53 protein-coding genes (2 of these 53 running past the window's edge) are annotated in these 55,485 nt (G+C 72.2%); 31 read left to right on the top strand and 22 right to left on the bottom strand.

What is annotated here, in order from left to right:
- The 6 genes from ftsA to ACLBX8_RS20955 form a co-directional block, all read left to right on the top strand.
- Positions 1–1,280, top strand: partial view of a cell division protein FtsA gene (ftsA, locus tag ACLBX8_RS20980; RefSeq protein ID WP_012319319.1) — the 3' portion only. Its footprint begins 43 nt before the window's first position; the window shows 1,280 of its 1,323 coding nt (coding positions 44–1,323); its start codon lies off the left edge, out of view; the stop codon is at positions 1,278–1,280.
- Positions 1,281–1,371: 91 nt separating this feature from the next.
- Positions 1,372–3,147 (top strand): cell division protein FtsZ, encoded by a 1,776-nt coding sequence (gene ftsZ, locus ACLBX8_RS20975; protein WP_091979174.1) that lies wholly within the window; start codon positions 1,372–1,374, stop codon positions 3,145–3,147.
- Positions 3,148–3,583: 436 nt separating this feature from the next.
- A complete protein-coding gene (gene lpxC / locus ACLBX8_RS20970) occupies positions 3,584–4,531 on the top strand; it encodes a UDP-3-O-acyl-N-acetylglucosamine deacetylase (protein WP_020094133.1) in 948 nt (315 codons plus the stop codon).
- A gap of 187 nt (positions 4,532–4,718) precedes the next feature.
- The gene (locus ACLBX8_RS20965) at positions 4,719–5,600 is read left to right on the top strand and encodes an outer membrane protein assembly factor BamD (protein ID WP_091979221.1); all 882 of its coding nucleotides are present in this window, start codon (positions 4,719–4,721) and stop codon (positions 5,598–5,600) included.
- A gap of 183 nt (positions 5,601–5,783) precedes the next feature.
- Entirely contained in the window at positions 5,784–7,457 is a 1,674-nt protein-coding gene (gene recN / locus ACLBX8_RS20960; RefSeq protein WP_447715696.1) for a DNA repair protein RecN, read from the top strand.
- Between the two features lie 115 nt (positions 7,458–7,572).
- Positions 7,573–7,773, top strand: coding sequence for a hypothetical protein (locus ACLBX8_RS20955; protein ID WP_020094136.1), 201 nt, complete (start codon positions 7,573–7,575; stop codon positions 7,771–7,773).
- A gap of 15 nt (positions 7,774–7,788) precedes the next feature.
- On the opposite strand, the gene ACLBX8_RS20950 is transcribed toward ACLBX8_RS20955, so the two are convergent.
- A complete protein-coding gene (locus tag ACLBX8_RS20950) occupies positions 7,789–8,034 on the bottom strand; it encodes a hypothetical protein (protein WP_020094137.1) in 246 nt (81 codons plus the stop codon).
- A gap of 279 nt (positions 8,035–8,313) precedes the next feature.
- Here ACLBX8_RS20950 and pstS point away from each other — a divergent pair, with 279 nt between their 5' ends.
- From pstS to phoB, 6 genes are all read left to right on the top strand, one after another.
- Positions 8,314–9,354: a phosphate ABC transporter substrate-binding protein PstS gene (pstS, locus tag ACLBX8_RS20945; protein WP_447699641.1), complete on the top strand. Its 1,041-nt coding sequence runs from the start codon at positions 8,314–8,316 to the stop codon at positions 9,352–9,354.
- An 85-nt stretch (positions 9,355–9,439) separates the two neighbouring features.
- Positions 9,440–10,417 carry a phosphate ABC transporter permease subunit PstC gene (gene pstC, locus ACLBX8_RS20940; protein ID WP_447682084.1) on the top strand — a complete coding sequence of 326 codons (978 nt, stop codon included), beginning with the start codon at positions 9,440–9,442 and terminating at the stop codon, positions 10,415–10,417.
- A gap of 12 nt (positions 10,418–10,429) precedes the next feature.
- Positions 10,430–11,320: a phosphate ABC transporter permease PstA gene (gene pstA, locus ACLBX8_RS20935; protein ID WP_447682083.1), complete on the top strand. Its 891-nt coding sequence runs from the start codon at positions 10,430–10,432 to the stop codon at positions 11,318–11,320.
- 22 nt (positions 11,321–11,342) lie between these two features.
- The gene (gene pstB, locus ACLBX8_RS20930) at positions 11,343–12,158 is read left to right on the top strand and encodes a phosphate ABC transporter ATP-binding protein PstB (protein WP_020094141.1); all 816 of its coding nucleotides are present in this window, start codon (positions 11,343–11,345) and stop codon (positions 12,156–12,158) included.
- 109 nt (positions 12,159–12,267) lie between these two features.
- A complete protein-coding gene (gene phoU / locus ACLBX8_RS20925) occupies positions 12,268–12,987 on the top strand; it encodes a phosphate signaling complex protein PhoU (RefSeq protein ID WP_020094142.1) in 720 nt (239 codons plus the stop codon).
- Between the two features lie 122 nt (positions 12,988–13,109).
- Complete coding sequence (gene phoB, locus ACLBX8_RS20920) at positions 13,110–13,805, top strand: phosphate regulon transcriptional regulator PhoB (RefSeq protein WP_042671704.1); 696 nt, start codon at positions 13,110–13,112, stop codon at positions 13,803–13,805.
- A 179-nt stretch (positions 13,806–13,984) separates the two neighbouring features.
- Here phoB and ACLBX8_RS20915 read toward each other — a convergent pair whose 3' ends face one another.
- Both ACLBX8_RS20915 and ACLBX8_RS20910 read right to left on the bottom strand, forming a co-directional pair.
- On the bottom strand, positions 13,985–16,153 hold the full coding sequence (locus ACLBX8_RS20915) for a protein-disulfide reductase DsbD family protein (RefSeq protein WP_447699643.1): 2,169 nt from the start codon (positions 16,151–16,153) through the stop codon (positions 13,985–13,987).
- Positions 16,154–16,290: 137 nt separating this feature from the next.
- Positions 16,291–18,129 (bottom strand): aminopeptidase P family protein, encoded by a 1,839-nt coding sequence (locus tag ACLBX8_RS20910; protein ID WP_447699644.1) that lies wholly within the window; start codon positions 18,127–18,129, stop codon positions 16,291–16,293.
- A 138-nt stretch (positions 18,130–18,267) separates the two neighbouring features.
- On the opposite strand from ACLBX8_RS20910, the gene ACLBX8_RS20905 reads away from it, so the two are divergent.
- On the top strand, positions 18,268–18,522 hold the full coding sequence (locus ACLBX8_RS20905) for a hypothetical protein (protein ID WP_056534027.1): 255 nt from the start codon (positions 18,268–18,270) through the stop codon (positions 18,520–18,522).
- Here the strand turns inward: ACLBX8_RS20905 and rmf are convergent, their stop codons facing one another.
- Together rmf and ACLBX8_RS20895 are read right to left on the bottom strand one after the other, a co-directional pair.
- Complete coding sequence (gene rmf, locus ACLBX8_RS20900) at positions 18,523–18,711, bottom strand: ribosome modulation factor (protein WP_447699645.1); 189 nt, start codon at positions 18,709–18,711, stop codon at positions 18,523–18,525.
- Positions 18,712–18,761: 50 nt separating this feature from the next.
- Positions 18,762–19,682, bottom strand: coding sequence for a 50S ribosomal protein L11 methyltransferase (locus ACLBX8_RS20895; protein WP_447715695.1), 921 nt, complete (start codon positions 19,680–19,682; stop codon positions 18,762–18,764).
- A 291-nt stretch (positions 19,683–19,973) separates the two neighbouring features.
- On the opposite strand from ACLBX8_RS20895, the gene ACLBX8_RS20890 reads away from it, so the two are divergent.
- The 4 genes from ACLBX8_RS20890 (at position 19,974) to modB (ending at position 22,102) form a co-directional block, all read left to right on the top strand.
- Complete coding sequence (locus ACLBX8_RS20890; protein ID WP_020094149.1) at positions 19,974–20,117, top strand: hypothetical protein; 144 nt, start codon at positions 19,974–19,976, stop codon at positions 20,115–20,117.
- A gap of 156 nt (positions 20,118–20,273) precedes the next feature.
- Positions 20,274–20,471 (top strand): hypothetical protein, encoded by a 198-nt coding sequence (locus ACLBX8_RS20885; protein ID WP_026605083.1) that lies wholly within the window; start codon positions 20,274–20,276, stop codon positions 20,469–20,471.
- A gap of 107 nt (positions 20,472–20,578) precedes the next feature.
- On the top strand, positions 20,579–21,394 hold the full coding sequence (modA, locus tag ACLBX8_RS20880) for a molybdate ABC transporter substrate-binding protein (RefSeq protein ID WP_447699647.1): 816 nt from the start codon (positions 20,579–20,581) through the stop codon (positions 21,392–21,394).
- A gap of 15 nt (positions 21,395–21,409) precedes the next feature.
- Positions 21,410–22,102, top strand: coding sequence for a molybdate ABC transporter permease subunit (gene modB / locus ACLBX8_RS20875; RefSeq protein ID WP_447699648.1), 693 nt, complete (start codon positions 21,410–21,412; stop codon positions 22,100–22,102).
- Positions 22,103–22,132: 30 nt separating this feature from the next.
- On the opposite strand, the gene ACLBX8_RS20870 is transcribed toward modB, so the two are convergent.
- Positions 22,133–22,789: a glutathione S-transferase gene (locus tag ACLBX8_RS20870; protein WP_020094153.1), complete on the bottom strand. Its 657-nt coding sequence runs from the start codon at positions 22,787–22,789 to the stop codon at positions 22,133–22,135.
- A gap of 62 nt (positions 22,790–22,851) precedes the next feature.
- On the opposite strand from ACLBX8_RS20870, the gene modC reads away from it, so the two are divergent.
- From modC to ACLBX8_RS20855, 3 genes are all read left to right on the top strand, one after another.
- Entirely contained in the window at positions 22,852–23,955 is a 1,104-nt protein-coding gene (modC, locus tag ACLBX8_RS20865) for a molybdenum ABC transporter ATP-binding protein (protein WP_447699649.1), read from the top strand.
- Positions 23,956–24,196: 241 nt separating this feature from the next.
- Entirely contained in the window at positions 24,197–24,574 is a 378-nt protein-coding gene (locus ACLBX8_RS20860) for a TadE/TadG family type IV pilus assembly protein (protein ID WP_244539964.1), read from the top strand.
- Positions 24,571–26,208 carry a TadG family pilus assembly protein gene (locus ACLBX8_RS20855; protein ID WP_447699650.1) on the top strand — a complete coding sequence of 546 codons (1,638 nt, stop codon included), beginning with the start codon at positions 24,571–24,573 and terminating at the stop codon, positions 26,206–26,208. The genes ACLBX8_RS20860 and ACLBX8_RS20855 overlap by 4 nt, the downstream gene beginning before the upstream one ends.
- 49 nt (positions 26,209–26,257) lie before the next feature.
- On the opposite strand, the gene ACLBX8_RS20850 is transcribed toward ACLBX8_RS20855, so the two are convergent.
- The 6 genes from ACLBX8_RS20850 to ACLBX8_RS20825 all read right to left on the bottom strand — a co-directional run bounded on the left by ACLBX8_RS20850 (position 26,258) and on the right by ACLBX8_RS20825 (position 31,639).
- Positions 26,258–26,848, bottom strand: coding sequence for a PAS domain-containing protein (locus tag ACLBX8_RS20850; RefSeq protein WP_020094157.1), 591 nt, complete (start codon positions 26,846–26,848; stop codon positions 26,258–26,260).
- A gap of 470 nt (positions 26,849–27,318) precedes the next feature.
- The gene (locus tag ACLBX8_RS20845) at positions 27,319–28,479 is read right to left on the bottom strand and encodes a M20 aminoacylase family protein (RefSeq protein WP_056534002.1); all 1,161 of its coding nucleotides are present in this window, start codon (positions 28,477–28,479) and stop codon (positions 27,319–27,321) included.
- Positions 28,476–29,759 carry a GNAT family N-acetyltransferase gene (locus ACLBX8_RS20840; protein WP_447715694.1) on the bottom strand — a complete coding sequence of 428 codons (1,284 nt, stop codon included), beginning with the start codon at positions 29,757–29,759 and terminating at the stop codon, positions 28,476–28,478. The genes ACLBX8_RS20845 and ACLBX8_RS20840 overlap by 4 nt, the downstream gene beginning before the upstream one ends.
- Positions 29,760–29,936: 177 nt before the next feature.
- Complete coding sequence (locus tag ACLBX8_RS20835) at positions 29,937–30,371, bottom strand: lysozyme inhibitor LprI family protein (protein ID WP_447715693.1); 435 nt, start codon at positions 30,369–30,371, stop codon at positions 29,937–29,939.
- Positions 30,372–30,413: 42 nt separating this feature from the next.
- Complete coding sequence (locus tag ACLBX8_RS20830) at positions 30,414–31,163, bottom strand: glycerophosphodiester phosphodiesterase family protein (RefSeq protein WP_447715692.1); 750 nt, start codon at positions 31,161–31,163, stop codon at positions 30,414–30,416.
- Between the two features lie 2 nt (positions 31,164–31,165).
- Positions 31,166–31,639, bottom strand: coding sequence for a RidA family protein (locus ACLBX8_RS20825; RefSeq protein ID WP_447715691.1), 474 nt, complete (start codon positions 31,637–31,639; stop codon positions 31,166–31,168).
- A 327-nt stretch (positions 31,640–31,966) separates the two neighbouring features.
- Between ACLBX8_RS20825 and ACLBX8_RS20820 the strand changes: the two genes are divergently transcribed.
- The 4 genes from ACLBX8_RS20820 (at position 31,967) to ACLBX8_RS20805 (ending at position 37,053) form a co-directional block, all read left to right on the top strand.
- On the top strand, positions 31,967–33,157 hold the full coding sequence (locus ACLBX8_RS20820) for an aspartate aminotransferase family protein (protein WP_026605084.1): 1,191 nt from the start codon (positions 31,967–31,969) through the stop codon (positions 33,155–33,157).
- Positions 33,158–33,325: 168 nt separating this feature from the next.
- Complete coding sequence (gene argF, locus ACLBX8_RS20815; RefSeq protein WP_441010249.1) at positions 33,326–34,306, top strand: ornithine carbamoyltransferase; 981 nt, start codon at positions 33,326–33,328, stop codon at positions 34,304–34,306.
- 277 nt (positions 34,307–34,583) lie between these two features.
- The gene (locus tag ACLBX8_RS20810) at positions 34,584–35,621 is read left to right on the top strand and encodes an Hsp33 family molecular chaperone (protein ID WP_447715690.1); all 1,038 of its coding nucleotides are present in this window, start codon (positions 34,584–34,586) and stop codon (positions 35,619–35,621) included.
- Between the two features lie 169 nt (positions 35,622–35,790).
- A complete protein-coding gene (locus ACLBX8_RS20805) occupies positions 35,791–37,053 on the top strand; it encodes a hypothetical protein (protein WP_447699654.1) in 1,263 nt (420 codons plus the stop codon).
- Between the two features lie 91 nt (positions 37,054–37,144).
- Here ACLBX8_RS20805 and speG read toward each other — a convergent pair whose 3' ends face one another.
- The 3 genes from speG to apaG are packed head-to-tail and all read right to left on the bottom strand — an operon-like array spanning position 37,145 to position 39,307.
- Positions 37,145–37,714, bottom strand: a complete 570-nt coding sequence (speG, locus tag ACLBX8_RS20800) for a spermidine N1-acetyltransferase (protein WP_056533992.1) — start codon at positions 37,712–37,714, stop codon at positions 37,145–37,147.
- Positions 37,711–38,880 carry an acetylornithine deacetylase gene (gene argE / locus ACLBX8_RS20795; RefSeq protein ID WP_447699655.1) on the bottom strand — a complete coding sequence of 390 codons (1,170 nt, stop codon included), beginning with the start codon at positions 38,878–38,880 and terminating at the stop codon, positions 37,711–37,713. Before argE ends, speG begins: the two co-directional genes overlap by 4 nt.
- Positions 38,881–38,914: 34 nt before the next feature.
- Positions 38,915–39,307, bottom strand: a complete 393-nt coding sequence (apaG, locus tag ACLBX8_RS20790; protein ID WP_012319280.1) for a Co2+/Mg2+ efflux protein ApaG — start codon at positions 39,305–39,307, stop codon at positions 38,915–38,917.
- A 256-nt stretch (positions 39,308–39,563) separates the two neighbouring features.
- On the opposite strand from apaG, the gene ACLBX8_RS20785 reads away from it, so the two are divergent.
- Both ACLBX8_RS20785 and ACLBX8_RS20780 read left to right on the top strand, forming a co-directional pair.
- Positions 39,564–40,688: a 2'-deoxycytidine 5'-triphosphate deaminase gene (locus ACLBX8_RS20785; RefSeq protein WP_020094170.1), complete on the top strand. Its 1,125-nt coding sequence runs from the start codon at positions 39,564–39,566 to the stop codon at positions 40,686–40,688.
- Positions 40,689–40,723: 35 nt separating this feature from the next.
- Positions 40,724–41,185: an Lrp/AsnC family transcriptional regulator gene (locus ACLBX8_RS20780; protein ID WP_012319278.1), complete on the top strand. Its 462-nt coding sequence runs from the start codon at positions 40,724–40,726 to the stop codon at positions 41,183–41,185.
- Between the two features lie 22 nt (positions 41,186–41,207).
- Here ACLBX8_RS20780 and ACLBX8_RS20775 read toward each other — a convergent pair whose 3' ends face one another.
- The 7 genes from ACLBX8_RS20775 to ACLBX8_RS20745 all read right to left on the bottom strand — a co-directional run bounded on the left by ACLBX8_RS20775 (position 41,208) and on the right by ACLBX8_RS20745 (position 51,450).
- Positions 41,208–41,729 (bottom strand): cysteine dioxygenase family protein, encoded by a 522-nt coding sequence (locus ACLBX8_RS20775; RefSeq protein ID WP_056533981.1) that lies wholly within the window; start codon positions 41,727–41,729, stop codon positions 41,208–41,210.
- A 188-nt stretch (positions 41,730–41,917) separates the two neighbouring features.
- Positions 41,918–42,643: a 6-phosphogluconolactonase gene (gene pgl, locus ACLBX8_RS20770; RefSeq protein ID WP_447715689.1), complete on the bottom strand. Its 726-nt coding sequence runs from the start codon at positions 42,641–42,643 to the stop codon at positions 41,918–41,920.
- A 55-nt stretch (positions 42,644–42,698) separates the two neighbouring features.
- Complete coding sequence (gnd, locus tag ACLBX8_RS20765) at positions 42,699–43,676, bottom strand: phosphogluconate dehydrogenase (NAD(+)-dependent, decarboxylating) (RefSeq protein ID WP_020094173.1); 978 nt, start codon at positions 43,674–43,676, stop codon at positions 42,699–42,701.
- 171 nt (positions 43,677–43,847) lie between these two features.
- Positions 43,848–46,697: a bifunctional transaldolase/phosoglucose isomerase gene (locus ACLBX8_RS20760; RefSeq protein ID WP_447715688.1), complete on the bottom strand. Its 2,850-nt coding sequence runs from the start codon at positions 46,695–46,697 to the stop codon at positions 43,848–43,850.
- An 83-nt stretch (positions 46,698–46,780) separates the two neighbouring features.
- The gene (gene tkt, locus ACLBX8_RS20755; RefSeq protein WP_447715687.1) at positions 46,781–48,856 is read right to left on the bottom strand and encodes a transketolase; all 2,076 of its coding nucleotides are present in this window, start codon (positions 48,854–48,856) and stop codon (positions 46,781–46,783) included.
- Complete coding sequence (locus tag ACLBX8_RS20750; RefSeq protein WP_447715686.1) at positions 48,853–50,742, bottom strand: glycoside hydrolase family 15 protein; 1,890 nt, start codon at positions 50,740–50,742, stop codon at positions 48,853–48,855. Before ACLBX8_RS20750 ends, tkt begins: the two co-directional genes overlap by 4 nt.
- A gap of 108 nt (positions 50,743–50,850) precedes the next feature.
- Positions 50,851–51,450, bottom strand: coding sequence for a hypothetical protein (locus ACLBX8_RS20745; RefSeq protein WP_091681144.1), 600 nt, complete (start codon positions 51,448–51,450; stop codon positions 50,851–50,853).
- A gap of 221 nt (positions 51,451–51,671) precedes the next feature.
- Between ACLBX8_RS20745 and ACLBX8_RS20740 the strand changes: the two genes are divergently transcribed.
- From ACLBX8_RS20740 to ACLBX8_RS20720, 5 genes are all read left to right on the top strand, one after another.
- Positions 51,672–52,259: an ANTAR domain-containing response regulator gene (locus tag ACLBX8_RS20740; protein WP_026605088.1), complete on the top strand. Its 588-nt coding sequence runs from the start codon at positions 51,672–51,674 to the stop codon at positions 52,257–52,259.
- A complete protein-coding gene (locus tag ACLBX8_RS20735; RefSeq protein ID WP_447715685.1) occupies positions 52,256–53,254 on the top strand; it encodes a CmpA/NrtA family ABC transporter substrate-binding protein in 999 nt (332 codons plus the stop codon). The genes ACLBX8_RS20740 and ACLBX8_RS20735 overlap by 4 nt, the downstream gene beginning before the upstream one ends.
- Positions 53,255–53,381: 127 nt before the next feature.
- Positions 53,382–53,561 (top strand): hypothetical protein, encoded by a 180-nt coding sequence (locus tag ACLBX8_RS20730; protein WP_020094181.1) that lies wholly within the window; start codon positions 53,382–53,384, stop codon positions 53,559–53,561.
- A gap of 578 nt (positions 53,562–54,139) precedes the next feature.
- A complete protein-coding gene (locus ACLBX8_RS20725; protein WP_020094182.1) occupies positions 54,140–55,393 on the top strand; it encodes an NAD(P)/FAD-dependent oxidoreductase in 1,254 nt (417 codons plus the stop codon).
- Positions 55,394–55,403: 10 nt separating this feature from the next.
- On the top strand, positions 55,404–55,485 hold the 5' end (the start) of the coding sequence (locus ACLBX8_RS20720) for a NirA family protein (protein WP_447715684.1). The gene runs 1,736 nt beyond the window's last position; only the first 82 of its 1,818 coding nucleotides appear in the window; it begins with the start codon at positions 55,404–55,406; the stop codon falls past the right edge of the window.

Here is a 55,485-nt window from a genome sequence, read left to right as displayed (position 1 = left end):
CCGCCCGGCGCTCGACCACCCTCTCGGTGCTCGACATCGGCACGAGCAAGGTGGTCTGCCTCATCGCCGAATTGCAGCCCGCCGAAGCGCTCACGACGCTCCGCGGCCGCACGCACCTCGCGCGCATCATCGGCATCGGCCACCAGCGCTCCCTGGGCCTGAAGGGGGGCGCCATCGTCGATCTCGCCGCGGCCGAGAGCGCGATCCGTCAGGCGGTCCACGCCGCCGAGCGCATGGCCAAGGTCGAGGTCCAGTCGGTCATCGTCAACATGTCGGGCGGCCGGCTCGCCTCGCAGCATTTCCAGGCGCGGGTGAACGTCCGCTCGGGCACCGTCACGGGCAGCGACGTCGAGCGGGTGCTCGAGACCGCCAGCGCCCACGGCGTCAGCCCCGGCCGGGCCGTGCTGCACGCGCTGCCCACCGGCTACGCCCTCGACGGGCAGGGCGCCGTCATCGACCCGTCGGGCATGATCGGCGAGGCGCTCAGCGTCGACCTGCACGTCGTCACCAGCGAGCTCGCGGCCGCCCGCAACGTCATGCTGGCGGTGGAGCACTGCCACCTCGGCGTCGAGGCGGTGATCGCCACGCCCTACGCGGCCGGCCTCTCGGCGCTGGTCGACGACGAGGCCGAGATGGGCGTCTGCGTCGTCGACATGGGCGGCGGCACCACCAGCGTCGGCGTGTTCTCCGGCGGCCACCTCGTTCACGTGGACGCCCTCGCGGTCGGCGGCCACCACGTCACCATGGACATCGCCCGCGGCCTCTCCACCCGCATGGCGGCGGCCGAGCGGCTGAAGACCCTCTACGGCTCGGCCCTCTCCACCCCCTCCGACGACCGCGACATGATCGCCGTGCACGGCGTCGGCGAGGACGAGGGCGAGGCGCCGGCCCACATCCCGCGCTCGCAGCTCGTGCGGATCATCAAGCCGCGCGTCGAGGAGGTGGTCGAGCTGGTGCGGGACCGCCTGCGCGACGCGGGCTTCGCCGCCCAGGCCGGGCGGCGCGTCGTCCTCACCGGCGGCGCCAGCCAGCTCGTCGGTCTGCCCGAGGTCGCCCGCCGCGTCCTCCAGGGTCAGGTGCGGATCGGACGGCCCCTCGGCATCCGGGGCCTGCCGGAAGCCGCCAAGGGTCCGGCCTTCTCGGCGGCGGTCGGCCTGCTCGTCTACCCGCAGGTCGCCCATGCCGAGCATTTCGAGCCGCGGGGGCACGGCGCCTTCGCGGCGACCGGGACCGACAACTACCTGAACCGGGTCGGCCGCTGGCTCCGGGACAGCTTCTAGGTTTCACGCCCGCCCGCTCGCGCGGGGGGATCGAAGGGATCCGGCGCCCAGGCGTCGCACGGACAGCACAGTTAGCGAGAGGCTCGACACCATGGCCATCACCCTCCAGGCGCCGGACATCCGGGAACTGAAGCCCCGCATCACCGTCTTCGGCGTCGGCGGCGCCGGCGGCAACGCCGTCAACAACATGATCGAGTCGGGCCTCCTCGGCTGCGAGTTCGTCGTGGCCAACACCGACGCGCAGGCGCTCACCTCCTCGAAGGCCGAGCGGGTGATCCAGATGGGCCTGGGCGTCACCCAGGGCCTCGGCGCCGGATCGCACCCGGAGGTCGGCTCGGCCGCCGCCGACGAGGTGATCGACGAGATCCGCGACCAGCTCTCCGGCGCCCACATGTGCTTCATCACCGCCGGCATGGGCGGCGGCACCGGCACCGGCGCCGCCCCGGTCATCGCCCGCGCGGCCCGCGACATGGGCATCCTGACGGTCGGGGTCGTGACCAAGCCGTTCCAGTTCGAGGGCATGCGCCGCATGCGGACCGCCGAGTCCGGCATCCAGGAGCTGCAGGCCGCGGTCGACACCCTGATCGTGATCCCGAACCAGAACCTGTTCCGGGTCGCCAACGAGAAGACCACCTTCGCGGACGCCTTCGCGATGGCCGACCAGGTGCTCTACTCGGGCGTCGCCTGCATCACCGACCTGATGGTGAAGGAGGGCCTCATCAACCTCGACTTCGCCGACGTCCGGGCGATCATGCGCGGCATGGGCAAGGCCATGATGGGCACCGGCGAGGCGTCCGGCGAGAAGCGCGCCAACCGCGCCGCAGAGGCCGCCATCGCCAACCCGCTCCTCGACGACGTCTCGATGAAGGGCGCGCGCGGCCTGCTGATCTCGATCACCGGCGGCTCCGACCTGACCCTCTACGAGCTCGACGAGGCCGCCACCCGCATCCGCGAGGAGGTCGACCAGGACGCCAACATCATCCTGGGCGCCACCTTCGACGAGAGCCTCGACGGCATCATCCGCGTGTCGGTGGTCGCGACCGGCATCGAGCCGGCGCTGATCTCGGCGAACTCGCCCAACAACCCGGCCATCGCCGAGACCGAGCAGCGCATCGCCGAGGTCGCCGAGCGCCTGCGCGCCGAGGCCCGCTCGCGCGCCGCCTCGCCGGTGCCGAGCATCCGCACCGAGTCGGTCGCCCCGGCGCCGATGCCCGCCCCGGCCCCCGCGCCGCTCGCGGCCCCCGAGATGCGCCCCGAGTCGCGGATCGACAGCCGCATCGAGGCCGCCGCGCCGATGACCCGCGACGACGTCGTGCTCGCTCCGGTCCAGGCGCGCGCCGCGGCGCCGTTCGTCCCGGCCCCCGCGCCGCAGCGCGTCGAGGCGGCGCCCGCCGTCGAGGCCGGTCCGTTCGTGCCGCCGCGTCCGGCCGCCCCGACGGGCACGCCGCTCGCCCGCGCCCCGCGCATGCCGCAGATCCACGAGCTGCCGCCGATCGCCCAGACGCAGATCATGGCGAACCGCGCTGCCGAGGAGGCCGCCCCGGAATCCAAGCGGACCTCGCTGCTGCGCCGGCTCGCGACGGTGGGCTTCGGCGGCCGCCGCGAGGACATGGACGGCGCCCCGGCGGCCCGGCCGGCCTCGCCCGCCGCCCCGCAGCCGCACATGGCCCAGTCGCACATGGCCCAGCCCCACATGGCGCAGCCTCACGTGCCGCCGGCCCCGCGCGCTCCGGCCGCCCCCGCGGTCCCGCAGTACCGCCCGGCCCAGGGCAACCTCGACGGTCAGGGACGGGCCGCGCCCCAGCCGCGGATGATGGACGACGATCAGCTCGAGATCCCGGCCTTCCTCCGCCGTCAGGCGAACTGACCGGGCCGGGTCTCCGGCACGGCCCGGGGCTGGCGGGAAACCGCTGGCCCCTTCGCGCTGCAGCAAAGCAACTCATGGTTGTTGCGGTGAGAAATAGAGCTCGACGAGGCTGTGCGCCGCGCCTCTCGAGCCGCGGCGCATGGTGCATCCGCGCCACAGAACGGCCGCGGGTTAGTCACGCATTAACCAACCTTTAAGCCTTTGGTGGAGCAGCGCTTTGTGGTGACGAACCGCTAAGCGTGTCTGTAACAGACCGTAAGAATCCGTGATTTGGCTGCCCTGTGCGGCGCAGCTATAGAAACCATGTGATCGAGACGACACGCAGCAGGACACAACCTGATCGCGTGGGCTAGGGCATCAAGCAGCGGACGGATCAGTCAGTTTCTCCTCACCCCCAGTCGGGGTGGCGGAAATGATCGCGCCCGGGGGCTAAGGAATGCGAACGCATAAACAGACGACCCTCAAAGGGCCGGCGACTCTCTCGGGGATCGGAGTTCACTCCGGCAACCCCGCCGAGATCACCATCCGACCCGCTCCAGCCAATCACGGCATCGCCTTCCTCCGCACCGGCACCACCCACGGCAACGACCGCCTGATCAAGGCGCATCACGCCCTCGTCTCCGCCACCGAACTCTGCACCGTCCTGGGTGACGTCGAGACCGGCGCGGTCGCCACCGTCGAGCACCTGATGTCCGCCCTGTACGGGCTGGGCGTCGACAACGCTCTGGTCGAGATCGACGGCCCCGAGATGCCGATCCTCGACGGGTCCGCGCTCCCCTTCGTCCAGGCGATCGACCAGACCGGCATCGCCACCTGCGACACGCCGCGGCGCTGGCTCAAGATCCTCCGCCACGTCCGCATCGAGACCGGGACATCCTTCGCGGAACTGCGCCCGATCGACCGCGGCTTCCGCCTCGACGTCGAGATCGACTTCGAGAGCCCGGTGATCGGCCGTTCCCGCAAGGCGATGGACCTGTCGCCCGCGACCTACCGCCGCGAGATCGCCGGCGCCCGCACCTTCGGGATGATGCGGGACGTGGAGCGCTACTGGAAGGCGGGCTTCGCCCTCGGCGCCTCCCTGGAGAACACCGTGGCGGTCGGCGAGACCGCGGTGGTCAATCCCGAGGGCCTGCGCTTCCAGGACGAGTTCGTCCGCCACAAGATCCTCGACGCCATCGGCGACCTCGCCCTGGCCGGCCTGCCGATCCAGGGGGCCTACCGCTCCTATTGCGGCGGCCACCGGATGAATGTCGGGGTGCTGTCGGCCCTGTTCGCCGACCGTGCGAACTACGCCATCGTCGAGGCGCAGGGCTCGCGCCGCGAGACCGTGCTGTCCGAACTCGGCGCCGGCCTGGGCCTCGCCGCCTTCGCGGGCGACCTGTAGCCCCTGTGACCGACGGGCCACAGCCCCCAACCGATCCTGACTGCCGCAGCCTTGCCGCTTTCGTGCCCGAATCGAACGGCACGGTTTAACGGTCCGTGAACGGCGGGCACGGCCCGGGGCGGGCCGGATCCACCCACGCGATGGCATGACGGCGCGCAACGGCGCCGGTTCCGGGAAAGAGCGCCAGATGCCTGTCACCATTCGTCATCGCCGGGCAGCGGCCTTCGCGGCGCCCCTCGTGGCCGTCCTCGGCCTGGGCCTCGGCGGCTGCGACTTCGACCCGACGAGCATCTTCGCCGAGAAGTACAAGCCCGAGGTCGTGCCGGACGTTCCGGCCGACAAGCTGTACAGCGACGGCCTCGCCAAGCTCGAGGACAGCGACTACGAGGGCGCGGTCAAGAAGTTCGACAGCCTGGACAAGCAGTACCAGTACTCCGATTGGTCCCGGAAGGCGCTGCTGATGACGGCCTACGCCAATTACGAGGGCCAGAAGTACGACGACGCGATCAGCGCCTCGAAGCGCTACCTTCAGCGCCATCCGGCCAGCAAGGATGCGGCCTACGCGCAGTACCTGATGGCGATGTCGAACTATAAGCAGATCCCGGACGTCACCCGCGATCAGGAGCGCTCCGAGAAGGCCCTCGTCGCGCTGCAGGAGCTGGTGCAGAAGTACCCGACCTCCGAATACGCCGCGGACGCGAAGGCGAAGATCCAGATCACCCGCGATCAGCTCGCCGGCAAGGAGATGGAGATCGGCCGCTTCTACCTCGAGAAGCGCAATTTCCCGGCGGCGATCAACCGCTTCCGCGACGTGGTCGCCAAGTATCAGACCACCCGGCACGCCGAGGAGGCGCTCGAGCGCCTGACCGAGGCCTACTGGGCGCTCGGCATCACCCAGGAGGCGCAGAACGCCGCCGCGGTGCTCGGCCACAACTTCCCGGAGAGCCCCTGGTACAAGGACGCCCACGCGCTGCTGGCGCAGGGCGGTCTCGAGCCCCGCGAGGAGAAGAGCTCGTTCCTCTCGAAGATCTACCGGACCGTCACGGGCAAGACCGCCTCGGCCCAGTAAGCCGCCGCGCCCGCGCGGGGACCGCCCACGAACCATCGAGGCCCGGAGCCGCCGCTCCGGGCCTTTCCCATTGCGGCGCCCGGCGCGTTGCACCAACCGCGCGGTGCGACGCATTTTTGGGGTGAATCCGCGCCGCGGCGGCCTTATGTCTGCGGTCCCATCCTGAGGAATCCCCGTCGCCGCATGCTGGCGCAGCTCGCGATCCGCGACATCGTCCTGATCGACAGGCTCGAACTGAATTTCCGATCGGGACTCAGCGTCCTGACCGGGGAGACGGGCGCGGGCAAATCGATCCTGCTCGACGCCTTCGCCCTGGCGCTCGGCGGCCGCGGCGACGGCCGCCTCGTCCGCCACGGCGAGGCGCAGGGCGCGGTCACGGCCGTGTTCGACCTGCCCCTCGATCATCCGGCGCGCCGGATCGCGGCCGAGGCCGAGATCGACACCGAGGGCGACCTGATCCTGCGCCGGACCCAGATGGCGGACGGCCGGACCCGAGCCTTCGTCAACGACCAGCCGGTGGGCGTTCAGGTCCTGCGGGCGATCGGCGCGGCTCTCGTGGAGATCCACGGTCAGCACGATGACCGGGCGCTGGCCGACCCCGCCTCGCACAGGGCGATCCTCGATGCCTTCGGCGGCCTCCAGACCCAGCTCGCGAAGGTCGCCGCCGCGTCGCGGACCGTGCGGCATGCCCGCACCGAACTCGCCGAGCACCGCGCCCGCGTGGAGGCGGCCCGCAAGGAATCCGACTTCCTGCGCCACGCCGTGGAGGAGCTCGCCGCACTGGCGCCGCTCGCCGGTGAGGAGGCCCAGCTCGCCGAGCGCCGCACGATCATGCAGCAATCCGAGAAGGTCGCGCGCGAGCTCAACGAGGCGCTCGAGGCCGTCGGCGGCCCCCATTCGGGCGTGCCGCACCTCTCGGCCGCCCTGCGCAAGCTGGAACGGCGCGCCGCGCAGCTTCCGGCCCTGGTGGACCCGTGCGTGAACATCCTCGACGCCGCGATGGTCGCCCTCGACGAAGCCCGCGCGGTCCTCGAGGCGGCGGTGGCCGAGACGGAGTTCGATCCCCGCGACCTGGAGCGCGTCGAGGAGCGGCTCTTCGCCCTGCGCGCCGCGTCCCGTAAGTACGATGTCCCGGCCGACGACCTCGCGGCCCTGGCGGAGCGCTACGCCGGCGACGTGGCGGCGATCGATGCCGGCGAGGCGGCGCTGGCCGGGCTGGAGCAGGCGCTCGCGACGGCGGAGGCCGCCTACGCCGAGGCGGCCGAGAAGCTCAGCGCCGGGCGGCGCCGGGCGGCCAAGCAGCTCGACGCGGCCGTGAAGGCCGAGCTGCCGCCGCTCAAGCTGGAGCGCGCCCGCTTCATCACCGAGATCGCCACGGACCCGGATTCCCGCGACCCGGCCGGCACCGACCGGGTCGAGTTCTGGGCCCAGACCAATCCCGGGACCAAGCCCGGCCCGATGATGAAGGTCGCCTCGGGCGGCGAGCTGTCGCGCTTCATGCTGGCGCTGAAGGTCGTGCTGGCCGACAAGGGCTCGGCCCCGACGCTCATCTTCGACGAGATCGATACCGGCGTGGGCGGCGCGGTGGCGGACGCCATCGGGATGCGGCTCGCCCGGCTGGCGGCGACCGTGCAGGTGGTCGCGGTCACCCACGCGCCCCAGGTCGCCGCGCGGGCGGAGACGCATTTCCTGATCGCCAAGGCCCCCGTGAAAGGGGCCGGCCGCGTCGCCACGCGGGTGGCGAGCCTGCCGGTCGCCGAGCGCCGCGAGGAGATCGCCCGGATGCTGGCGGGCGCCACCGTCACCGACGAGGCCCGGGCGGCGGCCGCGCGACTCCTCCAGGGCGCCGACGCGTGAACCGGCGTCAACCTTAACCGTTGGTTGAAGGTAACAATTCGTTAACCATTCATCGCGAGAATGCTGCCATCCCGGTACCGCGGCAGGGTTGGGCGGTCGAAGGGCGGGAGGAGCCATGAAGCCGTCAGTCGTCGACTCCGATGGGTCTCTGCCCGCGGGACAGCCCCTGAAGCGGGCGGTCGACACCCGCCAGCTCGGCCTCACGCTCCGCACGGTCTACGAGGGCAGCGTCGACACGCAGCCGATCACCGACACGCATGTCGAGCTACTCCTGCGCCTGCGCCAGAAGGAGCGGGAGCTGCGCCGGGCGGTCTGACCCGGGGCGGCGGCCTCACCAGCGGCGCGCCCCCGGCCGGCGACGGTACTCGGCCGCACGAATCAACGTCAGCACGCGGTCGAGACTCACCAGCAGCTCCGCCTCCTCGACGCGCGCCGCGGAGGCCGCGTCCGGGTCGGGGCTGAATTTCTGCCGGGCCTGCGCCAGCGCGAGCGCCCGCTCCACGGCCTCCCGCTCGGCGTGCAGGGCCAGCCAGGCCGGATCGGATTCCGTCGCCGCATCCACCTCGTCGCCGCCCACGATCCGCGCGTCCTTCTGCTGCCGGCTGCCGCTCCTGGCGGAGAGGAACGCGCGAGAGGCCGGAACCGTGCCGCGCCCGGCCGACGCGCGGTGTCGTCCCCCGTGTCGTCCCCCCGTCATCCCCCGTGTCATCCCGGTGTCATCTACTTGTCGTAACCGCCCGGCCATCGGGCGGCCGGCGCTGGGTCTCTTCGGAAGATCGGCCGCAGGGCTCTGCCGCGGGCACGGGCCCGCCGGCGGGGCAGCGCAGGCTCTAGCCCGACGGCAACGGAGATTCCTTTGAGACCCTTCGCTTACGCGCTCGCCGTCGGCCTCGCGACGGTTCAGCTGGCGTCCGCGGCGCTCGCCGCCGATATCACCGGCGCCGGCGCCACCTTCCCGTTCCCGGTCTACTCGAAGTGGGCCGAGGCCTATCGCAAGGAGACCGGCTCGGGCCTCAACTACCAGTCGATCGGCTCCGGCGGCGGCATCAAGCAGATCCAGGCCAAGACGGTCGATTTCGGCGCCACAGACGCGCCCCTGAAGCCCGAGCAGCTGGCCAAGGACGGCCTCGTCCAGTTCCCGACCGTGATGGGCGGCGTCGTGCCGGTGGTGAACATCCCCGGGATCGAGCCCGGCAAGCTGAAGCTCACCGGCGACGTTCTGGCCGACATCTACGCCGGCAAGATCGCGAAGTGGAGCGATCCGCGCATCGCCAAGCTCAATGACGGGCTGAAGCTGCCCGACGCCAACATCACCCCGGTCTACCGCTCCGACGCGTCGGGCACGACCAACATCTTCACCACCTACCTGTCCCAGGTCTCCGAGCCCTGGAAGAAGGAGTACGGCGCGGCCACGACGATCTCCTGGCCAGTCGGTCAGGGCGGCAAGGGCAACGAGGGCGTGACCGCCACCGTCAAGCAGGTTCCGAACGCGATCGGCTATGTCGAGTCGGCCTACGCCAAGCAGAACAAGCTCTCCTACGCCCTGCTGCAGAATAAGGCCGGCCAGTACCCGCAGCCCGACGACAAGGCGTTCCAGGCCGCGGCGGCGAGCGCCGACTGGAAGGCGACCCCGGGCTTCGGCATCTCGCTGACCAACCAGCCGGGCGAGGCGGCGTGGCCGATCACGGCGGCGACCTTCATCCTGGTCCACAAGGACGCCGTCGACCCGGCCAAGTCCGCCGCCGTGCTCAAGTTCTTCGACTGGGCCTACAAGAACGGCGACACGCTCGCCACCGACCTCGACTACGTCCCGCTGCCGGACAACGTCGTCGAACTGATCCACCAGGAGTGGAAGGACGTGAAGGGCAAGGACGGCAAGCCTGTCCTCAACATGTGAGCGTGGCGGGGAGGGGGTGAGAACCTCCTCCCTCGCTTCCGGGAACGCACCGCGCTACCACGCCCCCCTTCGCAGAGAACCGCGGATGCCCGCTTTGACCGAATCGATCGCCCTCGGCCGAACCCGTTCCGCGACCGCGCGGAAGGCGCCGAGCCGGAGCCTCGACACGCTGTTCCGGACCTGCTCGTACGGCGCGGCCCTGCTGGTGCTGCTCGTGCTCGCCGGCATCCTCGGCTCGATCCTGTACGGCGGCTGGCCCGCCTTCCGCGAGTTCGGCTTCGGCTTCCTGACCTCCAGCGCCTGGAACGTCGGGACCGAGCAGTACGGCGCCCTGGTCGCGGTGATCGGGACCGTCGCCTCCGCCTTCCTGGCCCTGCTGATCGGCGTGCCCGTCTCGCTGGGCATCGCGGTCTACCTCACCCAGCTCTGCCCGGGCTGGGCCCGCAAGCCGGTCGCCATGACGATCGAGCTGCTCGCGGCCGTGCCGAGCATCATATACGGCATGTGGGGCCTGTTCGTGTTCGCGCCGCTCTTCGCGCGCTACATCCAGATCCCGGTCTCGAACCTCGTGGAGGGCATGCCGATCGTCGGCACGCTGTTCTACGCCCGGGTGCCGTCGGGCGTCGGCGTCTTCACCGCCGGGATCATCCTGGCGATCATGATCGTGCCGTTCATCGCCTCGATCGCCCGGGACATGCTCGACCAGATCCCGACCGTGCTGCGCGAGAGCGCCTACGGCATCGGCTGCACCACCTGGGAGGTCGTGCGCCACGTGCTGGTGCCGCAGGCGGCCGTCTCGATCATCGGCGCGATCATGCTGGGCCTCGGACGGGCGCTCGGCGAGACGATGGCGGTGACCTTCGTGGTCGGCAACGCCAACCGGCTCTCGGCCTCGATCTTCGACCCGAGCTCGACCATCGCGTCGCGCATCGCCAACGAGTTCAACGAGGCGGACGGCCTCCAGCTGAACGCGCTGATGGCGCTGGGCTGCATCCTGTTCGTGATCACCTTCGTGGTGCTCATCATCGCCCGGCTGCTGACGCGCCGCGTCCAGTCCGCCTGAGGAGCACGCGCGATGGTTTCCTCCAGCACGATCGCCCCGGCTGCCCAGCGCCGCCCCGGCCGCGTCCGTCAGGGACGCCGCGTCGCCGACCGGACCCTGCGCGTCGCCTGCACCGCCGCGACGGTGGTCGGCGCCCTGGTTCTCGGCTCGATCCTGGTGATGCTGATCGTCCAGGGCGTGCGCGGCTTCACGCCGACCCTGTTCACCAACCCGACCCCGGGCCCGGGCTCCGAGGGCGGCGGCATCGCCAACGCTATCCTGGGCAGCCTCGTTCTGACCGGGATCGGCATCCTGATCGCCACGCCGGTCGGCGTCATGGCCGGGACCTTCCTGGCCGAGTACGGGCGCGGCTCGAAGCTGGCCGCCCTGATCCGCTTCCTCAACGACGTCCTGCTCTCGGCGCCGTCGATCCTGATCGGCCTGTTCGTCTACACGCTGATGGTGCGGCCGATGGGCACCTACTCGGGCTGGGCCGGCGGCGTGGCGCTGGCGATCATCGCCGTGCCGGTGATCGTGCGCACCACCGAGGACATGCTGCGCCTCGTGCCCGGCACCCTGCGGGAGGCCGGCGCGGCGCTCGGCGCGCCGCCCTCGACGGTGATCATGAGCGTGACCTGGCGGGCGGCCTCGGCCGGCATCGTCACCGGCATCATCCTGGCCCTCGCCCGCATCGCCGGCGAGACCGCGCCGCTGCTGTTCACCGCGCTCAACAACAATTCCTGGTTCTCGGCCAACCTGATGGGCGGCGTCGCGAACCTGCCGGTGATGATCTACCAGTTCGCCCTCTCGCCCTACCCGAACTGGCAGGGCCTGGCCTGGGCGGGCGCGCTTCTGATCACCACCACCATCCTGGCGCTGTCGATCATCGCGCGCCTCGTGATCAAGCCGCAGGCCTCGCGCTGAGCCCCCTTTCGAGGACACGACGATGAACGCCGCCTCCGCGATCCCCACGGTCGAGCTGAACCGCAACCGCGCCGAAGAGGGCGGCCCCGTGCGGATCGCCGTCAAGGACCTGAACTTCTATTACGGCAGCTTCCACGGGCTTAAGGACGTCAACCTCAACTTCCACGACCGGCAGGTGACGGCGCTGATCGGCCCTTCCGGCTGCGGCAAGTCCACCCTGCTGCGCTGCTTCAACCGGATCTACAGCCTCTACCCGGAGCAGCGCGCGGAGGGCGAGATCCTGCTCGACGGCGAGAACATCCTCAGCCCCTCCGTCGACCTGAACGAGCTGCGCTCGCGCATCGGCATGGTGTTCCAGAAGCCGACGCCGTTCCCGATGTCGATCTACGACAACGTGGCCTTCGGCCTGCGCCTCTACGAGAAGCTGCCGAAATCCGAGCTCGACGGCCGGATCGAGGAATCCCTGCGCAAGGCCGCCCTCTGGGACGAGGTGAAGGACAAGCTCCGGCAGCCGGGGACCGGCCTGTCGGGCGGCCAGCAGCAGCGCCTGTGCATCGCCCGGACGGTGGCGCAGAAGCCGGAGGTGATCCTGTTCGACGAGCCGACCTCGGCCCTCGACCCGATCTCGACCGGCCGCATCGAGGAGCTGATCGAGCAGCTGCGCGACGAGTTCACCATCGTGATCGTCACCCACAACATGCAGCAGGCGGCGCGCATCTCGCAGTTCACCGCCTTCATGTATCTGGGGCAGCTCGTCGAGTTCGGTCCGACCAACCGGATGTTCATGAACCCGACGGAACGCCGCACGCAGGACTACATCACCGGCCGCTTCGGCTAGTCTGCCGGGCCGCTCCGGTCCCGGGACCGCCGCTCGCGTCTCCGGCGCGCCGGCGGGTCCCGCAAGCCTCCCGGAGGGCCGTCCCCGGGACCCCATCGAAGGATCCGCCATGCCCGGCCATATCGTCACCTCCTACGACACCGACCTGGAGAACCTGCGTCGCTCGATCTCGGAGATGGGCGGCGTCGCCGAGAAGATGACCGCGGAGGCGACCGACGCCCTCGTGCGCCGGGACGACACGCTCGCCCAGGCTGTGATCCTCGCCGACAAGCGCCTCGACGCGCTGCAGCGGGACATCGAGGAGCGCGCCGTGCTGCTGATCGCCCGGCGCCAGCCCCTGGCCATCGACCTGCGCGAGACCATCTCGGCGATCCGCGTCTCCGGCGATCTGGAGCGGATCGGCGACCTCGCCAAGAACGTCGCCAAGCGCGTGGTGGCGATCTCCGATCAGGCGCCGGCCCAGAAGATCGTGCTCGGCGTGCGCCACATGAGCGACCTCGCCGAGGGTCAGCTGAAGGACGTGCTCGACGCCTACGGGAGCCGCGACGTCCAGGCGGCCCACGACGTCTGGGAGCGCGACGGCGAGATCGACGCCCTGTACAATTCCCTGTTCCGCGAGCTCCTGACCTACATGATGGAGGATCCGCGCAACATCTCGTTCTGCACGCACCTCCTGTTCTGCGCGAAGAACGTCGAGCGCATCGGCGACCACACCACCAACATCGCCGAGACGATCCACTACCTCGCCACGGGCGAGACGCTGGCGGGTGACCGGCCGAAGAACGACGCGTCGAACTACGCGACCGTGGACGGCGTGCAGGCGCCGTGAGGCGCCGACCCCGGCGCCTTCCTGTGGGCGCGGCCGGGGTCACTCTCCGTGCGGGTTGAGGCGGGGCGGCGCCTCCTGCACCATCCGGGGACCGCCCGCAGAACGAGTCTTCGAACGTGAGCATGCAAGTCCTGATCGTCGAGGACGAGGAGGCCCTGAGCACGCTGCTGCGCTACAACCTGGAGGCCGAGGGCTTCCTGGTGGATTCGGCGGCGCGCGGCGACGACGCCGAACTGCTCCTCGCGGAGCGGATCCCGGACCTCGTCCTGCTCGACTGGATGCTGCCCGGCCTCTCGGGGATCGAGCTGTGCCGCCGGATCCGGGCGCGCCGGGAGACCGAGCGCCTGCCGGTGATCATGCTCACCGCCCGGGGCGAAGAGGGCGACCGTGTCCGCGGGCTCGGCACGGGCGCCGACGACTACATCGTCAAGCCGTTCTCGGTCCCGGAGCTGCTCGCCCGGATCCGCGCGCTCCTGCGCCGGGCCAAGCCCGCCCACGTCTCGGACCGGCTGGCGGCCGGCGACCTGGAACTCGACCGCACCGGCCACCGCGTCCGCCGCGGCGGCGAGGAGCTGCATCTGGGCCCCACGGAGTTCCGGCTCCTGGAATTCCTGATGCTGGCGCCGGGCCGGGTCTTCTCCCGCGAGCAGCTCCTCGACGGGGTGTGGGGCCACGACGTCTACATCGACGAGCGCACCGTCGACGTCCATGTCGGGCGGTTGCGCAAGGCGCTGAACGGCCCGCGCCAGACCGACCCGATCCGCACGGTCCGGGGCTCGGGCTACGCCTTCGACGAGACCTTCTCGCTGGAGGCTTGAGGCGGCCCGAAGGGCTGTCGGAGCGCCTCACCGCTCCGGCGCGCCGTCATCGCGAGCGGAGCGAAGCGACCCAGAGCGGCGGGACGCCGGCGCGCGCGGCGCTGCTGGGTTGCTTCGCTCCGCTCGCAAAGACGGTGGGACGGGCCCGCGAAGATTCGCGCGTCCCGGCCTCCAGGGACTCAGCGCGCCAGCGCCGCGCTCCGGCCCGAGGCGGCCGGCACCGCCTCCAGCGCCGCCAGGACCGTCCCCTCGGTGAGGATCTGCGGCAGCACCTGGGGCTCTCCCGTCCCGGTATAGAGCAGGTAGAGCGGGACGCCGCTGCGCCCGTGCTTCTCCAGGAGGCGGGTGATCTCGGGGTTCTGGTTGGTCCAGTCGCCCTTCATGTAGGTCACGCCGCGCTCGGCCATCGCGGCCCGCACGGCCTTCGTGTTGAGCGAGGTCGCCTCGTTGACCGCGCAGGTGATGCACCACGCGGCGGTCATGTCCACGAAGACGGGGCGGTGCGCGTCGAGCAGGGCGTCGAGGCGCGCCTGCGTGAACGGCTCGATCCCGTCGGCGGCGGCCTGCGCGGCCGGCGCGGCGCGATCCCGGGGCAGGGTGACGGCGAGGGCCCCAACGGCGATCAGCGCCAGCGCGGCGGCGGCCTGCGCGACCCGGCCGGCCCGCGGCGGGGCGGCGCGGCCGTGCTCCCAGGCCCAGGCGGCGAAGCCCACGAGGACGAGGCCGATCAGCGCCGCCAGCAGCCCGCGCGGGTCGACCTGCTGCGCCAGCACCCAGATCAGCCACGCCACGGTGGCGTAGACCGGGAAGGCCAGCACCTGCTTGAGGGTCTCCATCCAGGCGCCCGGCCGCGGCAGCGCCCGCAGGGCCGGCGGCCAGAGGGTCAGGAGCAGGAAGGGCAGGGCGAGGCCGAGGCCGAGGCTCGCGAAGACGGCGAGCGCCACGCCGGCGCTCTGGGTCAGCGCGAAGCCCACCGCCGAGCCCATGAACGGCGCCGTGCAGGGCGTCGCCACCAGGGTCGCGAGCACGCCGGTGAAGAACGAGCCGCTCAGGCCGCCGCGCCGGGTGAGGCCGTCGCCGAGGCCGGCGAGCCGGCCGCCGACATGGACCGCGCCCGAGAGGCTCAGGCCCATCGCGAACAGCAGGTAGGCGAGCCCCGCCACGATGGCGGGCGACTGGAGCTGGAACCCCCAGCCGATCGCGGCCCCGCCGCTCTTCAGGCCGATCAGCGCGGCGGCGAGCGCCAGGAAGCTCGCCAGGACGCCGGCCGTGTAGGCGAGGCCGTGGAGCCGCAGCCGGGCCGGCCCCTCGCCCGCGTGCCGCACGAGGCCGAGCACCTTGATCGACAGGACCGGGAAGACGCAGGGCATCAGGTTGAGGATCAGGCCGCCGAGGAAGGCGAAGGCCGCGGCGGTCGCCAGCGTCAGCGCGTCGAAGTCGGCGGTGGCCGGCGCGGTCGCGGGCGGCGCGGTCGCGGCCGCCGCCGCGGCGGCCGGGAGCACCGGCTCGTCGCCGTACGCGAAGGCGAGCCGGCGGGTCCCGGCGGCGTCGACCTCCTCGACCGTCAGGACGCCGGGCAGCGCGGCGGGCACTGGGTCGGTCGGGCTGCTCCGGGCGAGGGTCAGGTGCAGGCCGGTCCCGTCGACGCTCATCACCTGCGCGGCGGCGTTGTCGATCGCCGTCTCGGCGTAGGGGAAGTACGCGGCGTTCCGGACCGCCTCGGGCTTGAGGCCGGCCGCGGCGAAATCGAGGCGCAGGGTGTCGCCCTGGCTCGACAGGCTCAGGGGCCAGAGCGCCGGCACGGGGAGCGCGGCGCGGGCGCGCGCGAACAGCGCGGCGTTGGCCGGGTCCGGCTCGGCCTTGCCGACCGGCAGGGTCAGGGCGAGATCGGCCGAGCCGGGCACGCACTCGGTCTCGCAGACGAGGTAAGTCAGCTTGGCCTGGATCCGCACCGGGTCGGCCGGGTCGAGGCTCGGCGGCGGCGTCACCGGGACGAGGAGCGTGACCTCGCCCTCGTAGCCGTAGTTCATGAGGGTCGCGATCGGGATGCGCTCCGGCGCCGGCCACCGGATCGCGCCGGCGCTGAAGCCGGCCGGCAGGGTCCAGGTCACCTCCGGGGGCAGGCCGGAATCGCCCGGGTTGCGCCAGTAGACGTGCCAGCCGGGCTTGACCTGCATCCGCACCGCCAGCGTGAAGGGCTGCGCGCCGGCGACGGCGGCGGGCTCGGCCACGAGGCTCGCGCGCACGAGGTCCGCGGGCGTGCGGAAGCCCTGCGGGACCCCCTGTGCCGCGGCGGCCGAGAGGCCCGCGGCGAGGGCCAGGATCAGGAGGGCGAGGCGGCGGATCATGCTGTCCCTTCGCGCGCGGGGCGGTCGCGGTTTCACGCGCGGCGTGTCGGGCTCGGCGCGGGCGTTTCCATGGCGTCCGGTCTTACCATGGCGTCGGGTCTTACCATGGACCGCGTCCGGGATCCCCTGCGGCCGGCTCACCCCTCGAGCGGCGCCGTCGCCCGCTCGAGCCAGTCGCGCGTCGCGGTGTCGAGCCAGGGCGCCAGGGTCTCGCGGACCCTCGCATGATAGGCGTCGATCCAGGCCCGCTCCCCGGGCTCGAGCAGGTCCGGCCGGATCAGCCGGCGGTCGTAGGGAGCGAGCGTCAGCGTCTCGAAGCCGAGCATCGGGCGCTCCCCGCCCGCGATCGCGCGGGCCTCGACCAGGACGAGGTTCTCGATCCGGATGCCGTAGGCGCCGCGGGCGTAGTAGCCCGGCTCGTTCGACAGGATCATGCCGGGCTCGAGCGCCACCGTGCCGGTCTTGGCGATCCGCTGCGGCCCCTCGTGAACCGACAGGAAGGCGCCGACGCCGTGACCGGTGCCGTGGTCGAAGTCGAGGCCCGCCTGCCAGAGCGGTGCCCGCGCGAAGGCGTCGATCTGGGCGCCGGTCGTGCCGACCGGGAACACCGCCCGGGCGATGGCGACGTGCCCCTTCAGCACCCGCGTGAACCGGTCGCGCATCTCCGGGCTCGGCGCGCCGACCGCGACCGTCCGGGTGATATCGGTGGTGCCGTCCGGGTACTGCGCTCCCGAATCGATCAGGAACAGCTCGCCCGACTGGACCGCCCGGTCCGTGGCGCGGCTCACCCGGTAGTGGACGATCGCGCCGTTCGGTCCGGAACCCGAGATCGTGGGGAACGAGACCTCGCGCAGGTCGCCGCCGGCGGCCCGGAAATCTTCCAGGGCCTCGACGGCGGCGATCTCGGTGAGGCCGCCGGCCACGGCCGCACCGTCGAGCCAGGCGAGGAAGCGCGCGACGCTCGCCCCGTCCCGGACATGGGCCGCGCGGGCGCCCGCGATCTCGGCGGCGTTCTTGACCGCCTTCATGCCGGTGATCGGGTCCTTGCCGACATCGGCCGTGCCGCCGGCGGCCTCGATCTTCTCCTTCAGGGCGACGGCGCCGGTCGCGGCGTCGAGGCGGACGCGCACGCCCGCCAGGGATGCCAACCCGTCGTCCAGGTCCGCCCGCGGCAGGATCTCGGCGATCGGCGCGAGTTCCGCCCGCAGGGCCGGATCGACGTTCGGAGAGACGAGGTACAGCCGGGCCCGTCCCTCGCGCGGCAGGATGGCGTAACCCAGCGCCAGGGGCGTGTGGGCGACGTCGGACCCGCGCAGGTTGAAGGCCCAGGCCAGGTTGTGCGGGTCGGAGATCACCAGGGCATCGCAGCCACCCTCGGCGAGCGCCGCCCGGATCCGGCCGAGCTTGTCGGCGGCCCCCTCGCCGCACAGCGCGTCGGGATGGACCACCACCGGACCGGCCGGCGGCCGCGGCCGACCGGCCCAGACCGCGTCGACGAGGTTCGGCACCGCCCGCATGGTCCCGCCGGCGCGGGTCACGGCCCGCTCCAGGCGCGCTAGACCGTCCGGGGTGTGCAGCCAGGGATCGTAGCCGAGCACCTGATCCCGCCGCAGGTTGGCTCCGACCCAGACCTCCGGCGTCGATTCGGCAAGCGGCACCACCGTGACGAGGCCGGTATCGACCTGCTCGGGCGCCTGCAGGGTGTAGCGCCCGTCGACGACCAGCGCCGCGGAATCCATCAGGATCACGGCCGTGCCGGCCGAGCCGGTGAAGCCGGTGAGCCAGGCCAGCCGCTCGGCGTCGGCGGGAACGTATTCCGACTGGTGCTCGTCGGCCCGCGGCACGACGAAGCCGTCGAGTCCGGTCTCGCACAGCGCCGCCCGGAGGGCCTCGATCCGCTCGGCGCCCTTCCGGTGGCTCGGGTCGTCGAAGCTCTGGAAGCGCTGGCGCTGTCGGGACGGACGGGTCTCGGTCATGCGGCGAGCCTAGCGCCCGCCGCTCCCGCGTCGCAACACCCTGTTGTCATGAGAAAGAGGTTGGTCGGAGGTCGGTTGCGGTGCTTAAAGATCGTTAGCAATCTTATCACGCCGCGGATTCTCGCTTATTACTCAGACATGCCACGCCGCGTTTACTACCGGATCAGCGACAGACCCGACGGCCGCTTCGACGCCGTCGTGACGATCGAGCCCGACACGGTCGTCCGCCGCGACGGCTTCGATTCGCTCGCCGAACTCGAAGAGTGGATCGACGGCCTGCGCGCGCTGATGGCGGCGCTCGGCGCGCCGGTGTCGCAGGCGGACGCACCGGGGTCGCCGGCCGAGACCGCGGGCGCGCCGGACCGGCCGGGCCGGCTGCGCACCGCGCGCTGATCAGCCGTTCGTGATCGGCAGGTCCGGCGCCCGGTCCGCGGGTGCCCCATCGTAGCCCTCGAGCCAGGCCCGGCGCGCGGGCGAGTCGGCCGGATAGGGGCAGGCATCCTTGGGCCGCCCCTGCGCCCGAGCGCGGGCGCCCTCGGCGATGGGGTCCGCGGGCGGATCGTGGAGCGGCGTCTGGCTCATGGCCGGACAACACGCCGGCGGACGGGGAGTTCGGGGCGATCCCGCGCCGGTCAGCGCCGCGGACGCGGCGCCGCGCCGCCGCGCATCAGGACCAGGGCGACCCATCCCTCGATCACGCCGCGGCGCACGAGGGAGAAACCCTGGGGGCGGTAGGCGGAGAGCACGCCCGGCACGTCGCGCTCGATCAGGCCGCACAGGACCAGCACGCCCTCGGTGGCGACGACCCGCGCCAGGGTCGGCGCCAGGAGCCTGAGTGGCCGGGCCAGGATGTTGGCGAAGACGAGATCGAAATGGCGCGGCCGGTCGGCGAGGCGGTGGCGGACCCCGGGCCCCTCGTAGAGCTTGAGATAGGGGCCGAGCCCGTTGGCGCGGGCGTTCTCGCGGGCCGTGCGCACGGCCTCCGCGTCCAGGTCGCCGGCCACCACGGGCTGCCGCAGGGCCTTGGCGGCCGCGAAGGCGAGGATCCCGGTTCCCGTGCCGACATCGAGGACGTGGACCGGGCGCCGGCGCTTGAGTTCCGAGACCAGGGCGCGGAGGCAGCCCAGCGTCGTTCCGTGATGCCCGGTCCCGAAGGCGAGGGCGGCCTCGATCTCGATGGCCAGATCGTTGCCCCGGACCGAATCGCGGTCGTGCGAGCCGTGGACGAGGAACCGGCCGGCCCGGACCGGCTTCAGGCCCTCCAGCGACGCGCGCACCCAGTCCTGCTGGTCGATCGTGCGGAACTCCGCCGCGTCGGCCGCGTCGCCGATGACCGGGCGGATCAGTTCGCGGACGTAATCCTCGTCGGGCGCGTCCGCGAAGTAGGCCTCCAGGCGCCACGTGCGCCCGTCCTCGTCCTCGAAGGCCGCCACCGCGGTCTCCGTGGGATCGAACATCTCGCCGAGGAGGTCGGTCATCGCGCGGGCCGAGCGTTCGTCGGTCAGCAGACGCAGGACGTGGGACGGGCGATGGGGCGGCAGGCCTTCGAGCATGGTGCCCGGCTGTAACGCCGGGGCGCGCCGCAGCCCAGGGGCTGGCGCGAAAAAATCCGGGCTCGGCAAGGGTGGGGCCGCGGGGCGGGGCGGCGGAGCGGACCGGCGGCCCCGCCCGTTGTTGCCGGACGGTCACAAGCGCCAATACTTATCTTCTGCGCGACTCAAATCAGTGTCCACAGCCATCGCGTGTGCTTAAACAATCTCGGCTTACCCAAGGCCGGACCCTCAACTCGGGCGCGCCGCACTTCCCGGTGCGGCGCGCCTGTTTTGACAGACGATCGTGCTGCCATGACCGCGCCTCTCCTCATCAGCGTCGCCTTCGCGGCCGTGACCGCGGGCGCCGCCACGCTCTGGGCCTTGCTGGTCGCGAACGGCATGAACGGCATGCCGGAGGCGCGCCCGACCGAGCGGCACGACATCCGGACCTGGTGACGGCGCGGCACCGATTCGCGCGAGCGGGCGCCCAGGAATGAGGCAGGTTGTTCGCGCGTTAACCAAATGATGTACGGCAGCTGCGGAACTGGCCGACTTGCGCGGCGTTTTTGCCGGCTTTTTACGTGAATCACGATTGAGCAGGGTGCGTACAGCGTGACCAAGTCCCGGCGTTCCGGCCCCCGCGGGCCCGTGGTCGTCAACGGCGCGGCCGTGCCTGCCCGACCACGCGAGCGGATCTTCGGCGGTCCCGCACCGGACGGGCCGCTCCCGGGCCATCTCCTCGTCCTGCTGAGCCGCCTCCACCGGGCCGAGGCCGAGCCCAAGGACCGGCCGGAGGCCAAGCTCGGCTGACGCGCGGTCACCCGGGTGGCCGGGCCTTGGCCGACCGCCCGCGCGCGCCTATGATCCCCGTCGTTCCCCGCCGTATATAGCGGGTCGCGACCGGAGAGATCTGCGTGATGCCCCTGACTCGACGGATCCTGGTCGCCTGCGCGCTCGCGGCGCTGGTCCTCGCGCCGACCGACAGGGCCGCGCGGGCGGACGAGCCGGTCGTCGTGTTCGCGGCCGCGAGCCTCAAGAACGCCCTCGACGACGCCGCGGCAGCCTGGACGAAGGCGACCGGCAAGACCGCGCGGATCTCCTACGCCGGCTCGAACGCCCTCGCGAAGCAGATCGAGGCGGGGGCGCCGGCGGACCTGTTCATCTCGGCCGACCTCGCGTGGATGGATTACGTCGACCGGGCCGGGCTGCTGAAGGCCGGCTCGCGGATCGACCTCCTGCGCAACGCCCTGGTGCTGATCGCCCCGGGGCCGAAGGACAGCGCCGCGGATCCGCAGGTGGCCCTGGCGCCGAACCTCGGCACCACGCTGACGCGGATGCTCGGCGGCGGGCGGCTGGCGATGGCGACGATCGACGCCGTTCCCGCCGGCAAGTACGGCAAGGCCGCCCTGGAGAAGCTCGGCGCCTGGGACGCCGTGAAGGGGCAGGTCGCCCAGGCCGAGAACGTGCGCGCCGCCCTCCTGCTGGTCGCCCGGGGCGAGGCGCCGCTCGGCATCGTCTACGCCACCGACGCGGCCGCGGACCCGAGCGTCCACGTGGTGGCGACCTTCCCGGCCGACAGCCACCCGCCGATCGTCTATCCGGCGGCGGTGACCCGGGAGTCGCGCAACCCGGATGCCGGGACGCTGCTCGGCTACCTGCGCGGCCCGGAGGCCCGGGGTTCCTTCGAGCGCCAGGGCTTCACGGTGGTCGCGCAGCCCGGTGCCAGCCAGTAGCGGCGCGCCGCCCCCTTGCTCGGGCTCACGCCGGACGAGTGGACCGCCGTCGGCCTGAGCCTGCGGGTGGCGACGGTGGCGACGCTCGCGAGCCTCGTGCCCGGCCTCGCCGTGGCGTGGCTGCTGGCGCGGCGCCGGTTTCCCGGCCGCGCCCTGCTGGACGGGCTGGTCCACCTGCCGCTGATCCTGCCCCCGGTCGTGACCGGCTACCTGCTGCTGCTGGCCTTCGGCCGGCGCGGCCCGCTCGGCGCGCCCCTCGCCGAGATCGGCGTGGTCTTCTCCTTCCGCTGGACCGGGGCGGCGCTGGCCTGCGCGGTGATGGGCTTCCCGCTCATGGTGCGGGCGATGCGGCTGTCGATCGAGGCCGTGGACCGGCGTCTGGAGCAGGCGGCCGGGACGCTGGGCGCGAACCCCTTCGCGGTGTTCCTGACGATCACGCTGCCCCTCAGCCTGCCCGGGTGCCTCGCGGGCGCCGTGCTGGCCTTCGCCAAGGCGATGGGGGAGTTCGGCGCGACCATCACGTTCGTCTCGAACATCCCGGGCGAGACCCAGACCCTGCCGTCGGCGATCTACACGCTGACGCAGGTTCCCGGCGGGGAGGGGCCGGCCCTGCGCCTCACCCTGATCTCGATCGCGATGTCGGTCGCGGCGCTGCTGGTGTCGGAATTCCTGGCGCGGCGGGCCGGTCGGCGCCTGGGGGCGGGCTGAATGGCGACCGATCCGGGGTGGGACGCCCGCTCAGGCATACGCGTAGGGTCCGCCCTGCTGCAGCGCCCTCTGGTAGGCCGGACGGGCGTGGATGCGCGCGAGCCAGTCCGCGACGCGCGGGCCCGCGCCCGTGCCGCGCGCCGCGAAGGCCTCCAGCGGGAAGCTCATCAGGATGTCGGCCGCGGTGAAATCGGCGCCGCAGAAATACGGGCGGCCGGCGAGTTCCGTCTCCCAGAAGGCCGCGTGCCGGCGCAGGTCCGGATCGACGAAGCCCCGCAGCACCGTGTCGGCGATCCGCCGGACGAGGGGCCGCAGCGGCCAGGGACTGCCCGGCGCCAGCCGCCCGAAGACCAGCTTCAGCAGCAGCGGCGGCATCGCCGAGCCCTCGGCGTAGTGCGACCAGTAGACGTAGCGCCGCCGCTCCTCCGTCCCGGGTACGGGCACCAGCCGCGCGCCGGCCAGATCCGTCAGGTAGGCGACGATCGCGCCGGTCTCGGCGACCACCGTCCCGCCGTCGGTGATCACCGGCGCCTTGCCCAGCGGGTGGACGGCCAGGAGCTCGGCGGGCGCGCGCAGGGTCCGCGGGTCGCGGGCGTGGCGGATCACGCGGTAGGGCAGCTCCAGTTCCTCCAGCAGCCAGAGCACGCGCTGCGAGCGGCTGTTCTCGAGGTGGTGGACCGTGATCATCGCGGGCAAGTCCGGGCCGGCGCCGGGACGCGCCGGGGCTCCTGTTACGCGAGTCTGTCCGCGTGAGCATCCAGGTCGACGTTCAGCTCCGGCGCGGCACCTTCGCGCTCGCGGCCGCCTTCAAGGCCGGGCCGGGGCTGACCGCCCTGTTCGGGCGCTCGGGCTCGGGGAAGACCACGCTGATCGACCTGATCGCCGGCCTCGCGCGGCCGGACCGGGGCCGGATCGTCGTCGGCGGCACCCCGTGGGTCGACACCGCGTCCGGCCTGGTGCTGCCGTCGCACCGGCGCCAGGTCGGCGTGGTGTTCCAGGACGCGCGGCTGTTCCCGCATCTCAGCGTCCGGACCAATCTCGGCTACGGCCGGGTCTTCGCGCGGCGCCGCGCCGACCCGGCGGCCTTCGCGGCCGTGACCGACATGCTCGGCATCGACCATCTCCTCGACCGGCGGCCCGCCGGTCTCTCGGGCGGCGAGCGCCAGCGGGTGGCGATCGGCCGAGCGTTGCTGGCGAGGCCGCGCCTCCTGCTGATGGACGAGCCCCTCGCGGCCCTGGACGAGGCCCGCAAGGCCGAGATCCTTCCCTACATCGAGCGCCTGCGCGACGAGGCCGGCGTGCCGATCCTCTACGTCAGCCACGCCGTCTCCGAGGTGGCCCGGCTCGCCAACACGGTGATCGTGCTGGAGGCCGGGCGGGTGGCCGCCGCCGGCCCCGCGGAGACGATCCTGCGCCGCGCCGATCTCGTGCCGATCCACGAGGCCGAGGCCGGCGCGCTCCTCGACATGGTCGTCGAGGCCCTCGACGCCGCCACCGGGCTCACGCGCCTGACGGGCGCCGCCGGGAGCCTGTTGGTGCCGGGCCTGTCGCGCCCGGCCGGGACGCGGCTGCGGGTGCGCATCCCCGCCCGCGACGTGCTCGTCGCCACCGAGCCTCCCCGCGGCCTCAGCGCCCGCAACGTGCTGGCCGGCCGGATCTGCGGCCTGACGGCCGCGGGCGCCGAGACGGCGGTGGAGATCGACTGCAACGGCGCCCGTCTCGTGGCGCGCGTGACCGGCGCGGCCGTCCGCGAACTCGGCCTCGCCCCGGGGCGCGAGGTCCACGCCATCGTCAAGAGCGCGTCCTTCGATCCGGCGGGGATCGGCCTGCTGCGGCCGCCGCGGGCGATCTGAGACCGCGACGCGGCTCGGTGCGACGAGCCGGTCGAGCCCGGGAGGCGCACCCGCGGCGCAGACCACTCGCTTTGGTTGTAAAATTGAGCATTAAAACAACCATTAGTTAGAACATCGCCGCCACGATGGATCGTGCAGTGGTCGTGCTGCGCGAGTCGCGGAGGGCGATGCGATGGGCATGCGGCGCTTGCGCCGGCGGAGTGCGCCGAACGGGTGGACCTGCCGGCGCGGCAGTTCCGCGGTGGAGTTCGCCCTCGTGGCGCCCGTGCTGTTCCTGCTCTTCGCCGGGATCGCGGTGTTCGGGATCTGCCTCGGCGCCGCCCACAACCTCCGCCAGATCGCCGCCGAGGCGGCCCGCGCCTCCGTGGCCGGCGTCACGGATGCCGAGCGCGCGAACCTCGCCCAGTCCATGGTGAACCGGAGCCTGAGCGCCGGCGCGATGTTCCGGCCGGGCAGCATCGTCGTGCAGGTCGGGCCGGATCCCAGCGACGCGACGGTGTACACGGTCACCGTCACCCTCGACGCCAACACGCTCGGCATCAACGCCTTCGCGCGCCTGCTGCCGATGCTCCCGACCGTGCTGCGCAGCACCGTCAGCGTCCGGAAGGGCGGCCTGTGACCGGCCGGGGCGGGCGCCTGCGCCGCTTCGGGGCCGCGCGCGGCGGCAACGTCGCGATCCTGGTGGCGCTCGGCAGCGCGATGCTGATGGGGGCGGGCGCGGTCGGGATCGATCTCGGCCTGGTCTTCCAGGCGCGGCGCAAGGCGCAGGGGGCGGTGGACATCGCCGCCATGCTGGCGGCCGTCGATCCGAGCCAGGCCGACACGGTCGCCCGCCGCTCCCTCGGCGACAACGGCTACGGCGCGGCGACCGCCACGGTCGCGCCCGGCAGCTACGACGCGAGCACCAAGGGCGTCGCCCCGGGCGGCCGGTTCAGCGCCGGCGGCAGCCCGGCGAACGCGGTGCGGGTCGGCCTCGCGACCTCGGTCCCGGTGACCTTCGGCCGGGCGATCGGCCTGCCCGCCGCGGTGCCGCTGCGGGTGACCGGCACCGCCGCGAGCGCGCAATTCGCCGCCTTCACGATCGGGTCCGGCACGCTGAAGCTCGACGGCGGCATCGCCAACGCCCTGCTCGGCGCGCTGCTCGGCGCCAAGCTGTCGCTCAGCGTCAGCGACTACGATGCCCTGGCCAGCGCCCGCGTCGACGGGCTGCGCGTCCTCGACGCCCTCGGGGCGAGCCTCAACATGCAGGCCGCGAACTACACCGACATCGTTCAGGCGAATGCCAGCGTCGGTCAGATGCTGATGGCGCTCCGGGTCGCCGCGGCGGACAACGGCAGCGCGGTGTCGGCCCTGTCGGGGATCCTCAACGCCCTGCCGAATGCCGGAAACCTCGTCGCGATCGGCCAGGTGGACGGGCTCGGCGACGCCGCCGCGCTGGCGCCGCCGCGGGGCTTCGCCGGCCCCTCGCTCAACGTGCTGAACCTGCTGGGCGCGGCCGCCTCCCTGGCGAACGGCCAGAATCAGGTGGCGATCGATCTCGGAGCCACGGTGCCCGGCCTGCTCTCGACCCGCCTGACCCTGGCGATCGGAGAGCGCAAGCGCAGCTCCGGCTGGGTCCGGCCGGGCAGCCGGAACGCCACCGTGCAGACGGCGCAGACCCGGCTGCTGATCGAGACCACCGTCACGGCGCTCGGGCTCGGAACCATCACCCTGCCGGTCTACGCGGAGGTGGCACCGGCGCAGGCGACCCTGCGGTCGCTCAGCTGCGCCGGGTCCGGCGGACGCAAGGTCACCCTCGACGCGCAGACGGGACTGGCGACGCTGGCGATCGCGCAGGTGCCGCGCACCGCAATCAACGGGGGCAGCGCGAGCCCCGACCTGTCGCAGCCCGCGCCCCTGGTCACGGTGCTCGGGATCACCGTCTCCGGGCGCGCCCTGGCGACGCTCGGCACCGGGTCGCAGACCCTCGTGTTCTCGGACGCGGACATCGCCAACCACACGGTGCGCACGGTCGCCTCGGGCAACCTGACCCAGTCGCTCACCGGCAGCCTGCTGCGCAATCTCGTGCTGAGCGTCGGCGATGTCGGCGTGCCGCCGCTGATCCAGTCGACCCTGACGACCGCCCTGGGCACCGTGACGCCGGGTGTCGACCTCGTGCTCGACACCGTCCTGCGCAGCCTCGGCCTGCGTCTGGGCTACGCCGACCTCGAGGTCGACGGCACCCTCTGCAACCAGGCCGTCCTGGTGCAGTGAGCCGGGCCGGACGGCCCGGCAGAGCCCCGACAGGACGCGGCAGCCCCGCTCAGTGGCCGCCGCGGCGCGCACCGGTCGTGGAGGCCTTGGCGATGCGCCGTCCGAGGTGCAGCAGCAGCATGTCGATCAGGAGTTGAAGCTCGGAATCCGCCACCCCCTCCAGGGCGTCGCGGCATTCGAGAGCGCGGTCGACCGCCTGGGTGAGCGCGTCCGCGGGCTCGGGCATCGCGCGCGTCGCCGACGGCTCGTCGGTCACGTCGATGATGACACCGTGCCCGAGGCGCCGGCTCGACGCGCCCGGCGGGATCCGGCCGCGATCGAGGATCCGGCGGACCTGCCCCGAGGGCGACAGCGTCCGGTACTCGGCCACGAACAGGCCGCCGCGCTCGCGCAGAGCCTTGAACTGCCGCACCACGGCCGGCCGATCCTCGGGATGGACGCAGGCCTTGGCGACCGAGAGCGGGAGGGGGCGCCCGGCGAGCCCGGCATCCCCGGCCAGCACCTCGGCGGCGCCGGCATCGAGGACGCACCGCTCGGCGCGCGGCGACCACGACCACGCGCCGATGATCCCGGAGGCGTCGAGGGCGGCCGAGAGGTCGACCGGCCGAGGGCGGGGGCCCTGGATTGCGTCGGCCATCATGGGCGAACTCCGGTTCCAGCGCGCACCGTGCCCGCCTTCGTCGGAGACATACAACCGTTGATGGAATTAATGAGCAGTTAACTCAACTCGATAGCCCGTGAAGCATCAACGGCATTCCCCTGCGCGGACGGCGGAATCCCGATCGTCGGGCCGCCGGGCCGCGCCGATCGGGGCCGGGATCGACCCGCTCAGGTTGCAATCGCGGTCGCGCCTCAGCCGAGCTGCGTGAGCAGCGTGAAGGCGCCGAAAATCAGGACCGCCCCCACCGAGGCGGCGAGCAGGATGAGCGCCGCGCGCGATTCCCGCATCTCCGGTGACATGGCGCCCTCCCTTCGCGGCCCGCGTTGGCTCGCGGGCGAGTTCCGTCAGGATTCGCACCGGCCGGCCGCGCTGTCGACGGCCGGACGGGCTCGCGCGGCGACATCGCCCGCCATCCGGAAAGTCCCGGAGGGCGGGCACGGCGCCCGGCGTCAGGCCGCGGTGCGGCGCTCGACCATCCGCGCCAGGAAGGCGCTGCCGATCGGGATGATCGAGTCGTCGAAGTTGTAGCCGGCATTGTGCAGGCCGGGCCCCGGATTGGCGCCGAGCCAGACATAGGCGCCGGGGACCGCCATGGTCATGTCGGCGAAGTCCTCGCTGCCCATCTTGGGCACGACGTTCGACTCGACCTTGTCGGCGCCCAGGAGCTCGGTGGCGACCTCCGTGGCGGCGGCCGCCTGCGCGGGGGCGTTCTCCAGGACGGAGAACACGTCCTGCAGGTCGACCGTGACCTCGGCGCCGTAGGCCGCGCCGAAGCCGGCCGCCAGCTCGCGCATGCGGGTTCCGGCGAGCGCCCGGATCTCCTTGTCGAAGGTGCGGATCGTGCCGGCGAGATGGGCCGTCTCGGGGATCACGTTGTAGGCGGAGCCCGCCTCGATCCGGGTGATCGACAGGACGATGGACTTCAGCGGGTCGGCGTTGCGCGACACGATCGACTGGAGCGCCTGGGCGAGGCCGGTGGCGATGATGATCGGGTCGACGCCCCGGTGCGGCTGGGCGGCGTGGATGCCCTTGCCGCGGATGTGGATGTCGAAGAAGTCCGCCGCCGCCATGATCGGCCCCGGCCGGAGCTTGATCATGCCGTGGCCGCCGCCGGGCTGGTTGTGCAGGCCGTAGATCTCGTCGCAGGGGAAGCGCTCGAACAGGCCGTCCTTCAGCATGGCCCGGGCGCCGCCGCGGCCCTCCTCGGCCGGCTGGAACACGAACACCGCGGTGCCGTCGAAATCGCGGGTCTCGGCGAGGTAGCGCGCCGCGCCGACCAGCATGGTCGTGTGCCCGTCATGGCCGCAGGCGTGCATCTTGCCCGCGTAGGTCGAGCGATAGGGGAGGTTGGTCTCCTCCTCGATGGGCAGGGCGTCCATGTCGGCGCGCAGGCCGATGCGCTTGCCGTTGTCGGTGCGGCCCTTGAGCAGGCCCACCACCCCGGTGCCGCCGACGCCGCGATGGACCTCGCAGCCGAACGTCTCGAGGAGGTCGGCCACGATGCCGGCCGTCCGGACCTCCTCGAAGCCGAGCTCCGGATGGGCGTGCAGGTCGCGGCGCAGGGCCGTCAGCTCGTCGGCGTAGGTCTTGATGCGGTCGATCGGGCTCATGGCTCGGAACTCTCGGGGGGTGAGGTGGTGGACGACGCGGTTCGGGACGGTGTCGCGCCCGCGCAGGCGTCGCCCGCGTCCGCGCGCCGGAACGGCGTCAGCGTGTCGAGGACGTCGACCGCCTCGGCGACGTGGGCGCGCTCCCGCTGCAAGTAATCGGCCACCGCGCGGCGCAGCGCCGGGTCGGCGATGTCGTGGGCCGAGTGCATCAGGACCGGCCGGTAGCCGCGGGCGAGCTTGTGCTCGCCCTGGGCACCCGCCTCGACCCGCTTCAGGCCCCGGGCGATCGCGAAGTCGATCGCCTGATAGTAGCAGATCTCGAAATGCAGGAAGGGGTGGTCCTCGATGCAGCCCCAGTTGCGCCCGTAGAGCGCGGTATCGCCGATGAGGTTGATCGCCCCCGCGATGTAGGCGTCCCCGCGCTTCGCCATCACGAGGAGCACCCGGTCGGCCATGCGCTCGGACAGGAGCGAGAAGAACCGGCGGTTGAGGTAGGGCCGCCCCCACTTCCGCGAGCCCGTGTCCATGTAGAAGGCGTAGAACGCGTCCCAGTGGGCCTCGGTGATGGCCGCGCCGGTCAGGTGCTCCACGGTGATGCCCGGCGCCAGGGCGTCGCGGCGCTCCTTGCGGATGGTCTTGCGCTTGCGCGAGGCGAGGGCGGACAGGAAGTCGTCGAAGGTCGCGTAGCCGTCGTTCTGCCAGTGGAACTGCTGGTCGGTGCGCTGCAGGAAGCCGGCCGCGCCGGCCCGCTCCCACTCCGCCTCGCGCATGAAGGTGACGTGGATCGAGGAGGCCTTGGTCTCGCCCCGCAGCGCCCGCAGGCCCGCGACGAGGCCGGCCGTGGCCTCGTCGGGATCGGCCCCCGGGGCGATCAGGAAGCGCGGCCCGGTCACCGGCGTGAACGGCACGCTGACCTGGAGCTTGGGGTAGTAGGCGCCGCCGGCCCGCTCGTAGGCGTCGGCCCAGCCGTGGTCGAAGACGTACTCGCCCTGGCTGTGCGATTTCAGGTAGCAGGGCGCGACGCCGAGGCGGACGCCGTCGCGCTCGACCGAGACGTGGAGCGGCAGCCAGCCGGTCCTGCGCGAGACGCAGCCCGAATCCTCCAGCGCCGACAGGAAAGCGTGCGACAGGAAGGGGTTGTGGGTCTCGTCGCCCGCCGCCAGGGTCTCGGGCGAGAAGGCGCAGGCATCCCATTCCGCCGCGCCGATCTCCTTCAATCCGGGAAGCGCCCGCACGGTCAGTGCGGCGGTCTCCGGCGTCGGCCCGGGTGCTTGCTTCATGGGCCGGACTCTAGCCCCTGACCGGCCGGGGGCAAGCGGGCGGATGCGCGCGGCGACCATGGCAGCGTTGTCAGACGGCCGCCGACGTCACCCGCCCCGCGCTTTCGCGCGGCCTCCAGGACGGCGCGCGGCGACGCGCGCGCGCTCCGAACCGGACGGCGCCGTCGCGGCCCGCGCTCACTCGCCGAGGCGGCCGACGCACGACACGTCGTCCGCCTTGCAGTCGAGGTATCCCTTCAGGACCTTGATCCGCGCGTCGGTCAGCCCCTTCAGGCAGCCGTTGTACTCCATCGCGTAGGCCGAGCCCCCGTCGAGGCCCATGGTCTCGAGGAAGCAGGTCGCGTCCCGGTACGACAGCCAGGCCTTCTGGGCGCCCCGCAGGGCGTCCTTCGTCTTCGGGCCGATCTTCTTCATCAGCTGCCCGTAGACGGCGTTCAGCGCCGTGTCGGCGGCGCGGTAATCGGCAGCCGCGCAGGCGTTGAGATCCGCCTGGGTCGTGCCCGCGCACGGGTCGGCCGCCGGAGCGGGCACCGGGCAGAGCAGGGTCGCGGCGAGGGCGAGGCCCCCGCAGAGCCGCGCGAAGCGGGCGCGCGCGTCACTCGAAGCGGTCATGGCGATCTTGGTCGGACAGAATCGGACAGGGCGTAGGAAAATTTACGGGACGAAGCCCTCGAACACCATCTGGTCCGCGTGCGCGGCCGCGCGGGCGCGCTGCTCCGCATTCCGGACCGTCCAGGTCATGACGGGGATCTGACCGAGCAGCCGGCAGAGGTAGGTCGGCGCGCAGGGCAGGTCGTCCACCCGCCAGGACAGGAAGTCGGGCCGCGTGTCGGCGAGGTGCAGCAGGTCGGAGAGGGACCGGCGGAGCGAGGGGGTCAGCGCCGCGTAGACCGGGTCGTCCTGCGTCGTCTCCGCCACGATGCCCCGCGGGATCGCGGCGGGGCAGAGGTCGCGCAGGGTCGCGACCACCTGCGGGTCGAAGGATTTCAGCGCCACCGGCCCGTCATAGGCGGCGGCCACTTCGGCGGCGCGGGTCGCGAGCCGCAGGTCGCCGTCGTAGCGGGACTTCACCTCGACCACCACCGGCACCGCCCCGGCCACCGCCGCCAGGAAGGCCGGCAGCGTCGGGATCGTCTCCGCGGACCCGGCGACGGCGAGCGTCCCGAGTTCGGCGGCCGACCGGTCGGCCAGAGCCGCACTCGCCCCGGTCAGGCGCCCGAGCGCGGCGTCGTGGAAGACCATCGCCTCGCCGTCGGCGCTGAGCTGGACGTCGCACTCGATGGCGAAGCCGCCCGCGACGGCCGCCCGGGCCGCCGCCAGCGTGTTCTCCGGCCGGCCCGCCGCGCGGTCGTGCAGGCCGCGATGGGCGATCGGCCGCGCGGTGAGCCAGTCGGGGGCGGCCACCGTCAGCGGACCTCGAACATCGCCTCGACCTCGACGGCGGCGTCGAGGGGCAGCTCGGCCACGCCGACGGTGGAGCGCGCGTGGCGCCCGCGGTCGGCGAGGAGCTCGACCATCAGGTCGGAGGCGCCGTTCATCACCCCGGCCACGGCCGAGAAGCCCGGCGCCGCGTTGATGAAGCCGCCGAGCCGCACGCACTGGACCACCGCGCGGTCGAGGTCGCCCACCGCGGCCTCGAGCTGGGCGAGCACGTTGAGGGCGCAGAGGCGCGCGGCCACCTTGCCGGCCTCGGCCGAGACGTTGCCGCCGACCTTGCCCTTGTGCTCGGCCGCGATGGCGCCGTCCGCGCCGAAGCAGACCTGGCCGGAGATCACCACGAGGTTGCCGGCGCGCACGAACGGCACGTAGTTGGCGACCGGCGCCGCCGCCTTCGGCAGCGTCAGGCCCAGCGCCGCCAGGCGTTCCTTGATCGAGCTCATCGGGTTCTCCCTGGTTCCTGCGAATCCGCGGGAGCAGGAGCACGGCCGCCCCCCGCGGCGCAAGGGCCGCCGCCGCGAAGGCCGGGATCGCGGCCCCGCGATTCTCCGGTGATCCGGGACGGGCCCGCCGCAGATTCGCCGTCAGGATCGGCTCTATCGGTGCCGCGCGCAGGGCTGCCCGTCGGGCCCGCCGGGCACTGAAACGTTGACAGGCGCCGGCTCTTTCATAGTAATCGCGCGCGTGCCGCCCAGGACTGAGGCGGCACTTTCATTTGGAGCCGGCTCAACGCTCGCTCCGGGATCCTGCGTGAAACGGAGATGGGACCCGTGACGTCAGCCCTTCTGCCGACCTACGTCCGCGCGCCGCTCGCTTTCGAGCGCGGCGAGGGCGCCTGGCTCGTGACGGAGGGTGGGGAGCGATATCTCGACTTCGGCGCCGGCATCGCGGTGAACGGCCTCGGCCACGCGCACCCGCACCTCGTCGGCGCGCTGACCGAGCAGGCGGGCAAGATCTGGCACACTTCGAACCTGTTCCAGATCCCGGGCGGCGAGCGCCTCGGGCAGCGCCTCGTCGACGCGACCTTCGCGGACGTGGTGTTCTTCTGCAACTCGGGCGCCGAGGCGAACGAGGCGGCGATCAAGATCGCCCGCAAGTACCACGCGGCCGGCGGGCAGCCGGAGCGCTACCGGATCGTCACCTTCGCGGGCGCCTTCCACGGGCGGACGCTGGCGACGCTCGCGGCCGGCGGGCAGCAGAAGTACATCGAGGGCTTCGGTCCGAAGGTCGAGGGCTTCGACCAGGTCCCGGCCGGCGACTGGGCGGCGCTGGAGGCGGTGATCGGGCCGGAGACGGCGGCGCTGATGATCGAGCCGATCCAGGGCGAGGGCGGCGTGCGGGAGATCCCCCACGCGGACCTGCGCCGGCTGCGCGAGATCTGCGACGCCAACGGCCTCCTGCTGATCATGGACGAGGTCCAGACCGGCGTCGGCCGCACCGGCCGGCTGTTCGCGCACGAGTGGTCCGGCATCACCCCGGACATCATGAGCGTCGCCAAGGGCATCGGCGGCGGCTTCCCGCTGGGCGCCTGCCTCGCGACCCGCGAGGCCGCGCGCGGCATGACCGCCGGCACGCACGGCACCACCTTCGGCGGCAACCCGCTCGCCATGGCGGTGGGCAACGCCGTGCTGGACGTCGTGCTCGAGGAGGGCTTCCTCGCGCGCGTCGCCCGCTCCGGCCTGCTGCTCAAGCAGAAGCTCGCGGCCCTGCGCGACCGCCACCCGCACGTCATCCAGGAGATCCGCGGCGAGGGGCTGATGCTCGGCCTCAAGCTCGGCGTGCCGAACACCGACTTCGCCGCCGCCGCGCGGGACGCGCACCTGCTGGTGATCCCGGCGGGCGACAACATCGTCCGCCTGCTGCCGCCGCTGACCATCGGCGAGGCCGAGATCGACGAGGCGGTCCGCCGCCTGGACGCGGCGGCGTCCGGCTTCGAGGCCGTGCGCGGCGCGGCCGAGTAGGATCGATCCGCGCGATTGAGAACACCGCCCCCCGGACCCCGGAGGGCGGCCCGAAGCATTTCCGGGCGCGGTCGATCCCGCCGCGCCTGACGGAGATGCCCCTGCCAGGAGGTAGAGTGCGGTTCATGATCAGGTGATCGGTGAGCAGACTCTAGTGATTGTGACGCGATGAAAGCCCAGATTGACGGCCGGGCACAGGCCCCGGCCAGGCACCTGAACGGTGCCGGCCCTCGTCATTTCCTCGACCTCAAGGATTTCTCCGGTGCGGAGCTGCGCCGGGTCCTCGATGCCAGCGCCGCCATCAAGGCGCGCCGCCGCAAGGGCGAGTTGGCGGCCGAGCGCCCGCTCACCGGCAAGACCCTGGCCATGGTGTTCGACCGGCCCTCGACCCGCACCCGCGTCTCCTTCGACGTGGCGATGCGCGAGCTCGGCGGCGAGACCCTGATGCTCACCGGCTCCGAGATGCAGCTCGGCCGCGGCGAGACCATCGGCGACACCGCGCAGGTGCTCTCGCGCTTCGTCGACGCGATCATGATCCGCATCCTCGACCACGGTCAGATGCTGGAGCTGGCCGAGTACGCCACCGTCCCGGTGATCAACGCTCTGACCAAGGTCTCCCACCCGTGCCAGATCATGGCCGACGTACTGACCTTCGAGGAGCATCGCGGGCCGATCCGCGGCCGCAAGGTCGCGTGGTCGGGCGATTCGAACAACGTGCTGGCGAGCTGGGTCCACGCCGCCGCCCGGTTCGACTTCACCCTGAACATCGCGAGCCCGCCGGAGCTCGCACCGCCGCCGGCGCTCCTCGCCTGGGCGCAGCAGGAGGGCGCCGACGTCCACGTCACCACCGACGCCTTCGCGGCGGTGGACGGCGTCGATGCCGTCGTCACCGATTGCTGGGTGTCGATGGGCGACGACGACGAGGCGCACCGCCACAACCTGCTCAGCCCCTATCAGGTCAACGACAAGCTGATGGCGGCGGCCAATCCGGGCGCGATCTTCATGCACTGCCTCCCGGCCCACCGCGGCGAGGAGGTGACGGCCGAGGTGATGGACGGCCCGCGCTCCGTGGTGTTCGACGAGGCCGAGAACCGCCTGCACGCGCAGAAGGGCATCCTGGCCTGGTGTCTCGGCGCCAGCGGGCTCTGATCCCGCACTCATACTGTCCGGCCTCGCGCTCGCGGGGTCGGCGCACCATATAGGCGTGAGCGGGCGGCCCGTGCTGCCCGTCTCCCCATCACGGCCGCCGGAAGGCGGCATCCCGGCGACGAACGGAGCGCGCTGCGCCGCCGCTCCCGCTCCGGGCTGGACGGGGTGAGGGATCCGATCGCTCCGCCAAGGTCATCGCCTCACGCCGCCCGGCCCCCGGGAGGACGGATCCCCGCTTTGCCGGCACGCGCCGGCGGACGCATCGATCGGAGAGGGCATGACCTCAGGAACGCAGTCGCACCCCCAGTCGCCATCCCAGCCCCAGAATGCCGGCAACGGCCATGCCGGCGCCGACGACGCCGTGCTGCCCTTCGCCGTCGAGGCGCTGGACGTGCGCGGCCGCGTCGTCCGCCTCGGCCCGGCCGTCGACACGATCCTGCGCCGCCACGGCTACCCGGACCCGGTGGCGCGCCTCCTCGGCGAGGCCGCGGCGCTGACGGTGCTGCTCGGCTCCTCGCTCAAGTTCGAGGGCCGGTTCCAGCTCCAGACCAAGACCGACGGTCCGGTCGCGATGATCGTGGTCGATTTCGAGGCCCCGGACCGGCTGCGCGCCACCGCGCGGTTCGAGCCGGAGCGGGTCGCGGCCCTCGGGACTGGGCCGCTCAAGGATGCCGAGCTGATCGGCACCGGTCACCTCGCCATGACCATCGACCAGGGCACCGCCGCGAGCCGCTACCAGGGCGTCGTCGCCCTCGAGGGCCAGAGTTTGGAGGAGGCCGCGCACCAGTACTTCCGCCAGTCGGAGCAGATCCCCACGCAGGTGCGCCTCGCCGTGGCCGAGGCCGTGGAGGAGGGGGCCGGGCGCTGGCGGGCCGGCGGCCTGCTCGTGCAGTTCCTGCCCCAGTCGGTGGATCGGGCGCGCCTCGCCGACCTGCCCCCGGGCGATATCCCGGAGGGGCACGCGCACCTCTCGGGGGAGGCGCCGGAGGACGATGCCTGGGTCGAGGCCCGCTCGCTGGTCGCGACCATCGAGGATCACGAGCTGGTCGACCCGAACGTGTCGAGCGAGCGGCTGCTCTACCGGCTGTTCCACGAGCGCGGTGTGCGGGTGTTCGACCGCCAGCCGGTCCAGGAGACCTGCCGCTGCTCGCGGGAGCGCGTGATGGGCATGATCCGCTCGTTCACCCCGCAGGAGCGGCACGACATGGTGGCGGATGACGGGCGCATCGTCATCACCTGCGAGTTCTGCTCCCGGCGCTACGACCTCGACCCTCAGGAGGTCGAGGCCGAGATCGCCGGACAGCCGAGCCAGTAGAGCGCAGGACAGCGGGCCGGCGGACCAGCATGTCCGCGTCTACGGCCAAGCTTTTTCGCGCGAAACGCACGAAGATCGGTATTCGTTGCGTAAATTTTTGAGCCCTCCAGGCTGAACCGTTTCGCGACCTTTGACGTTGCGTCGCAGATTCAACATTGGAGGGTACGCCATGCGGAAATTGTCGATCGGATTGGCCGCGCTGCTGATCAGCACCTCGGCCTACGCCCAGCAGGGTGGCGCCGATCGCGGCGCCGGGATGGGCGGTCGCGGCGGTCAGGGTGGCGCCGAATCCGGCATGAAGGCCGGCGGCGGCGAGCGCGGCGGCATGCAGGGTGGCATGCAAGGTGACATGAAGGGCGGCCGCCAGGCGGCGTCCGAGCGCTCCGGTGCCGAGGCAGGCCGGTCCGCGCAGGGCCGCGAGGCCGGCGGCGAGGGCCGCACGGGTCAGGATCGCATGGCCCAGGATCGCATGGCTCAGGACAAGGACCGGGCCGGCGCCGAGCGGGGCGACCGCCGCGGTGATCGCGCCGACCGCGACGAGCGCGGGGATCGCGACGGCGCGCGTGCCGATCGCGGTGACCGCCGCGGTGACCGCCGCGCCGACCGGACCGATTTCCGCGGCCGGACCGACGTGAGCCGGACGGATGTCCGGTCCGAGCGGGTCGAGGGCGGCTTCCGCCGCGAGGGCCGCTACGTGTTCATCGGCGGCCGCCGGGTCGTGTACGGCTCGCCGGAGTATCGCCGCCTGATCGTCACCGAGAATCGCGGCCCGCGCGCGCGCTACGTCGTCATCCGCGGCCAGCGCGTGCTCTACGGCTCGCCCGAGTACCGCCGCCTGGTCAGCGTCCGCGAGACCGGCCCGCGCGAGCGCTACGTCGTCATCCGCGGCCAGCGCGTGGTGTACGGCTCCCCCGAGTACCGCCGCCTCGTCTCCGTCCAGGAGGACCGCTTCGTGACGATCCGCGGCCAGCGGGTGCGCTACGGCTCCGCCGAGTACCGGCGCCTGAGCGGCGGCGGTGCGGTCAGCGCGAGCTTCCGCTCCGAGCAGCGCGCCGGCGCGCGCTTCGACAACCGCGGCGGGCGCGACGGCATCCGCAACGCGTCGCGGAACGAGGGCCGCAACGAAGGCCGGATGGACCGGAACGACCGCGGCCAGGATCGCGGGATGGACAAGGCCTCCCGTCAGCAGGAAGGCAAGAACGACGGCATGCGCAACAGCGACATGCGCGGCGGCCAGCAGGACGGCATCCGCAACGCCTCGGACCGCGGCGGCCAGCAGGGCGGCATGAAGGCCGGCGCCGAGGGCGGCCGGACGGGCGGCGCGGAGCGCGGCGGCATGAGTGGCGGCAGCGCGGGCGGCAACGGCGCCATGGGCGGCGCCCAGGGTGCCGGCCGGGCCGGCGGCCAGACGGGCGGTGCCGGCCGCAACTGAGCGGCGTGAGCGCGGGGGCGGGGCCGACGGGCTCCGCCCCCGCGTCGTTTCGAGCTCGTCCGCCGCCCGCCGGCGGCGGGCGAGATCCGGTTCAGACCTTCAGGACGGGCTCCGCGATGTCGCCGCCTCCGCCGCGGGCTCTCAGGTAGTCCGGCTGGAACAGGCACATCCGCACGGCGTCGCGGTAGCGCCCGTTCACGAAGAACTCGTCCTTCAGCACGCCCTCGGGGTGGAAGCCGCAGCGCTCGTAGATCCGCACGGCCCGGGCGTTGTCCCGGTCGACGTGCAGGTAGAGCTTGTGGATGTTGAGCACGCTGAACGCGTAATCCATGGCGATCCGGGTGGCCTGCCACGCGTAGCCGCGGCCCTGGAAGCTCGGGTGGATCGCGATCTGGAACTCGCAGCGCCGGTGCAGGTGGTTGATCTCGACGAGCTCGATCAGCCCGGCCGGCTCCCCGCTCGGATCGGCCACGATGAAGCGCCGCTCGGTCTGGTTGTGGATGTTGCGCTCGTAGAGCTGCTGCAGTTCGGCGAAGGACTCGTAGGCCTCCTCGAACCAGTAGCGCATGATGCTGTCGTTGTTGTTGAGCTGGTGGACGAAGCGCAGGTCCTCCCGCTCCAGCGGACGCAGCTTGATGGTGATACCGGTCACCGCATTCATGACGCACTGGCCTCGATCAGCTCGCGCAGGAAGTGCTCACCCTGGCCCAGGGCGTCGAGGGTGATGAACTCGTCCGGCTGGTGCGCCTGGGCGATGTCGCCGGGGCCGCAGACCACCGTCGGGAGACCGGCCGCCTGGAAGCGCCCGGCCTCGGTGGCGTAGGGGACCGCGACGGTGTGGTTGCGTCCGGCGAGGCGCAGGCAGAGGCGCTCGGCCGCCGAGCCCGGCTCCGGGGCGAGGCCGGGGATGTCGACCTCCTCCAGCGTCTCGATCCGCCCGAACGCGCCGTAGCGGTTGAGGCGCTCGCGGGTGACCCGCTCGACCTCGGCCGCGAAGAGCCGCGGGATCTCGGCCGGGTCGAGATCCGGCAGGCCGCGATACTCCCAGAGGAAGCGGCACTCCTTGGCGAGGATGTTGCGGGCGGTGCCACCCTGGATCGTCCCGACATGGACCGTGGTCGAGGCCGGGTCGAACCGCCCGGACGGGTCGCCGCGCTCGATCATCAGGTCGGCGATCCGGTTGAGGCCGGCGACGAGGTCGCAAGCGGCCGACACGGCGTTCGCGCCGAGAGCGGGGCGGGCGGAATGGGCCTCGTGGCCGTGGACCGTGGTGAGGCAGGTGACGATGCTCTTGTGGGCGTCCGCCACCTCCATCCCGGTGGGCTCGCCGACGATCACCGCGGCCGGCCGGGGCAGGCCGTCGCCGAACCGCGCGATCCCGTCCATCGAGCCGAGGCAGGTCGTCTCCTCGTCGTAGGAGAGCAGGATGTGGATCGGCCGCTTCAGGCCGGCGGCGAGCATGTCGGGCACGAGCGCCAGGGCCAGCGCGTCGAAGCCCTTCATGTCGACCGCGCCCCGTCCGTAGGCCCGGCCGTCGGCGACGCGCAGGGTGAACGGGTCGCCGGTCCAGGCTTGGCCCGCCACCGGCACCACGTCGGTGTGGCCGGACAGGACGGTGCCGCCGTCGACCATCGGGCCGACCGTGGCGAGGATGGCGGCCTTGTCGCCCGCCGCGTTCGGGAGGCGCAGGTACGGGACGTCCCAGCCGTCGAGATAGGCGCAGACGGCGTCGATCAGGGCGAGGTTGGACTTGTCGCTCTCCGTGTCGAAGGACACGAGGCGGGCGAGCATGTCGAGCGGGCTCAGCCGCTCGCCGGTCGCGGACATGGATTCCTCCGGGGCGAGGCCCCGGGCCGGGACCTCAGTGCAGGCTGCGGCGGACGTGCGGGCTGTCGAGGGAGAAGGCGGGGATCTCGGCCTCGAAGCTCTCGCCGGCCACCGTCGCCATGGTGTAGCTGCCGGCCATCAACCCGTCGGGCGTGTTGAGCGGACAGCCGCTGGTGTAGCAGAAGGACTCGCCCGGCTCCAGCACCGGCTGCTTGCCGACCACACCGGTGCCGCGCACTTCCTGGCAGGCCCCGTGGCCGTCGATGATCCGCCAGTGGCGCGAGCGCAGCTGGACCTGCTCGCTGCCGTTGTTCACGATCTCGACCGTGTAGGCGAAGAAGTACCGGCTCTCGGTCGGCGAGGACTCCTCCTCGACGAAACGAGACTGGACCGTCACACTTATTCCCCGCGTCTCGGCCTTGTACATCGCCCTATTTGGCCCTTCTTCGGACGGTACGACTCGCGGAAGCCGAATGGAACGCGCTTCCCGGCCGGTGGTAGTGGGCGGCGGAATCGCCGTCAATTGCGGCGGACTACCTCGCGCGGCGCGGCGGGCTGCCGGTCGCGGCGCCGGCCTCACGAGGCCTCCGGACGCGGTTAAGCCCGCGTTAGCGGGTCCCGGCGGACAACGCTGCTCGGCGTGACGCGGACCGGCCGGGGCGCGCGAGGGAGTCAGGGGCGCGATGAACGCGGGCGCAGCCACGGGAGCCGCCGAGACGAGCGCGGACGGCCGATCCGGCATCCTGCCGGCCCAGGCGATCGCCGCCCTCGCGCGGGCGGGCGGCATCCGCAATGCGAGCCCCTTCGCGGCCGATCAGATCCAGCCCGCGAGCCTCGACCTGCGCTTGGGCGCCAGGGCCTACCGGGTGCGGACGAGCTTCCTGCCCGGCTCGGGACGGACGGTCCAGGCCTGCGTCGACCGGCTGTCGCTGCACGCCGTCGACCTGCGCCCGGGCGCCGTCCTGGAGACGGGCTGCGTCTACATCGCGGAGCTCCAGGAGAGCCTCGCCCTGCCGGCCGATCTCGCGGCGGCCGCGAACCCGAAGAGCTCGACCGGGCGCATCGACGTCTTCACCCGCGTCATCACCGACCGGGGCGAGGCCTTCGATCAGGTCGAGCCCGGCTACGACGGGCCGCTCTACGCGGAGATCTCGCCGCGCACCTTCCCGGTCCTCGTGCGCAGCGGCTCGCGGCTGTCGCAGATCCGCTTCCGCCGCGGGGCGCCGCGGCTGACCGAGGCCGAGCTCGGCCTGCTGCACGCCCGCTCGGCCCTGGTCGACGCCGGCAGCCCGTCCTTCCAGGGCGGCGTGGCGGTCTCGGTCGACCTCGCCGGCTTCGACGGCCTCGTCGGCTATCGGGCCAAGCGCCACACCGGCCTCGTCGACGTCGACGCCCCCGGCCGCCACCGGGCCGCGGATTTCTGGGAACCCCTCGCCGCCGACGGATCGGGCAGCCTGATCCTCGATCCCGGCCAGTTCTACATCCTGGCCTCCAAGGAGGCCGTGCAGGTCCCGCCGGACCACGCCGCCGAGATGGTGCCGTTCGATCCCCTCGTGGGCGAGTTCCGCGTCCACTACGCGGGCTTCTTCGACCCGGGCTTCGGCTATGCCGGGGCCGGCGGGGCGGGCGCGCGGGCCGTGCTGGAGGTCCGCTCCCGCGACGTGCCCTTCCTTCTGGAGGACGGGCAGATCGTCGGCCGCCTCGTCTACGAGCGGATGCTCGACCTGCCGGAGACGCTCTACGGGGCGGGGGCCGGCTCGAACTACCAGGCCCAGGGGCTCAAGCTCTCGAAGCACTTCGCCCTGTAGTCCGGCCCGGACGCGCCGACGGGAGCATCGATCGCATGGACGCCGTGGACCGGAAGATCCTCGATCTCCTCCAGCAGGACGCGACGCTCCCGGTGGCCGAACTCGCCGAGCAGGTCGGCATCAGCGCGGCGCCGTGCTGGCGGCGGGTGAAGAAGCTGGAGGCGTCCGGGGTGATCCGCCGCCGGGTCGCCCTGGTCGACCGCCGCAAGGTCAACGTCCCCACCACGGTGTTCGTGGCCGTGAAGGCGCCGCGCCACGCCGCCGACTGGTCGGACGCGTTCCGGCGGGTGGTCGCCGGCTTCCCGGAGATCGTCGAGGCGTGGCGCCTGACCGGCGAGATCGACTATCTGCTGCGGATCGTGGTGCCGGACATCGAGGCCTACGACGCGGTCTACCAGCGCCTCATCGCCAAGCTCGACTTCTCGAACCTGTCCTCCTCCATCGCCATGGAGGAGATGAAGTACACGACCGCCGTCCCGACGATCTACGTGGCGTGACCCGACCGCGCCGCGGCGGGGCTCAGCCCGCCGCCACCGCGTAGGTCCGATGGATCGACGAATCCTGCGCCCGGTGGTCGTAGCCGTAGACGTGGATCGAGACGGCCGCCTCCGGCCCGTCATTGGCGATCCGGTGCAGGTTCGGCCCCGTGGGCATCATGCAGGCGACGAAGCCGGGCTCGCGGACGGCGTCCATGGTCGCCACCGCGTGGGTCTCGCTGATCGGGCGATACCACGTCTCCCGCAGGCTGCCGCGCAGCAGGCCGAAGCAGCACGAGCAGTGGTGGTCGTGGACCGGCGTGACCGTGCCGGGCGCCCAGACCATGGCCCAGACGCTGATCGCCTCGGTGCCGAACAGGAGATTCCGGCTCAGGCCGGGCCCCCGGCCGACCAGCCGCGACGGGTCGAGCAGATCCGGCTGGGCCAGCAGGCGCACCAGGGTCGCCCGGGCCGAGGCCAGATAGGCTTCCGGCGAGCGGCTCGCGGAGCGCGCGAGGTTCGCCAGCATCGCCTCGACGTCGGTCGGGATGGTGGTCTGCGGCATCGGCAGGTCTCCTTCGGTGCCCTTTCACGAGGCTGCACGAAGGATACCCAGAGGCTGGCGATGACGGGTTGCGTTCTCGAGCGTGATCTCGCGCGCGGTGGCAATGCCATTGCCCGGAGACGCCCCGGCAGGAAATGATGTTGCGCGCGCCCGATCATTCCCGCGCGGCTGATGCCGGCGCGGCAGGCTCAGCCGGCGGCGGCCTCGTCGAGCAGCCACGCCACGGCGCCCGCGCTCGTCACGCGCCCGGCGGGCAGCATCTCGCCGGCGGCCAGCCGGGCCAGCGGGGCCCGCTTGCCGGCCCCGGTGACGAGGAACAGCACGTGCCGGGACGACGCCAGCGCCGGCAGCGTCAGGCTAATCCGCGGAACGAACGGCTCCAGGCCGGCCTCGGGCACGGCGACGACGAGCCGCCGGGTCTCGTCGACGGCGGGCTTGCCGGGAAACAGCGAGGCGGTGTGCCCGTCCTCGCCGAGGCCGAGGAGCACGAGGTCGAACAGCGGGCGGGCCGGATCGAGGCGCTCGGCCCCGTAGAAGTCGAGGAGCGTCCGCTCGTAGGCGCGGGCGCCCGCCTCCGGACCCTCGTCCGACGGGATGAAGTGGAGATGCGTCGGCGGGATCCGGGACCCGTGCCCGAAGGCCTCCCGAACCATCCGGACATTGCTGCGCGGATCGTCCGACGGCACGGCGCGGTCATCGCCGAAGAACCAGTGGATCCGCTCCCACGGCACCCGGGCCGCGTAGTCCGGCCCGGCGAGCAGGCCGTACAGCACCTTGGGCGTCGAGCCGCCCGAGAGGCAGAGCGCGATCCGGTCGGACCGGCTCTCGCCGCAGGCTACGATGATCCGCTCGGCCGCCTCGCGGGCAACCGCCTCCGGATCCTTCAGGACGTGGGTTCCGACGGGAAGGCTCATGGGTTCGGGCCCTGCGGCTTCGGGGGTCGGACAGGTCGGCCTGCGGGCGTCCCGCTCAGCCCTTCGGCTCCTGGTGGCCGCCGAAGCCCTTGCGCATCGCCGAGAGCAGCTTGTCGGCGTAGCTCGCGTGCTCGCGGGAGCGGAAGCGGCGGTAGAGCGCGGCGGAGAGCACCGTCGCCGGGACGCCCTCCTCGACGGCGGCGTTGATGGTCCAGCGGCCCTCGCCCGAATCCTCGACGTAGCCGGAGAAGTCTGTGAGCTGCTCATCGCCCGCGAGTGCCTGGGCGGTCAGGTCGAGCAGCCAGGACGAGACGACGCTGCCGCGGCGCCAGACCTCGGCGATGTCGCCCATGTTGAGATCGAAGCGGCGCTCGGCCGGCAGGTCGGACGCGTTGGCGTGGCGGAGGATGTCGAAGCCCTCCGCGTAGGCCTGCATCAGGCCGTACTCGATGCCGTTATGGACCATCTTGACGAAGTGGCCGGCGCCGGTCGGGCCCGCGTGGATGTAGCCCTGCTCGGCGCGGGGGTCGCGCCCCTCGCGGTTCGGCGTCTTCGGGATGTCGCCGATGCCGGGCGCCAGGGTCTTGAAGATCGGGTCGAGGCGGTCGACGGCTTCCTTGTCCCCGCCGATCATCATGCAGTAGCCGCGCTCCAGGCCCCAGACGCCGCCCGAAGTGCCGACATCCACGTAGTGCAGGCCCTTCTCCTTCAGGGCGGCCCCGCGGCGGACATCGTCGCCGTAGAAGGAGTTGCCGCCGTCGATGATGCAGTCGTCCGCCTGCATCAGCCCCGAGAGCGCCTGGACGGTCTGCTCGGTGATCGCCCCGGCCGGCAGCATCACCCAGGCCGCGCGCGGCACCTCGAGCTTCGAGACCAGGTCCTCCAGGCTCGACGCGCCGACCGCACCGGCCTCGACCAGGGCGGCGACGGCCGCCGGGTTCTGGTCGAACACCACGGCTGTGTGCCCGTCGCGCAGGAGACGCCGGACGATGTTGCCGCCCATCCGGCCGAGGCCGATCATGCCGAGTTGCATTGCTGCCCTTCCTTACCGATTGCCCCCGCGCGGCGAGGGTCAGGCCCCTACGGCTTCACCGACGTCACAGGCGATCCGCGAGCCTCGCCCGCTCGCGGGACGAGGTCTGCCGCGGCCTGCCGCGGCGGGCCGACGGCAGGCCGGGAAGCCCCCCGCCGCCGGTCCAAGCGGCTAGACGACCGCCATCTTCAGGGCCGCCGCGACCCGGACGAGGCCGGCCTTCGTGTCGCCGCCCTTGAGGTGGACGCGCAGCGCCCGCCGGCCGCGCTCGGCGAGGACGGCGAAGTCGCCCCGCGCCTGCGCCGCGACGACGGTGCTGAACCCGAGCTTCCGGCCCGGGATCGGCAGGTCCTCGGCAGCGTCCGCAGTGATCTGCAGGAACACGCCGGTGTCCGGGCCGCCCTTGTAGGCCTGGCCGGTCGAGTGGAGGAACCGCGGCCCGAACTCCAGGCAGGTCGCGACCTTGCGGGCGTCGCGCACGGCGATCCGCGGCTCCTGCAGGATGGCGGCGGCCTCGGCGTCGCGCGGGACGTAGGCCAGGAGCCCCAGGTAATCGCCGTCCTTCAGGCGGCCGATCTGCGCCTTGATCGCGGCCTCGAGCCCCTCGGCGGCCGGCTTGAGGGCGTCGGCGTTCCGCGGATCGGCGTAGAGCGCGACCCAGTCGTCCTCGTAGAGCGGCCTCTCGGCGGGAAGGGCGCCCTTCGCCTCGGCCTCGGCGAACAGCTTCTTGGTCTCGACCTTGCTGGCCTCGACGTCGGGCTGGTCGAACGGGTTGATCCCGATCACAGCACCGGCCACCGCGGTCGCCATCTCCAGGCGGTAGAATTCCTGCGGCAGCTGCTCGATCGAGTCGAGGGTGATGCGGGCGATCGGGTGGCCGTCCCGCTCCAGGGCGCGCAGGGCCTCGTCCTGCGCGGCCTCGGCGTTGCCGTCGAGGCGCAGGTAGATGAAGAACCGGTCGTGGCCGTAGACGGCGGGAACGCCGACCGGCTCGCCGTCCACCGGCACGAGGCCCTTGCCCTGCTTGCCGGTCGATTCCGCGATCAGCTGCTCGGCCCAGGCGCCGAAGCTCGCGATCGCCGGGGAGGCGACGATCGTCACCTTGTCGCGGCCGGCGAGCGCCGCGGCGCCGATGGCCGTGCCGAGCAGGACGCCCGGGTTCACGGCCGGCGGCACGGCCGGACTGCAGGAGCGGACCATGATGCGGGCGGTCTCGAGGAGCGCCTTCACGTCGAGGCCCATGGCGGCGGCCGGCACGAGGCCGAAGGCCGAGAGCACCGAGTAGCGCCCGCCGATCTGCTTCACGCCGTAGAAAATCTTCTTGAAGTTGTCCGCCTTCGCGGCGCGCTCCATGTCGGAGCCGGGATCGGTCACGGCCACGAAGTGGTCGCCGGCCTTCTCGCCGAGCACGTCCTTCGCGCGGGCCAGGAAGTAGTCGCGGAAGACGTTCGGCTCCAGGGTCGAGCCGGACTTGGACGCGACGATGAACAGCGTCTTGGCCAGGTCGATGCTCGCCTCCAGGGCGCGCACCTGATCCGGGTGGGTCGAGTCGAGGATCTGGAGCTTCGGGAACCCCTCGCGCTGGCCGTAGGTCAGGCTCAGGACCTCCGGGCCGAGGCTCGACCCGCCCATGCCCAGCACCACGGCGTCGGTGAAGACCTGCGCCTTCACCCAGTCGGAGAAGGCGGCGTAGTCGGCGGCCTTCTCCAGCTCCTCCTCGACGATGTGCAGCCAGCCGAGCCAGTTCGCCTCGTCGTGGCCGGACCAGACCGCGGCGTCGCCCGCCCAGAGCCGGCGGATCGACCCGCTGGCGCGCCACGATTCGACGGCCTTCTTGGCCTCGGCCGCCAGGGTGTCGTCCATGGCGAGGCTCTGTCCGTCCAGACGGTGACCCAGCAGCGCGACGCGCTTGCCGGCGACGGCGCCCAGCAGGTTGTCGGCGGCGTCGATGAAGAGCTGCACACCCTCCTTCACCAGCTGCTCGGCGACCGCCTCGATGTCGATCCCGGCCCGGGCGAGGCGGTTCATCACCGCCTCGGCGCCGGGCACGTCCTCCTCGATCGTGGCCCGCACCACGCCGTGGTCGCGGAACGCGTCCATGGTGGCCGGCGGCATCGTGTTGACGGTGTTCGGTCCGATCAGCTCCTCGACGTAGAGGACGTCGGAATAGGCCTTGTTCTTCACGCCCGTGGAGGCCCAGAGCAGCCGCTGCGCCTTGGCGCCCTTCTCGGCCAGGGTCGTCCACTTGGATTCGGCGAAGATCGTCTTGTAGCGCTGGTAGGCGAGCTTGGCGTTGGCGATCGCCACCTTGCCCTTCAGCTGCTCCAGGGCGAACTTCTCGTCCGGGTCGTTGGCCTGCGCGATCTTCTCGTCGAGGAGCTTGTCGACCAGGACGTCGATGCGGCTGATGAAGAAGCTCGCCACGCTGGCGATCCGCGAGACGTCGTGGCCGGCCTTCGCGCGCGCGTCGAGACCGTCGATGAAGGCGCGCGCCACGGCCTCGTAGGCCTCCTGCGAGAACAGCAGGGTGACGTTGATCGAGATGCCCTCGCTCGTCAGCTGCTGGATCGCCGGGATCCCCTCCGGGGTGGCCGGCACCTTGACCATCAGGTTGTCGCGGGAGACCGCCTTGTGCAGGCGGCGCGCCTCGGCCAGCGTCGCCTCGGTGTCGAGGGCGAGGTAGGGCGAGACCTCCAGGCTGACGTAGCCGTCGGCACCGTCGCTCGCCTCGTAGACCGGGCGGAGCACGTCGGCGGCCGCCTGGATGTCGGCGATGGCGAGCCCCTCGTAGAGGTCGATGACGCGGCTGTCGCCGGTCGCCTGCACGGCCTTCAGGCTGTCGTCGTACTCGTCCGAGTGGCCGATCGCCTTCTCGAAGATCGACGGGTTGGAGGTGACGCCCCGCAGGCCGTCGCGCTCCACGAGCTGCTTCAGCTCGCCCTTCTCGATGAATCCGCGGGCCACGAAGTCGAGCCAGACCGCTTGATCCTGTTCGTCGTGCAGGGCCTTGAGCGCGTTCATGTCGGTTCCTCGCCTCGCGTACCGCGTACTCTCGCCCGAACGCGCTCTCCCGCCCGGACCGGGCGGGAGAGCAGGCCCCCGGGCTACTTCCTGTGCTTGGCCACCTGCGCCTTCGCGGCGTCCAGGACCTTCTCGGGGGTAAAACCGAACTTGGTCTGGAGATCCTTGATCGGCGCCGAGGCGCCGAAGGTGTGCATGCCGATGATCGCGCCCTCGGAACCGGCGTAGCGGTCCCAGCCGATGACGCTGCCCTGCTCGACGGCCACCCGGGCCTTGACGGCGGGGGGCAGCACCGAGTCGCGGTAGGCCTCGTCCTGGCGCTCGAACAGGTCCCAGGACGGCATCGACACGACCCGGGCCTTCACCCCCTCGGCCTTCAGGGCCTCGTAGGCACCGACGCAGAGCTGCACCTCGGAGCCCGAGGCGAGCAGGATCACGTCGGGCGTGCCCTCGCTGTCGGCCAGCACGTAGCCGCCCTTGGCGGTGCTGGAGGCGGCCCCGTACTTCGCGCGGTCGAGGGTCGGCAGCGGCTGGCGCGAGAGGGCGAGAACCGCCGGCTGGTTCTTCAGCGTGAAGATCACCCGGTAGGCCTCGGCGACCTCGTTGGCGTCGGCCGGGCGCAGGGTCACGAGGCCCGGGATGCAGCGCAGCGACAGGAGCTGCTCCACAGGCTGGTGGGTCGGCCCGTCCTCGCCCACGCCGATCGAGTCGTGGGTGAAGATGTGGAAGACCGGCAGCTCCATGAGCGAGGCGAGCCGGATCGGCGGGCGCATGTAGTCGGCGAAGACCAGGAAGGTCGCGCCGTAGGCCCGCAGCCCGGAGAGGCCGAGCCCGTTCACGATCGAGCCCATGGCGTGCTCGCGGACGCCGAAATGCAGGTTGCGGCCGCCCGGCGAGAACGGGCCGAACGAGCCCGCGCCCTCGAAGGTCAGGTTCGACTTGTTGGACGGCGCCAGATCGGCCGAGCCGCCGAGCAGGAACGGCACGTGCTGGGCGATGGCGTTCAGCACCTTGCCGGAGGACTCGCGGGTGGCGAGGCCCTTGGCGTCCGGCTCGAAGACGGGGATGTCCTTGTCCCAGCCCTCCGGCAGGCGGCCTTCCAGGAAGGCGTTCAGGTCCTCGGCGTGGGCGGCGTCCGCCTCCTTCGCCTTGGCGAGCAGGCCCTGCCACGAATCGTAGAGGCCGGCGCCGCGCTTGCCGATGCCGTTGCGGAAGTTCTCCTGCACGCCGTCTGGCACGAGGAACTGCGCGTCCTCCGGCCATCCGTAGGCGCGCTTGGCGCCCTTCACCTCGTCCTCGCCGAGCGCGTCCGAGTGGGCCTTGGAGGTGCCCTGCTTCTTCGGGGCGCCGTAGCCGATCACCGACTTGACGATGATGAGCGTCGGGCGGTCGTTGGTGGCCAGGAAGGTCTCGATCGAGCCCGCCAGCGCGTGCACGTCGTTGGCGTCGGCGACGCGCAGCACCTGCCAGCCGTAGGCCAGGAAGCGGGTCGCGACCTCCTCGCCGAAGGCCAGCTCCGTGTGGCCCTCGATGGTGACGGTGTTGTCGTCGTAGATCCAGCAGAGGTTGGCGAGCCGCAGGTGGCCGGCGAGCGAGGCGGCCTCGGAGGCGACGCCCTCCATCAGGTCGCCGTCCGAGCAGACGGCGTAGACGTTGTAGTCGAACAGCGGCAGGTTCGGCCGGTTCAGGTGCTGGCCGAGGAAGCGGCTGCCCATGGCCATGCCGACCGAGTTGGCGACGCCCTGGCCGAGCGGGCCCGTCGTGGTCTCGACGCCGGTGGTGAAGTGGTATTCCGGGTGGCCCGGGGTCCGGCTGTCGAGCTGCCGGAACTTCTTGATGTCCTCCAGCGACACCGCCGGGGCATTGCCGCCGTCGCTCTCGGCGACGCCCGCGAGGTGCAGCAGCCCGTAGAGCAGCATCGAGGCGTGGCCGCAGGACAGCACGAACCGGTCGCGGTTCGGCCAGTGCGGGTGCGCCGGGTCGTAGCGCAGGTAGCGGTTCCACAGCGTGTAGGCGACCGGCGCCAGCGCCATGGGCGCGCCGGCATGGCCCGAATTGGCCTTCTGCACCGCGTCGATCGCGAGCGTCCGGATCGTGTTGATGCTGAGCGTATCTATCTCAGCGAGGGCCGCCTTGGCGGGAGTGTCAGCACCGCTCATGATGTCGCGTCTTCCAGTTCGCCTCGCGCGGTCCGCTTCGCGGCTTCGCGCTGCCGTAGGACGGCGGGAGGAGCTCCGTTGGCCTTACCACCCTGCCGATCCGCCGGCCCTTCGCCGCGCGTATAGCTGAGGAGCGTGTTGACGAGGGCGACGTGGGTGAACGCCTGAGGGAAGTTACCCACAAGACGCTTGGCTTGCACGTCGTATTCCTCGCTGACGAGGCCGAGATCGGTGCAGATGCCGATCAGGCGCTCGATCAGTGCCCCGGCCTCGTCGCGCCGCCCCAGGCCGATGAGGTTGTCCACGTACCAGAAGGTGCAGGGCAGAAAAGCCCCCTCGGAGCCGGTCAGCCCGTCGGTGGTCTGGCCCTCGGTCTCGTAGCGGAGGATGAAGCCGTCCCGCATCAGCCCCTTGCCGATCGCCTCCACGGTGCCGACCACCCGGGGATCGTCCTGCGGCAGGAAGCCGGTATGGGCGATGAGCAGCAGGCTCGCGTCCAGGGCCTTCGCGCCGTAGGACTGGACGAAGCTGTTGAGGGCGGGGTCGAAGCCCTTCTCGCAGACCTCGGCGTGGATCTCGTCCTTGACGGCGCGCCAGCGCTCGGCCTGCTCCTGCGTGGCGCCGTTCTCGTGCATCTCGTGCATGCGCAGCGCCCGGTCGAACGCCACCCAGGCCATGACCTTCGAGTGCGTGAAGTGGCGACGCCCGCCGCGCACCTCCCAGATCCCCTCGTCGGGCTCGCGCCACGCGGTCTCCAGGTGGTTCAGGATCGCGAGGCCGACCCGCAGGCCGTCCTTGCTCACCGGCAGGCCGCGGGCATGGGCCTGGTAGAGCGCGTCGAACAGCTCGCCGTAGACGTCGAGCTGGAACTGGCTGGCGGCGGCGTTGCCGATGCGGACGGGCCGCGAGTTCTCGTAGCCCGGCAGCCAGTCCAGCTCGATCTCGGGCAGCAGCCGCTCGCCCGCGATGCCGTAGAGGATGTGCGCCTGCTCGGGATTGCCCGCCACGGCCCGCAGCAGCCAGCCCAGCCAGTCGCGCGCCTCGTCGATGTAGCCGCCGTCCATCAGGGCGATCAGCGTCAGGGTCGAGTCGCGCAGCCAGCAGAACCGGTAATCCCAGTTCCGGATCCCGCCGAGCCCCTCCGGCAGGGAGGCCGTGGGCGCCGCCACGATGCCGCCGGTGGGCTCGTAGATCAGCGCCTTGAGGGTCAGCAGGGAGCGCTGGAGCATCCGGTCCCAGCCCGTGCCGCCGGCGCAGCGCGACGACCATTCGCGCCAGTGCTGGTCGGTGGTCTCGAGGACCTTGCGCGGCTCGATCGGGGGCGGGTCCTCCTCGTGGGAGGGACCGTAGCTCAGGACGAACCGGTGCTTGTCACCGGCATGGACGGTGAACTCGGACACCGTCGTCTGCGCGTCCGATCCCTTGAGATGGACGTCGGTGCGCAGCACGACCTTGTGCGGACCCGAGACGGCGCGCAGGTCGCCCAGCTCCGAGCGGGAGACCCAGGGCACGGCCGAGCCGTAATCGAACCGGACCGCCATCTCCATCCGCATGGCGACGCGCCCGTGCACGCCCTCGACGAGCCGCACCAGATGGGACCCGTCGCCGACCGGCATGAAATCCGTGACCAGGACCTCACCCTGCCGCGTGGTGTGGCGGGTCTCCAGCACGAGGCTGCCCAGCCGGTAGGACCAGCGCGTCTCGACGTGCTCGGCCTCGGGGAAGATCTTCCAGAAGCCGTGCGCCTCGGTTCCCAGGAGGCTGGTGAACAGGGCGGCCGCGTCGAAGCGCGGCCAGCACAACCAGTCGACGCTGCCCTGACGGCTGATCAGCGCCGCGCTCCGGCAATCCCCGACGAGCGCGTAATCCTCGATGCGTGCAGCCATCCGGCCCCGGCCCCGGTCCGCGGCCGGCAGTCCGGGCCGTCCGCTGCGACGCACCTAGGACGTCCGGTCACGAGATCCAGAGGTCGGGGTACCCGCTGCCCGACGCGGTCAGCGCAGGCAGTCGGCCACCGCCAGGGCCACCGTGCCCTGGACCACCCTCGCGCTGCTGCGCACGAGATTCGCCGCGTCGCCGACGGCCCGCGCGGCCGGAACCAGGGTCTCCACCACCGAGGCCGCGAAGGGCATGGCCTGCGACGGGAGCAGGGCGTCCTCGGCCTCATCGGCCGCCCCGCGGGCGGGCGCCATGGGATCGGTGTTGCTGCGCGGCGTCTCAGGGCAGCGCCGGCCGGGGCAGGCGCGCCGGCCCGCGGCCGCGACGTGGGCGTTCGCCCGTGCGGCCACGGCCGGACGGGCGGGCAGGGACCCCGTCCGCGCGATCACGGCGTCGAGCGGGTACTGCTCGGCGAACGCGATCACGGCGGGCGGGCGGCCCGGCGCCGCGACGGCGGCGATCGGCGCGAAATCCGTGGGTCCGGGCGCGGCGGACACGCCCGCTTCGACCCGGGCGCCGGGCTGCCCCGGCTTCGAGGTCGGGCAGTAGAGCGAGGCCACGCCCAGGATTGCCACGACGGCCAGCGTCGGCAGGAAGGGCATGGACACGCGGCCGTGGGCGGCGGCCGTCAGGGCGGGCTGATCTGGCCTGCGCATCCGAATCACCGATCTCCTTGACCGCCGCGAGGCCTGTACAGTGCGGCCAGCATTGCGGCGGAAGCTGGACCGTTTCTTTGCGCAGCGGTTACTGGTGCCGCAAGGTGGGATTCCGCGGAAGCGGGCGCCGCGGGCCCAGCACGGGCACGGGCCTTGCTTAGCTCGCGGCGGCCCGCGCCGGGCCGGCCTCGAGAAGAAGACCCGCCCCGTACCGGGCCACGATGACTGAAACCAATCTCACCGTCGCCGTGATCGACCCGAGCCGCGCCCGCGCGGCCATCCTGGAAGAGGGCCTGCGCGCCGCCGGGATCGGGCGCGTGGTCGTGATTCCCGACACCGCCGACCTCATGGAGCGCGTCGCCGCGCTCAAGCCCGACGTGGTGGTGATCCATCTGGAGAGCCCGAGCCGGGACATCCTGGAGCAGATGTCGGGTGTCTCCCGGCAGGTCGAGCGGCCCGTGGCGATGTTCGTCGACCGCTCGGACTCGACCATGATGCAGGCCGCCGTCGATGCCGGGATCTCCGCCTACGTGGTGGACGGGCTGCGGGCGGAACGGATCAAGTCGATCCTCGATATCGCGATCCTGCGCTTCAACGCCTTCGCGCGTCTCCAGCGCGAGCTGACGGAGGCGCGGGGCGAACTCGCCGACCGCAAGCTGATCGAGCGGGCGAAGGGCATCCTGATGACCATGAAGGGCCTCTCCGAGGACGAGGCGTACAAGCAGCTGCGCCGCAAGGCCATGAACGAGAAGCGCAAGATCGCCGACATCGCCCGGGCGATCGTCACCACCGCGGACCTGCTCGGATGAGGCTCCAGCTCGGCTACGTTCCGCTCTGCGACGCGGCGCCCCTGATCGCGGCCCACGAACTCGGCTTCGCCCGGGCCGAGGGGCTCGACCTCGACCTCACCGCCGAACCCTCGTGGGCGACGCTGCGCGACCGGCTGGCGCTGGGCCATCTCGACGGCGCGCACATGCTGGCGCCGCTGGCGCTGGCGAGCCGGCTCGCCCTGTCGGGGCCGCCCTCCGACCTGATCGTGCCGCTCCAGCTCAGCACCGACGGCAACGCCGTCACGCTGTCCAACACGCTCTGGGGCGCGATGGACCCGGCCAGCGAGGCCCTGGCGGATGTCGCCCGCGCCTTCGCGGGCGTGGCGGAGGCCCGGCACCGCGCCGGCACCCCGCTGACCCTGGGCACGGTGCATCCCTTCTCGTGCCACAGCTACCAAGTGCGGCTGTTCGCCGAGGCCGGCGGCCTCGACGCGGCGGCGTTCCGCACCGTCGTGGTCCCGCCGCAGCACTGCGTGGAGGCGCTGGCGCGAGGCCTGGTCGACGGGTTCTGCGCGGGCGCGCCCTGGAACGACGTGGCGGTCGCGGCCGGCCACGGGCGTGTGGCGGTCCACGGCAGCGCCCTCGCGCCGAACGCGACCGAGAAGGTGCTGGCCGTCTCCGCGCGGCTCGACGGCGCGATCCTGCCGCTGGTGCGGGCGGTCGCCCGGGCCGGACGCTGGTGCGCGGATCCGGAGAACCGGACCGAACTGATCCATCGCCTCGCCCGCCGGACCTATCTCGATCTCGATCCCGCCCTGGTCGGCCGGGCCTTCGGCGATCCGGAACCGTCCGCCGGGCCCGGCACCCGCATCCGCTTCGGCGCGACGGTCGAGGAGCCGCGCGCCGCGCAGGCCCGGTGGCTGCTGGAGCAGATGCGGGCGTCGCAGCAGGTGCCCGCGCAGTTCGACATCGCGGCGGCGATCGCGACCGTCTACAGGGCGGATCTGTATCGGGCGGCGATCGCGGATCTCTGACGACGGCGACACTTCGCGCGGTTCGTCATCGGCGCGCGGAATCGCGGCGAACAGCGGCGGAACGCGGGGCACGCTCGCCCGTTGTGCTTGAGCCATGCCCGGATGCCGCAAACTCGAAACTGGATCGTTGATCTCGCATCCGCGCGGGCGGGTCGAGCTTCGACGCTACGTCACGCGGGGCGGTCGCGTGCCCCGCGCCTGCAACGACAACCGTCGGGCGGGATCGCACCACGCCTGGTACTGGGTCCTGGCCGCCGGCGCGATGCCGACGCTGGGGCTCCTGGCGATGCTGTCGACACTCCTGTGACGGACCGCGACGTCGATGCGGGCGCATTCCAGGCGCCGGCATTGCACGTCTGCGCTTCTATAACTCGAGAGTCGGTGTGACCCGCGGCGATATAGTCGCGAGAACTGACGTAATACGTTCATCATAATCCGAAGCTGCGCGTTGCCGGTCAGCCCATCCGGGCCGACGCGGCGATCGCGTGCGCGCGGTAGCCCCCCGTCGACGCGCCTCCGGAAATTTCCCGACCTTCCTGTCGCTGCCGGAAAGCCCGGTCCGCCCGTGATCGCTTTTGCGACGGGTCGCACAGTTTTTGTGCAGTGCCGAAGCCGCCGCCTCGACCGCCCAAACGTCCCGGCCGCCTCACCGATCCTGCGGGTCCGTGCGGCGCTCGCGGGCCGCGTGGCGTCTGGCACGGAACCTGCAAACCTCCCCCCGTCCGTCAACGGCGACGGACAGCGCCGTCAGCGAGGCCGCTGATCCGGTTCTCCCTGGGGCTGAAGCCTGCCGGGAGACGACCGGCAGCGGCTTTTTCGTGGGCGGTCCGCCAACGACCCTGCACTCGAGGTTCCAGACGCGATCGAGCGATGGCGACATCCCCCATGGACACACGCGGACACGACGCGGGCGCCGGGAACGGCCCGCCGCGCGAGAGGCTGGTCGTCGTCGGCAACGGCATGGCCTCGCTGCGCTTCCTGGAGCGGCTGACCGAGGCCGCGCCCGGCCGCTACGACATCACCTGCATCGGGGCCGAGCCCACGGCCGCCTACAACCGGGTCCTGCTCTCCTCGCTGCTCGGCGGCGAGGTCGACGAGGCGGCCTGCGCCTTCCGGGGCCTCGACTGGTACGCGGATCACGGCATCCGCCTGATCACCGGCGCGCCGGCGACGCGGATCGACCGGGAGAACGGGCTCGTCATCGTGGGCGAGACCCACGTCCTGCCCTTCGACCGCCTGGTCCTCGCGGTCGGCTCCCTGCCGATCCGCCTGCCGAAGCCCGGCATGGACCTTCCGGGCGTCATCACCTTCCGCGACCTCGCCGACGTGGCGGCGATCCGCCGTGCAGCCGTGCAGCACGCGAAGGCGATCGTCATCGGCGGCGGCCTCCTGGGCCTCGAGGCGGCGGTCGGGCTCGCGCGCCTCGGCGTCGAGACCACGCTGCTCCACGTCATGGACCGGCTGATGGAGCGCCAGCTCGATCACCACGCCGCCGGGCTGGTGAAGCGCGCCATGGAGGCGCGGGGCGTGCGCGTCATCCTCAAGGCCGACACCGCCCGGATCGAGGGCGCGTCACGGGTCGAGCGCCTCGTGCTGGCGGACGGCACCGCGCTCCCGGCCGACCTCGTGGTGATGTCGGTGGGCGTGCGCCCCTCGGTGGCGCTGGCGCAGGAAGCGGGGCTGGCGATCGGCCGGGGCATCACGGTCGACGACCGGATGACCACCTCGGACCCGCGGATCTTCGCGCTGGGCGAGTGCGCCGAGCACCGCGGCCAGATCTACGGTTTGGTCGAGCCCGCCTACGAGCACGCCGACACGCTCGCCCGCCACCTCTCGGGCGAGCCGGCCGAGTACCGGGGCACGGCCCTGTCCACGAGCCTGAAGGTTTCGGGCCTGCCGGTCTTCTCGGCAGGGATCGTGGACACGCCCGACGACGCGGAGGCGATCGTGCTCTCCGATCCCGGCGCCGGCCTCTACCGCAAGCTGCTGGTGCGCGGCGGCCGGCTGATCGGCGCGGTGTTCGTCGGCGACATCGCCGAGCAGGGCGCCTGCAAGGGGCTGATCCGCTCCGGCGACCCGATCGAGAACGTGGACGACTTGATGTTCGGGCGCCCCGCGCCCGAGCCCCTGGCTGCTTGAGGAGGCGCGGATGTCCGAGACCACCACCCAGACCGCCGCGGGCGCGTTCGAGGCCGAGCAGAAGCGCTACCTCGAGGGTTTCGCCTCCGGCA

Source organism: Methylobacterium sp. D48H (genome assembly GCF_053345715.1).
Note: the sequence above shows the minus strand (reverse complement) of the source record. Positions and strands in the feature narration are given on the sequence as shown.

Excerpts from the sequence above, each read along its gene's own strand:
- ACLBX8_RS20785 (WP_020094170.1), top strand. The coding sequence starts at position 39,564 with ATGAACGCGGGCGCAGCCACGGGAGCCGCCGAGACGAGCGCGGACGGC.
- ACLBX8_RS20850 (WP_020094157.1), bottom strand. The coding sequence starts at position 26,848 with ATGATGGCCGACGCAATCCAGGGCCCCCGCCCTCGGCCGGTCGACCTC.
- argF (WP_441010249.1), top strand. The coding sequence starts at position 33,326 with ATGAAAGCCCAGATTGACGGCCGGGCACAGGCCCCGGCCAGGCACCTG.
- ACLBX8_RS20845 (WP_056534002.1), bottom strand. The coding sequence starts at position 28,479 with ATGAGCCCGATCGACCGCATCAAGACCTACGCCGACGAGCTGACGGCC.
- rmf (WP_447699645.1), bottom strand. The coding sequence starts at position 18,711 with ATGAGCCAGACGCCGCTCCACGATCCGCCCGCGGACCCCATCGCCGAG.
- phoU (WP_020094142.1), top strand. The coding sequence starts at position 12,268 with ATGCCCGGCCATATCGTCACCTCCTACGACACCGACCTGGAGAACCTG.
- ACLBX8_RS20725 (WP_020094182.1), top strand. The coding sequence starts at position 54,140 with ATGGACACACGCGGACACGACGCGGGCGCCGGGAACGGCCCGCCGCGC.
- ACLBX8_RS20810 (WP_447715690.1), top strand. The coding sequence starts at position 34,584 with ATGACCTCAGGAACGCAGTCGCACCCCCAGTCGCCATCCCAGCCCCAG.
- recN (WP_447715696.1), top strand. The coding sequence starts at position 5,784 with ATGCTGGCGCAGCTCGCGATCCGCGACATCGTCCTGATCGACAGGCTC.
- ACLBX8_RS20895 (WP_447715695.1), bottom strand. The coding sequence starts at position 19,682 with ATGCTCGAAGGCCTGCCGCCCCATCGCCCGTCCCACGTCCTGCGTCTG.
- phoB (WP_042671704.1), top strand. The coding sequence starts at position 13,110 with ATGCAAGTCCTGATCGTCGAGGACGAGGAGGCCCTGAGCACGCTGCTG.
- argE (WP_447699655.1), bottom strand. The coding sequence starts at position 38,880 with ATGTCCGCGACCGGCGAGCGGCTGAGCCCGCTCGACATGCTCGCCCGC.
- ACLBX8_RS20825 (WP_447715691.1), bottom strand. The coding sequence starts at position 31,639 with ATGAGCTCGATCAAGGAACGCCTGGCGGCGCTGGGCCTGACGCTGCCG.
- apaG (WP_012319280.1), bottom strand. The coding sequence starts at position 39,307 with ATGTACAAGGCCGAGACGCGGGGAATAAGTGTGACGGTCCAGTCTCGT.
- ACLBX8_RS20890 (WP_020094149.1), top strand. The coding sequence starts at position 19,974 with ATGACCGCGCCTCTCCTCATCAGCGTCGCCTTCGCGGCCGTGACCGCG.
- ACLBX8_RS20840 (WP_447715694.1), bottom strand. The coding sequence starts at position 29,759 with ATGAAGCAAGCACCCGGGCCGACGCCGGAGACCGCCGCACTGACCGTG.
- ACLBX8_RS20905 (WP_056534027.1), top strand. The coding sequence starts at position 18,268 with ATGCCACGCCGCGTTTACTACCGGATCAGCGACAGACCCGACGGCCGC.
- ACLBX8_RS20760 (WP_447715688.1), bottom strand. The coding sequence starts at position 46,697 with ATGAACGCGCTCAAGGCCCTGCACGACGAACAGGATCAAGCGGTCTGG.
- ACLBX8_RS20780 (WP_012319278.1), top strand. The coding sequence starts at position 40,724 with ATGGACGCCGTGGACCGGAAGATCCTCGATCTCCTCCAGCAGGACGCG.
- modA (WP_447699647.1), top strand. The coding sequence starts at position 20,579 with ATGCCCCTGACTCGACGGATCCTGGTCGCCTGCGCGCTCGCGGCGCTG.
- pgl (WP_447715689.1), bottom strand. The coding sequence starts at position 42,643 with ATGAGCCTTCCCGTCGGAACCCACGTCCTGAAGGATCCGGAGGCGGTT.
- ACLBX8_RS20870 (WP_020094153.1), bottom strand. The coding sequence starts at position 22,789 with ATGATCACGGTCCACCACCTCGAGAACAGCCGCTCGCAGCGCGTGCTC.
- ACLBX8_RS20965 (WP_091979221.1), top strand. The coding sequence starts at position 4,719 with ATGCCTGTCACCATTCGTCATCGCCGGGCAGCGGCCTTCGCGGCGCCC.
- pstA (WP_447682083.1), top strand. The coding sequence starts at position 10,430 with ATGGTTTCCTCCAGCACGATCGCCCCGGCTGCCCAGCGCCGCCCCGGC.
- ACLBX8_RS20835 (WP_447715693.1), bottom strand. The coding sequence starts at position 30,371 with ATGACCGCTTCGAGTGACGCGCGCGCCCGCTTCGCGCGGCTCTGCGGG.
- speG (WP_056533992.1), bottom strand. The coding sequence starts at position 37,714 with ATGAATGCGGTGACCGGTATCACCATCAAGCTGCGTCCGCTGGAGCGG.
- pstC (WP_447682084.1), top strand. The coding sequence starts at position 9,440 with ATGCCCGCTTTGACCGAATCGATCGCCCTCGGCCGAACCCGTTCCGCG.
- ACLBX8_RS20775 (WP_056533981.1), bottom strand. The coding sequence starts at position 41,729 with ATGCCGCAGACCACCATCCCGACCGACGTCGAGGCGATGCTGGCGAAC.
- ACLBX8_RS20750 (WP_447715686.1), bottom strand. The coding sequence starts at position 50,742 with ATGGCTGCACGCATCGAGGATTACGCGCTCGTCGGGGATTGCCGGAGC.
- ACLBX8_RS20910 (WP_447699644.1), bottom strand. The coding sequence starts at position 18,129 with ATGACCGAGACCCGTCCGTCCCGACAGCGCCAGCGCTTCCAGAGCTTC.
- gnd (WP_020094173.1), bottom strand. The coding sequence starts at position 43,676 with ATGCAACTCGGCATGATCGGCCTCGGCCGGATGGGCGGCAACATCGTC.
- lpxC (WP_020094133.1), top strand. The coding sequence starts at position 3,584 with ATGCGAACGCATAAACAGACGACCCTCAAAGGGCCGGCGACTCTCTCG.
- ACLBX8_RS20915 (WP_447699643.1), bottom strand. The coding sequence starts at position 16,153 with ATGATCCGCCGCCTCGCCCTCCTGATCCTGGCCCTCGCCGCGGGCCTC.
- tkt (WP_447715687.1), bottom strand. The coding sequence starts at position 48,856 with ATGAGCGGTGCTGACACTCCCGCCAAGGCGGCCCTCGCTGAGATAGAT.
- ACLBX8_RS20805 (WP_447699654.1), top strand. The coding sequence starts at position 35,791 with ATGCGGAAATTGTCGATCGGATTGGCCGCGCTGCTGATCAGCACCTCG.
- ACLBX8_RS20955 (WP_020094136.1), top strand. The coding sequence starts at position 7,573 with ATGAAGCCGTCAGTCGTCGACTCCGATGGGTCTCTGCCCGCGGGACAG.
- pstB (WP_020094141.1), top strand. The coding sequence starts at position 11,343 with ATGAACGCCGCCTCCGCGATCCCCACGGTCGAGCTGAACCGCAACCGC.
- ACLBX8_RS20735 (WP_447715685.1), top strand. The coding sequence starts at position 52,256 with ATGAGGCTCCAGCTCGGCTACGTTCCGCTCTGCGACGCGGCGCCCCTG.
- ACLBX8_RS20740 (WP_026605088.1), top strand. The coding sequence starts at position 51,672 with ATGACTGAAACCAATCTCACCGTCGCCGTGATCGACCCGAGCCGCGCC.
- ftsZ (WP_091979174.1), top strand. The coding sequence starts at position 1,372 with ATGGCCATCACCCTCCAGGCGCCGGACATCCGGGAACTGAAGCCCCGC.
- ACLBX8_RS20745 (WP_091681144.1), bottom strand. The coding sequence starts at position 51,450 with ATGCGCAGGCCAGATCAGCCCGCCCTGACGGCCGCCGCCCACGGCCGC.